The organism is Clostridium sp. MT-14 (assembly GCF_042436595.1).
Lineage (GTDB): Bacteria > Bacillota > Clostridia > Clostridiales > Clostridiaceae > Clostridium_B > Clostridium_B aromativorans.
Window position 1 is genome coordinate 57,672 of record NZ_JBHMIY010000012.1, and the last position, 43,625, is coordinate 101,296.

Sequence of the window (43,625 nt, forward strand, 5' to 3'; positions counted from 1 at the left end):
GAATTAATGAAATTGTCATTGTGGTTACGGGAAGTGGAGCTAGGAATGCCAGCGAGTCGGGAAGTGATATACCGGCAGATGCGTCTATCGTCGGGATTGTAGATGAGGTGGAGTGGAACAAACACTGATGTATTTGCCTTTTTTAAAATGGCATTTTAGGTGGTGATTGGTATGAAGATATACACTAAAACTGGTGACAAGGGAAGTACCAGTTTGGTGGGTGGAGAGAGAACAAACAAATATGATCTTAGAGTGTGGGCCTACGGGAGTATAGATGAGGCAAATTCATCTATTGGTCTTGCTAGAGCTTGCATGGAAGATGAGAATTTAAAGGGCAAACTTTTAAAAATACAAAAAACTCTCTTTGAGGTTGCAGCAGAATTGGCATCGCTGGGAACTAAAAATTATAGGTCCAGGATAGAAGAGGAGGATGTTGTGTTTTTAGAAGATACTATAGATGAACTGGATAGAATGCGTCCTGTACAAAATGGATTTATAGTACCAGGTGGTACTGTGGAATCTGCTCATCTTGATGTGGCTAGAACAGATGTGAGAAGGGCAGAAAGATATATATCAGAACTCAGAAATCATTATGAAGTAAATGACAGCTTGCAAAAATATGTAAATAGGTTATCTGATGCTATATATGCTGTAGCTAGGTATTTCGACTATAAGGATATTTTAAAAAAGACAGAAGAGAAGCTAACTAGCTTAAACAGTGGCGAGAAAATCGACTGCAGAGGCAATCCCCAAAAAAACTTGCTGACAAATACAGTACTTAACAGGGAGACTGCTGAATATATAGCCGGGAAATGCATAGAAAAATCTTATGATATAGGTGTACCAATGGTAATATGTATTGTAGATTTTGACGGTAATGTGATACTGCTGGAGCGAATGGATAACTCTCTTTTAATAAGCTTGAAAGTTGCTTTTAAAAAAGCATATACGGCTGCAGCTCTTAAAAGCCCTACAGGAGAACTATATAAGGCATTACTGCCAGGAGGAGAGTTCTATGGGCTTAATAACGATGAAAACATAATAACTTTTGCAGGGGGATTTCCTTTAAAAATAGATGGGCATATTGTAGGAGCTATAGGAGTAAGCGGGGGTACAGTAGATGAAGATACCAGCGTTTCAAAATATGGAGTAGAAGTTTTTGAGGAGGTAGTAAAGTATGGAATTAAAAGGTAATGATTTATCCCTGATAATAGAAAAAGTGTTAAAAGAGTTAAATGAAAAAGATACTAAAGAGAAAGTCAGCGATGGAGTATTTAAGACTATGGATGAAGCTATAGAAGCAGCTTATGAGGCTCAAAAGGTTTATCAGAAATATACTCTTGAACAGCGTGAAAAATTGATAAGTTCTATGAAAAAAGCACTGCTGGAAAATGCGATGAATATAGCTAATCTCTGTGTAAAAGAATCAGGAATGGGCAGAGTCGATCATAAGTATTTGAAATTAAAGCTGGTGGCTGAAAAAACCCAGGGTACAGAAATTCTGAAGACTGAAGCTTATACGGGCGATAAGGGTCTTACATTGGTTGAACGGGGTGCTTTTGGAGTGATAGGATCTATAACTCCGTCTACTAACCCTGCTGCTACAGTTGCCTGCAATGCAATATGCATGCTGGCAGGAGGAAACACGGTGGTATTTTCACCACATCCAGGTGCATTTAAGTCATCTATAGAAACTATGAAAGTTTTAAATAAAGCTATAAAGGAAGCAGGAGGACCGGACAATTTACTCACTGCTGTTGCAAAACCTTCACTTGAAAATACCAATGTACTTTTAAAGGATAAGAGAATAAGAATGCTTGTTGCTACAGGTGGACCTGGAATAGTAAGAATGGTACTGTCTTCAGGTAAAAAAGCTATAGGTGCTGGGGCAGGAAACCCTCCTGTTGTAGTTGACGAAACCGCAGATATTAAAAAAGCAGCCAAGGATATAATATCAGGGTGCAGTTTTGATAACAATTTACCTTGCATAGCAGAAAAAGAAGCTTTGGTAGTTGAGGATGTATATGAACAGCTTATTGAGTATATGAAGGAAAATAGGGCGGTTTATGAGATAAACGATACTCAGGCAGATAAATTGGTTAGAAAGGTTTTAAATCAGGATAGCAAAACCGGCCAATATTCTATAAATAAAACTTTTGTTGGCAAAAGTGCTAAATATCTTCTTGATAGCATAGGTGAAAGAGCTTCGGATGAAACGGAATGTTTGATTTACAGAACTGAAAATCGTCATCCATTTGTACAGTTGGAATTGATGATGCCTATACTGCCAATAGTTAAAACAAAAGATTTTAAAGAGGCATTAAAACTGGCCGTAGAAGATGAGCATGGTAACAGACATACCGCTATAATGCATTCCAAGAATATAGATAATTTGACTGAAATGGCAAGAAAAATAGATACTACCATATTTGTTAAAAATGCACCTTCTTATGCAGGCATAGGTTTTGGAGGAGAGGGTTATACAACTTATACTATAGCAGGACCTACAGGTGAGGGGCTTACGAATGCTGTTTCCTTTACTAGAATAAGAAGATGCTCTATGGTGGATTCATTTAGAATAGTTTAAATAAGTCTATATTAGGATCCTTGGGGGAAAGAGAGGTGTAATGTTGGATTTATTAAATAAGATTAAAGAAGCAGGTATTATAGGTGCTGGAGGAGCAGGATTTCCAACTTATATCAAGCTAAATTGTAAAGTTGAGTATTTTATAATAAATGGTCTGGAATGTGAGCCACTTTTGCAATCAGATAAATATTTAATGAGAAATAAAAGCGATGAGATAGTGAGTACAGCGGAGAAGATAGGTGATAAAATTGAAGCTGTACACATTGTAATAGGTTTAAAGGAAGAGTACTATGATGAAATCCGTGCTCTTAGAGAATCCATAGAAAAGCTGAATTCTAAAGTAGAACTTCATTTAAGCAGTGCTTTTTATCCTGCAGGAGATGAACAGACGCTTGTTTATGAAGTAACGGGCAGAACAATACCTCCTGGAGGAATCCCTTTAAATGTAGGTGCAGTGGTATCAAACGTGGGAACGGTATTTAATATATTTGAAGCTATACAGGATAAACCAGTTATATATAAATTTGTAACTGTCATAGGAGAGGTATATAACCCTTCAATTATCAAAGTTCCAATAGGTACATCGGTTAAAGAGTGCATTGAAAAATGCGGCGGAACTACCGTAGATGATTATGTGGTTATAATGGGCGGACCTATGATGGGAAAATTACTTTCAGAAGAATCATTCGAAAATAGGGTTATTACCAAAACAGATGGTGCAGTTCTTGTAATTCCATCGGATCACTATTTAGCTCAGAGAGAAAAGATGACTATAAAACATATGAAAAATCAGGCTAAATCAGCTTGCATACAATGTCATTATTGTACCGATATGTGTCCTAGATTTTTAATTGGACATCCGATTCATCCTCATAAGATAATGAGAGCTGTTGCGTTGAGCGAGGATAATGATGAATTGTTTAAGGAAGCACTCATATGTTGTGAATGCGGTATTTGCGAATTATATGCTTGTCCAATGGGACTGTCTCCTAAACGCATAAATGTATACTTTAAGGGAAAGTTAAGAGAAAAAGGTATAAAATGGAAAAATATTACGAATATATTTGAAGGACATGTTCTCAGAGATTACAGGAAAGTACCTACAAAAAGGTTGATATCAAGATTGGCATTGAACAAATATGTAGATCAGCAAATTGAAGAAGGGGAAGAAATAAGTCCCGAAGAAGTGAGTATTCCATTAAAGCAGGGAATAGGAGCACCGGCTTCTCCTGTGGTAAAAACGGGAGATAAGATTGAAAAAGGACAGCTGATTGGGAAAATAGAAGAGGGTAAAATGGGTTCAAACGTACATGCCAGCGTTGACGGTGAAGTTATTGAAGTAGGTCAAAATGTAGTCATAAAGACTATGCAAGTTGAGGTGATACCATGATAAGAACTATAGGTTTAATAGAATTAAATAGTATAGCCAGGGGAATTGAGACGGCAGATGTGATGATTAAGAGTGGAGAGGTACAACTGCTTTTAGCAAAAACCATTTGCCCCGGAAAGTATATGATACTTATTACAGGAAATGTAGGAGCTGTGAAATCGGCAGTTCAAAGCGGGCAAAATATAGGGGCACAGTATGTGGTAGATAAATTGGTGCTCCCCAATGTACATCCCCAGGTGATTGCTGCAATTAGTGAGGCCACGGGAATTGACGAATTGAAGGATCTGGGAGTTATGGAATTTTTCGGAGTAGCTTCTGCTATTATAGCGGCAGATGCAGCGGCTAAATCTGCCAATGTAAAGCTCATAGAGGTAAGGCTGGGCATGGGTATAGGCGGGAAAGCTTTTATAACCCTTACAGGGGATGTAAGTGCAGTTAAAAATGCGGTTACAGTTGGATCAAATACAGCTCTGGAAAGTGGAATGCTGGTTAACAAAGCAGTTATATCAAGGCCAAGTAAGGAGCTTTTGCAATATCTTCTGTAAAAAAGAGTAGATTATCTTATTAAATTCCAGTAAAGTATTTATTTGCTGGAATTTATAAATTTTATCCGAATCTAAGAATCACTTGATTTTTAGGGTTAATATTAATGGACAAAAAGGGGGATATTTATATGAGTATGAATAGTAAAGAAGAGTTATTTGAAGATGTAAACGATGTCGAGATAGGAGATATAATAGATCTTGATTTTTTACAGAAGATTCAGGATAATTTTGCTAAAAGTGTAGGAGTAGCTGCTATAGCTTCAGATGATACAGGTAAACCCGTAGTAAAAGAAAGTGAATTCACAGATTTTTGTATGAAGTTGACAAGGGGATGTAGAATTGGAAATGAAAGATGCCAGGAATGTGACAAGAATGGCGGCATGGAATCCTACAGAAAAGGAAGACCTGTTGTTTATCAGTGCCATGCTGGTCTTGTAGATTTTGCTGCCCCCATACTTTTGAAGGGAAGGGTTATTGGAAACATGCTGGGAGGACAGGTCCTGACTGAAAAACCTGATGAAAATAAATTTAAAAAAATGGCGGAGGAGATAGGCGTTGATCCGGAAGAATATATAAAAGCCCTTAGAAAAGTTAAAATTGTAGAAAGAGATAAAGTAGAAGCTGCGGCAAATGTACTCTATATGATTTCAAACATCCTTTCAAAACTTGGATATAATCAATATCAGTTAAAGAACCTAAGTCAAAATATAAATGAAAATCTAGAACAGATAGCTGCAGCTGTGGAGGAACTTTCCTCATCTGCTTCAAGTGTGTCAGAGGATCAGCAATCTTTAAATAGAGAAGTACAAAATATAAAGGAACTTTCGGAAGAGATACACAAAATTATAAACTATATAAAGAGCATTGCAGATCAGACAAATATGCTTGGACTTAATGCAGCTATTGAAGCTGCTAGAGCGGGGGAATATGGAAAGGGCTTTGGTGTAGTAGCAGATGAAATAAGAAAGCTTTCAGATAGTTCCAAAGAGACAGCCTTGAATATTGTAAAACTTAATTCCAGTATTCAGGATTCAGTTTCAAAAACAGTTAAAGTTTCAGATCATACTCTAAAGGCAAACGAAAATCAGGCATCAGCTGCTGAGCAGATCAGCGCAAGTTTGCAGGAGGTACTGTCACTGGTTTCCAATATGAATGAACTGGCACAGAGCTTTAAATAATATTAAATTTTTCGAATATTAGTACAGAAAATTTTATATTATATACCTGCAATTTTTTACTCTAATTGTCCACGAAGTATTTTAAATTGTTTAAATATATGAATATTTAAATAAGATGAAGTATAAATTAAAAAAATATATAGAATATAAAATATTTACAGGTAGATTGTCCAATTCTATTTAAAATAGTCTTAAAATCTTAAAAAGAAAGCTGTCATAAAAGTGAATAATAATATATAATCATTCCATACTAAAGTTAAAGTAAAATTTACTTTTAGAGGTGCAAAAAATGGTATCTAAATTGGGAAGATTATTAATTGGTAAAAGCTTAAAAACCAATGAATTGAAATCCGAGAAATTCAATGTATTTTGGGGACTACCAGTACTGTCCAGCGATGCGATATCCTCAGTCGCATATGCAGGTGAAGAGATACTCTGGGTACTAATACCTGTTTTAGGTATAATGTCATATAAATACATGTTTTATTCAGCACTTTGCATTGTGTTTTTAATGATTTTGGTCACACTTTCATATAGACAAACTATAGATGCTTATCCTCAAGGAGGGGGGTCTTATATTGTTGCAAAAGACAATCTTGGAACAATCCCTGGACTTGTAGCAGGAGCATCTTTAACTATTGGCTATGTTTTGACCGTAGCAGTAAGTACATCTGCAGGTACAGCAGCTATAATCTCTGCAGTGCCTGTACTATTACCTTATAGGGTTACTATAACCCTATTATTTATATTTATTATAACCATAGGTAATTTAAGGGGGATAAGGGAATCTGCAAAGGCATTCGGTACCCCCACTTATTTATTTATGATTGTGATATTGTCTATGATATTTTTTGGAATATTTAAAGTGAAGGTGTTGGGATACGTACCTGAGCCCATGTATAAAATACCGACAGCAGTTTCTAATATAACTGTGTTTTTGTTTTTAAGGGCTTTTTCTTCAGGATGCACGGCACTTACTGGAATAGAAGCAGTGAGCAATGGTATTCCCAGCTTTAAGGAACCTTCACAGAAAAATGCCAAGAGAGTTTTAGAACTTTTGGCATTGGTGGTGCTTGTAATATTTGGAGGAGTGTCTTATCTTGCCACTCTCTACCATGCAGTACCTAATTCAGATGTAACTGTAGTTGCCCAAATCGCCCATCAGGTATTTGGCGGCAATATTATGTTTTATTTGGTCCAAGTGACTACTGCCATTATACTCATAATGGCCAGCAATACTGCCTTTGCAGGACTTCCGCTTTTGCTGGCTTTTATAGCTAAGGATGGATTTGCTCCAAGGCAGTTTGCCAAGAGGGGAAAAAGACTTGGATATTCAAATGGAATCATAACCCTTGGATTGGTTTCAGCCATGCTGGTTGTTATGTTTCAAGGAGATACTCACTATTTGATGCCACTGTATGCAGTGGGAGTTTTTATATCCTTTACATTGTCCCAGGCGGGAATGTTTAAAAGATGGATAAGGCTCAAAAGTAAAGGCTGGATCCGCAGGGCTGCCATAAATGGTATAGGTACGCTTGTTACCTTTGCCACAGCTGTTATACTGGGGATAACTAGATTTTTAAATGGAGCATGGATTGTATTCATACTTATACCTGCATTGGTTTATCTTATGATAGCTGTTAGGAGGCATTATTCTGAAGTGGCCAGACAGTTGAAACTTACGTTAAATGAGAGACCTAAGGAAAAAGTGGATATATCTAAACAAAAGCGATATGTAATAGTACCTATAGATACTTTGAATAAGTCTTTTTTAAAAGCCTTAAATTACGCCAGAACAATATCAGACAATATAATAATTTTTCACGTGTCAGTAGATGATGAGGCTACAAAAAAGCTTTTAAAAAAATGGCACGAGTATAATGTAGATATACCCATAGTGGTGAAAAGATCCCCTTATAGAAGTATATTGGGGCCTTTGGTCAAATTTATAGAGTCGGAAGAATATGCAGCGGGACCTAAAGATACTGTGACAGTGGTTCTGGCCCAGCTTGTGGTTACAAAATGGTGGGGGAATATACTTCACAATCAAACTGCATTGTTTATCAGAACCATGCTTCTTAGAAGAAGAAATATAGCTGTAGTTACAGTTCCGTATATAATATTTGAGGATTAAATATAAAAATGGCAAAATGCCATTTTTATATTTTACAAAATTTTTTTATGAAAATTGTTGATTATTTATGTAAATTGTGATATTATAATTTACATATTCAAGTGAAGTACATGTGTATTTTATTTGCGAACAAGGACGGGATTTTATGAATGCTAAGTTTCTCATAATTGATACTAGAATACTTCCTGATGTATTTACTAAGGTGGTAAAAGTGAAGGAACTCTTGAGAACTAAAGAGGTAAAAGATATATCAGAAGGAGTAAAGAAAGTTGGTATAAGCAGGAGCACTTATTATAAATATAAGGATGCAGTTTTTACATTATCTGAAGGCATAATTGGTCACAAGATAACTATTGGATTGATTTTAGCCCATAAAGCAGGTACTTTGTCTAAGATACTTGATATAATAGCTCAAAAAAAAGGTAACATACTCACTATAAATCAGGACATACCTATCAATAATGCTGCTACTGTATCTATAACTTTTGATGCTTCTAAATTAGAAGTAGAGGTCAACGAATTGTTGGAAGATATAAGGAATTTAAAGAACGTTATAAAAGTTAATTTAGCCGCAGTAGAATAGAAATATAATTGTGTTTAATTATACATATAGTATTTAATTTCAAATAAAAAAGCTATGACAAGGAAGAGTAAACAATCAACTGTTTTTAGAGAGGGGAATTCATAGGCTGAAATATTCCTCAAGCGAGAGTTGTTGAAAACCACCTTTGAGTTGTATATTGAAGCTTAAACAGTAGATATTTCCGCAGGTCTGCGTTAAGGATTTTAGAGATGGCAGTAATTTAATTGTATCATGTATTTACAGTTATTATTGATGTATGTAACATATATAGAGGGGAATGTATGTTCTGCATTCTTTTGACATTGCTGCTAATTTGGGTGGAAACACGATAAAACTCGTCCCATGAAGGGAATGAGTTTTTATTTTTTTAGCTATAATTTGATACTTTAGCAATTTAGATTATTAAAATAAAAGGGAGGCTGTTAAATGATAAATATAGCAATGCTGGGATATGGAGTAGTAGGCAGCGGTGTAGCTGAATTGATATTGAGAAATAAGGATAAATTTAAAACTGAATTAAACGAAGAACTTGTATTGTCAAAAATTTTGGTCAGAAATCTTGAAAGACATGCAAATAATAAAAACAGGGAACTCTTAACGGAAAATATAGATGACATTTTTAAAGAAAAAGTAGATATTGTAGTAGAAGCCATGGGTGGACTTGATCCATCCTACGAATATGTGAAAAGGGCCTTAAATATGAAAAAACATGTTGTTACAGCCAACAAGGATTTAATTGCAGAATATGGATATGAACTTCTGAGGCTGGCCAGGGAAAATGGAGTTACAATTCATTTTGAAGCAAGTGTAGGAGGGGGAATACCCATACTGAAGTCGATAAATGAGTGTCTTGTAGGAAACCAAATAAAAAGTATAAAATCCATATTAAATGGTACTACGAATTTTATACTATCCAAAATGAACCATAATGGGATGAGCTATGAAAATGCACTAGAACTTGCACAGAAACTGGGCTTTGCAGAGGCAAATCCTGAATCAGATGTAAAAGGTTATGATGCTGCAAGAAAGCTCTCTATTTTGTCCACTATTGCCTATAATATAAGGGTGAGTTGGAAAGATATAAATATTGAAGGAATTACAGAAATTGACAGCGATGATTTTAGGTATGCAAAGTTAAAAAAATGTAATATAAAGCTTCTGGGTATCAGTAAGGTTTTCAATGATCATGTATATGCATCTGTTATGCCTGTCATGGTGAAAGAGGATTCGGTACTTGGAAAAATAGAGGATGAGTACAATGCAATTTTAGTAGAAGGTGATGCTGTAGGAGATGTGATGTTTTCAGGAAAGGGTGCTGGAATGTTTCCAACGGCCAGTGCAGTTTTTGGAGACATAGCAGATATAATTGAACACAAGAACGAAAAATCTATTGTATTCGGTAAAGAAAAAGCAAAGATAAATGGAAGCTGGGGGCTGAAGGGTAAATGGTTTATGCGAATAAAGACAGATAACAGGATGAATGTTATAGAGAGCTTACCTGTAAATTTCAAAAAATGCTATATTTTATCTAATGATTTTTCAGGAAATAAAAATGAGGTGGTAGCTTTTGTAATCTCAGATAATGAAAATGCTGTGAATAATTATATTGAAAAAATAAGAGATAAAAAATGCGTTAAATCAGTAAAAAAAATTTTGGTTCTAGATAAATAGTAGATTGTATTTCTCAAAATAATAAATTTTTATAGATAGGAGTGATATAAGAAATGGCTAAGGTAAGAGTTAGAATACCTGCAACTACTGCTAACATGGGACCTGGATTTGATACTTTAGGTATGGCTTTAAAGTTATATAATGAAATTGAAGTCGAGGAAATAGACAGACCCACAGAAATATACAACAATGATTTGAAATTAGAGAAGGATTTTAAAGATAATCTCATATATAAAAGTATAGCGGAAACTATGAATAGACAAAAATATCCCTACGAGGGGTTTAAAATAAACGTAATTAAATGTGATATACCTATTTGTAGAGGCCTGGGAAGCAGTTCTGCCTGTATAGTTGGTGGAATATCGGCTGCTAATGCAATTATGGGAAACAAGATGAGTTTGGAGAATATAATTGATCTGGCCACAGAAATAGAGGGTCATCCGGATAATGTAGTGCCGGCTACTCTGGGGGGAATGGTTATATCTCTTAGGGTAGGGGAGAAGATAAAGTATTCTAAGGTGACCATTCCAAGTAAATTGAAATTTGTTGCTATGATACCATCTTTTCAAGTTAGTACAGCTCTCTCAAGAGAAGTGCTGCCAGCTACTTATTTAAAAGAAGATTGCATATTCAATATATCGAGATCTGCTATGCTTATAAGTGCTCTTTATAACAGTGAATTTGATAAATTGAGGATATGTTTTGGGGATAGGGTGCATCAGCCTTATAGAAAAAATTTAATAAAACATTCCGAGGCCATATTTAAAAGATCAAAAGAACTGGGATCTATAGGTGAATTTATAAGTGGTTCAGGATCTACACTTATGGCTGTGCTGGATGAAAATGTAGATGAATTTATGAAGTCAATGAAGAATTTCTTAGATAAGTTAGAAGATAATTGGAATATAATGCTACTTGAACCGGATTTAGAGGGAGCTAAGATTGCCAGTTGATGGTTAACGTGCGGATCAAATGGAACATTTGTATTTTTGTATATTGCTTATTGATTAGTGCTATAGAAGATAAGAATATGAAATAAAGGAGTTTTGATTGCTTGTATAGAATTCTAAAATTGATAATTTAATATACAAAAGAGGTGAAGCTATGCTTGATGTTGAAATGATGCTTAGAGATGATATAGAAATTTCTAATGTGCATCATCGGGATTTAATCGAGATAAAAAAATGGATGGAGATGAAAAATGCTTTTGCCAGAGAGGAGACAGATCTAGATAAACTTACAGAAAGATTTTTGGAAAGCTATATAAGTGAATGTGAATTTTTTTTGAAGATAAAAAAAAATAACAAATTAGCAGGTATATTGAAGGGAAGGATTGAGTTCAAAGTTGAAAATGAACTCTGGATATGGTTTTTCTATCTGGATAAAATATACGATGATTTGAGGGACTTTATAATAATTGAACTTATGAATTATTTTTCAAAAGAATATAATGCGACTGTTTTCTTTACGAGAGTAATTAAAAACGAAATTGAAAATTTGAATTTTTGGAAGCAAATGGGATTTAAAACAATTAGAATGGTAAAAAATTTTTACAATGTAAATGATAGATATATGGATATGATAATTATGGGAAAAGTTAATGGCTAAAGGTAATATTTTTTTTTACACCCTAATAATATATATAAATAGCATAAAGTAGGGGTGAAAAAAATGAAGTACACACGATACGATTTAAAAAAGGATAATAGTACTAAAACTTTTGTGATTTTTATATTTATAATACTTTTGTCAGCATTTATATTGGGAACTTTTATATTCCAGATTATAGTAAAGAACCCGGTTAACCTGGGTTATACCAATACATCCCAAAATAAGACAGAAAGTGAATATGAAAGTAATTCAGTTTTAAAAAATGAAGATGTAAAATTTGTAGCTGTTCAGGGCGGTATTTACAAGGATAGAAATAATGTGGAGAAAGAAAAAGAAGTGCTTTCTAAACATGGAATACCATTTTGTATCACGGAATCGGGTAAAACAAGAGTATTTTTAGGAATTTTTTCAGAAGATGATGCGGATAAAATTATGAAATCTCTTAGAGAACAAAATATTGAAACTTCCCCAAAGGTGTTTACGATAAAACAGGATGATATATGTGATACTGAGATAATTCAGATAATAGATGCAAACTTGAAGATACTGAATAAACTTTCCTCAGAAGATGTAAAATCAATACAGACTGTAGAATTAAAAAGATGGTGCTCTTCTATTGAAAAAGGAGAAGCAGGAAATTATAGGAATAAATCGATCTTAAAAGAATTGAAGGAATATATAAATAAACTTCCTAAGGAAATAACAAAGGATAATAATGATGAGAATTATGTTTATTTATTTAATGAGTTGAATAAAATAGGCTCTAATTAAGTTTAAAATATTCTAAATATGGTTATTATCGGCAATGGCTAGTAAGGGTATATTTATACCAGTACCTGCCATTTTTATATTAAATTTAAAAAATTTTTTTAACAATAATATATTTACTTGTTTATGTATTTATTAAATGATAAACTATATAAGATATATCATTAAGGTAGGGGATTTTATGTGAAAGAAGCAGGGAAAAAAAGAGGACTTTTATGGCTTTTTATATTTCTGGGAGCTATATTGGGCAGTGTTCTTGGAGATGCAATTGGGAATAATTTGGACTTTCTAAGCCTTCTTAAAGACTCTTATTCGGTTGGAATGCCTAAACCACTGGTATTAAATCTTAAAGTTTTGGCAGTGACTTTTGGTGTAGATTTTAAAATAAATATTATGACTATAGTAGGAATAATTATGGCTATAATATTATATAGAAGGTATTAGGAAGTGATAACTTGAAAATTGTATTGGCTTCAGCCTCTAGCAGGAGAAAAGAGCTTTTAAAAAGATTAGTAAAGAGCTTTCAAGTAATAGTAAGTGATTTTAATGAAAGTTCTATTGTATTTCATAAAGACTGTGCTTCATATGTTATGAAATTAGCTGAGGGCAAGGCGAAAAATGTATGTGATAAATGTACAGATAGGGATTTAATTATAATAGGGTGTGATACAGTAGTATTTTTTAATGGAAAGATAATGGGGAAACCCAGCAGCGGCGAAGAGGCTTTTTATATGTTAAAATCCTTAAGTGGAAATGAACACAGAGTATATTCAGGGATATCGGTTATAGACAAGAGTTCAAATAAAATCTATAACGATTTTGTATGTACTACTGTAAAATTTTCTGAAATAGATGATAGGCAAATAGAAAAATATTTAAAAACTGGAGAGTACATAGATAAGGCAGGATCCTATGGCATACAGGGTTATGGAGGAATTTTCGTAGAGGAAATTTGTGGATGTTATTATAATGTGGTAGGATTACCTTTAAATAAGTTGTATAATATGTTAAGTAGGATGGGGGTAAATTTATAATAGGGAGTTTTTAAATGAAAGACATGTTAAAAATTATGGATTTACCAGAAAATGAAAGACCACGGGAAAGATTATTCAGATATGGCTCAGAAGTGCTGTCCAATGCAGAGCTTTTAGCTATAATACTTGGATGTGGATCCAAGAAAGAAAATATAATATCCTTGAGTAATAGAATTATAAGAAACAGCGGGGGACTAAATGGGATTCTCAATTCTACAACGGAAGATCTCACAGATACTTGTGGTATTGGAAGAGCGAAAGCTGCTAAGATAATGGCGGTGGTGGAACTGTCAAAGAGATTTAGATCCTATAGGGGCGGCAGTGATTATAAAATATGCAGTCCTGAGGATGCAGCAATGTTGGTTATGGAAGAGATGAAAGAATTGAAGCAGGAATATCTCAAAGTCATGATATTAAACACCAAGAATGTAGTTATGGGAATTAAGAATGTATTTGTTGGAAGTTTAAATTCTTCCATAGTCCATCCAAGAGAAGTATTTTTTTATGCCATAAAAAAGAATGCTGCTTCTATAATAGTTTGTCATAATCATCCCTCTGGGGATCCATCACCCAGCAGTGAAGATATAAATGTAACTTATAGATTAAAAGAATGTGGTGAACTTTTAGGTATAAAGTTAATTGACCATTTGATAATAGGCGGGGGAATATACGTGAGTTTAAAAGAAAAAGGAATTTTGAGTGATTGAAAGGAGAAAATATAAATGGGATTTTTTGGAATGTCAAGAGATATGGGAATTGACCTTGGAACAGCTAATACTTTAATATATGTTAAAGGAAAGGGAATAGTACTTAGGGAACCTTCTGTAGTAGCTATAAACAGTGACGTTAAGAAGGTCATGGCAATAGGCAATGAAGCCAAGGATATGATAGGAAGAACGCCGGGAAATATAGTGGCTATAAGACCTCTTAAAGATGGAGTTATTGCCGATTTTGATGTTACACATGCTATGCTGAGAAAATTTATAGAAAAAGTAAGCCCTAAATCTGCATTTGCAGGTCCTAGAATTTTTGTGTGTTTTCCCTCAGGAGTTACTGAAGTGGAAAAAAGGGCTATAGAAGAAGCCACAAAACATGCAGGTGCTAGAGACGTGCTCCTTATGGAAGAGCCTATGGCGGCTGCTATTGGAGCTGGCCTGCCTGTAAACGAACCAACGGGAAGCATGATTGTGGATATAGGAGGAGGAACTACAGAAGTTGCCATAATATCATTGGGAGGAATTGTAACGAGCAAGTCTTTGAGGATTGCAGGAGATGAATTAGATCAAGCTATAATAAGCTATATAAAAAAGGAATATAACCTGATGATAGGAGAGAGGACGGCAGAAAACGTAAAAATTGAATTGGGTTCGGCTTTTGATATGGATGAGAATAAATCCATGGAGATAAGGGGCAGAGATTTGATTTCAGGATTGCCTAAGGTCATAAATATAACTGAAACTGAAGTCAGGGAAGCCTTAAAAGAACCTATAATAGCCATAATTGATGCTATAAAGACTACACTTGAAAAGACACCTCCAGAACTTGCATCGGATATAATGGACAAAGGAATTATGCTGGCGGGAGGAGGAGCTATGCTGAGAGGACTGGATTTACTGATAAATCAGGAGACCCATATGCCTGTTCATATAGCTGAGTCACCTCTTGACTGTGTTGCGCTTGGTGCAGGGAAAGCTCTAGATACTATTGATAAGATAGTAGCCAGTAGAAAATAGTGATAGGTTATGAGATTTTTAAAAAATAAGTTGATAGTAACTATAATAATACTTTCGATTGTATTTTTATTTCTAATTCCTTTTAGTATCAAGGGCGGCAGTGGATCGGTTTTAAGAAATGGAATAGGTGTTACTTTTAGTTCAGTTCAGGGAGGTTTGTATAAGTTTAATGGTGGGCTGAAAAATTTCATAAGCTTTCTCATAAATTTTTCTGAAGTAAAGAGTGAAAATGAGGAATTAAGTAAGGAAAACAGCTCATTAAAAAATAAACTGGTAGAATATAATACCTTGAAAAGTGAGAATTCACAGCTTAGAAAGGAACTTAATTTCAAAAAACAAAGGGCAGAATATGACTATATAGGCTGTGACATAGTAGGCAAGAGCAGTGATGGAATTCTAGACGAACTTGTAATAAATAGAGGAAGTGCAGATGGTATAGAAAAGCAAATGGTGGCTGTTACCGCAGAAGGTCTTGTAGGTCAGGTTGTTCATGTAGAAAAGAGTTGGTCTATAGTTCAATGTTTGACTAACGAAAATTTGGCGGTAGGGGGTACTATTGCAAGAGCAACGGCGGATACAAATGGAGTAGTAAACAGCGGCATTGTAAAGGGATATAAGGGCAGTGAAGATAAATATTTAGCTAAGCTTTACTACTTACCTCAGGAATCCACTATTAAAAAAGGCGATGAAATTTTAACTTCAGGAATTGACAATTCATATCCTCAGGGAATAAGAATTGGATCCGTAATAAGCGTAGAAGATGATAAGGGAAAGGTAATGAAAAATGCTGTGATAAAACCTTATGTGAATTTTGATAAAATTCAGGAGCTGTTAATAGTGGTTCCTAAGAATAAAATAGATATTAAATACTAGGGTGAGATAAAATGAAAAAAATATTAGTTCTTGTTCTCTTATCAATTTTATTATTTATTTTAGACAATGTATTGATGCCTTTTTTTGCTGTAAAAACATTTTATCCAAGTTTATTGTTGATTTTTATAATTTGCTATTCTATTGTAAATGGAAAATGGGAAGGATTATGGTTGGGAATATTTGCAGGAATCCTTCAGGATATATATTTTTCCCAGGGAATTGGAATAAATTCTTTTACCAATATGATAGTGTGTATTATGGCGGGAGCAATAGGAAATAGTATATTTAAAGAAAAGAGAATCATCCCCATTATTTCTTGCTTTTCGCTAATCCTTTTTAAAGGAATTTTAATATGGAGTATTCTCTACTTAAGTAAAGTATATGTAAATATGTCAAATGTATTTTTCTCTGCTATTTATGATATGATTCTGTGTGTTTTTATATATAAACCAGTTTATAATTTTTGTAGAAAAGATTATATGCAGGTTAAATGGAAATTTTAAAATAAGGAGAAAAATTTATAAAAGTGGAGGTGGTACCTTGTGAGGGAAAAAATGCACTCTAGTATGACAAGATACACTGCGCTCATTATAATTATGTCAGTTGTCTTTACTACTATAGCGGGAAGGCTTTTCTTTCTTCAGGTAGTAAAGGGACAGGAGTATAAAGAACAATCTAATAATAAATCCATAAGAGAAATTCCAGATATAGCTCCAAGAGGAAAGATTTTGGACAGTAAAGGCAGAATTTTGGCTACCAGTACTCAGGGATATATGCTGGTGTATAACCAGACAGATGACAATGATGAAGTTTTTTTCACTACTATGAGCAGGGTGTTTAAAATATTGGATGACAGCGGTGAAAGTCAGCAGGATGATTTTGAGCTCAAGATAAATCCCTTTAAATTTGAATTCAGAAGTGACGATGAGGAAACCAGGAAAAATCTTGAAATTAAATTTAAAAGGGACAGGGGATTGAATGAGGATATCGAGAAAAGTATTAAAAGCAGAAATAAAAATATTTCTGATGATGAGCTAAAAGTTTTAGTCAACAAAGAACTTCTGAAGATATCTCCGGAAGATACTTTTAAAAAACTTGTAAAACAGTACAACATCAGCAGTGCCTATTCACTTGAGCAGCAGAGAAGGTTTATGATTGTAAAGGATACTTTGAAAATGCAGAGCTTTTCCGGATATAAGCCTGTGACAGTGGCCAGCAATATAAAAAAGGAAACCGCTTTTAAGTTTTTACAGATGTTAAATGAACTTCCGGGAATAGATGTAACTACCCAGCCTATAAGGTCTTATCCCAACGGCAATTTGGGATCCAACTTTATAGGATATATATCGAAGATATCTTCTGACTATGAAAAGTATACGGAAAAAGGATATGACGTGAGCAGTGATTATGTAGGTCAGGCAGGAATTGAAGGAGCTCTTGAAGATAGACTGAAAGGTTCAAAAGGTGGAAGAATAGTAAAACTCAATAAAAATGGAAGGATAACTGAAGAACTTGGAAAAAGGGAGCCCTATCCGGGTCAGACGGTACAGCTTACAGTAAATAAGGATGTTCAAAAGGCAGCAGAGGCTTCTCTTGAAAATACACTGGCAAGTCTTAGAGCTAATCCATATCAGATGAGGCGTTCCAACACTTCAAATGCTACGAGGGGCACTGCAGTGGTAGTTAATGCGAATACAGGAGCTATAGTGGCAATGGCACAGGTGCCGCGGTATAATCCAAATGATTTTGCTGTTCCAGGAAGATTGACTTCGGAAATGTACAGCCAGTACTTCAACCCTGATCTAGAACAATTTGGTAAAAATTATATTGAATCACGGGGTATTACAGGTAATTATCCAGGGGAAAGTGAGGATGAAGTGCTGAACACCCTTTTCCCGGTAGACAAAAGTATAAAAAACAACACCACTATAAGAAAAGATGTCTATGATATATATCCAAAGCCATTTTACAATTATGCCACACAGTCTCTTATACCTCCAGGATCCACTTTCAAGCCTATGACGGCTATTGCAGGACTTGAAACCGGTGTTATAACTCCTGATTTTACCGTAGATGACGAGGGCTATTTCTATCAGGGAAGTAAAAAGGTAAATTTTGAATTGGATGGTCCCAATGGAGTTGTAAATCTCATAACTGCCATACAGAAATCCAGTAACCCCTACTTTATGACGGTGGCGGAAAAACTCAGGAATGCCTTTGGAGACGATATTCTGGCCAAATATGCATGGAAATTTGGACTTGGTGTAGATCCAAACAGCAGTGTTAAACCAACTACGGGAATAGAGATACCGGAAAAGTTTGGACAAGTATATAATACTGTTTCAAATAAAAACACCTATGCCAATACCTATCTCTGGAAAACCATGTCCATACTTAAAAACGGGCAGGATGACTACGGCCACAAGGTTGTTACTGTAGATTTATATGACAACAGCGGTGATTCAAAACAGACTACTTCAATTAAAAACAGCATTAAAACACTCATAAAGGATTCTATAAAAAGTGGGAAAAAATCTTTTGACAGGTCAAAATATAAGGAATTGTTTTCGCAGCTTGCACTAGAAGATCCCAACAATAAAAAAGATATCAGCAGCAGCCAAATGGACAATTTAATAAATGTGATATACAGTATAACTATTTCGGATGCCAATGCCCAGCTGAAGGTTCCTGCCAACATAGAAAATGCAGCCATAGGTCAAGGACTGAATCAGTTCACACCTCTCCAAATGGCAAATTATGTTGCTACTATTGCCAACGGCGGAACCAGGTATAAACTGCATCTTGTGGATCAGTATTTGGATGCGGATGGAAAAGTTATTGAAAAAGTTAATCCAGAGATTATAGAAAAAACTGGAGTTAGTTCTGCTAATTTGGAGACTGTTAAAGCGGGGATGAGTGCTGTTAATGAAAAAGGTACGGCAGCAGCCGTATTCAGCGGATTTCCTATAAGTACTGCAGGTAAAACAGGTACTGCCAGCTTTGCTAATCAAGAGCAGGTGGGAAGGACCGACTATGCTGAGTACGTTGGATTTGCCCCAATCGACAAACCTCAGATAGCTGTATGTGTGGTCTTGTTTGACGGTGGTCAGGGAGGAGTGGGAGCAGCCTCTGTAGCTAGAGATATCTATTCTGCATATTTTACTTCAAATGGTACTATAAGCGGCTCCACTACTACTGGAACAAAATAGTGAATAAAAGTAATTTGCGAATAGACTGATCTATTCGCAAATTTTATGTCATAATAGCTTGATACCAGGTGGTATTTAAAAAATAAAGACGGAATTTAAGAAGGAATTATACAAAAAGTGTTGAATTACTATTTTAGAGGTGACTTATGGAGGCTGGTATGATAGATAATAATATAATGGTTAAAGGCAACCGAGATGGAATAAATATAATAATAAATATGAATAAATTTAAGGATTTTGAAGAGATGCTGGAATCTTTAGTTAAAAGACTTTCTGTTGGAAGTATGTTTTACAAAGGATGTACTATTAAAATAACTACGGAATTGGAGTACATAAATCAAAGACAGTTTGCTAAATTGAAAGATGTATTATTTGAAAAATTCTTGGTGAAAGATTGTATATTTGAAGACAGCAATGAAAAACCCAATAAAATATTTTCAGGAATTTATGAGGGAAGGACTAAGTTTCTAAGAAAAACTGTAAGAAGTGGACAAGTTATAAATTATTCGGGAAATATAGTGGTAATTGGGGATGTGAATGCTGGCTCAGAAATATATGCAGGTGGAAACGTAATAGTCTTCGGATCACTGAGAGGATATGTTCATGCTGGATTTGGGGGCAACTCTAAAGCCATAGTTGCATCGATTTGCCTTCAACCGGAAATGCTTCAGATTTCAAATATAGTTACAAGATCTCCCGAGGATAATATTAAGCCTGAATATCCTGAAGTAGCCAGAATAAGGGGAAATACGATTGTAGTGGAACCGTATCTTCCCAATAAATATGTCTAAAATTAATAAAACTGATGAATACAGTCAATAAAAATACACAGATAGGCTGCTATCCGTGTATTATAATCATCATTTTAAGTCTTTGATTTGATTTTTAAGATTTTTAATTTGGTCTTGTTTTTCCTTTAAGGATTCAAGATTCTGTTGTTGTGCTGCAATAGTAAGTATATTAGCTGCAACGGCAGTTAAAAAATTACCTAATACGTTATTATCGTCAGATGATTTTCCTTCTGTAAGAGGAAAATTTTAATAAAGATAAATTGATTGCCATGGCAGGAGGATTGTATATCCCATTTGCCTCTATGGCAATTTGTTATGTAATTGCAGTGATAATTTCTAAAGTCATCAAAGTTAAAAAAGGCAGAATTGGCACCTTTAGATCTATGTTCTTTGTATCCAATTCCATATTCATTGGCCTGCCGGTGAACATGGCCTTGTTTGGGACAAAGAGTATACCTGATGTTTTACTGTATTATATAGCTAATACTGCATTTTTTTGGACAATCGGTGCCTATGAAATAAGCAGAGATGGACAAGATGGTACTGCTAAGATATTTTCAGTTAATACACTGAAGAGGATCATGTCGGCACCACTGATAAGTTTCATATTGGCAGCTGTATTGGTGTTGCTGAACATTCGTCTTCCCAAATTCCTCATGGATACGTGTAAATATTTTGGAAATTTAACTACTCCTTTAGCCATGATATTTATAGGTATAACTATTTATTTTGTCAATTTTAAAGAGTTAAAACTAGGGAAAGATGTGCTGGCGATAATTGTTGGAAGGTTTTTTGTTTGTCCGGTGGTAATGCTTTTATTATGTAACGGCTCAACTGTCCCCATGCTTATGAAAAATGTATTTGTGATTCAGGCTGCTATGCCCGTTATGACAAATACGGCCATAGTCTCAAGAAGCTATAATGCAGATTACAAGTATGCTACAGTGAATACGGTTATAACAACTATTGCGAGCTTGCTAGTTATCCCCACATACATGTTAATATTAAATTAAGTAAATTGTGTGATTTATAACAAATAGGTACTTATTTTGGAAAGCGAAAGTTCGATAAATATTATAGATTATTTTTACTACATTTAGTATAATGTTTTATAAAGAGTTTTATTGCTTGGTTATTTACAAAGGATTATTTGTTTATATAAATCGATATTCAGTTGATTGAGTGATTTAAAGGAGGCAGTGTAATGGGAGAAGCAATTGTAGTAACATCAGGTAAGGGCGGGGTAGGTAAAACTACTACTACGGCTAATATAGGTACTGGACTAGCTGCTTTGGGGAAAAGTGTTGTAGTAGTAGATGGAGATACGGGACTCAGGAATTTAGATGTGCTCATGGGTCTTGAAAATAGAATTGTATTTACTCTATTGGATGTAGTTGAAAATAAATGTAAATTAAAACAGGCTCTTATAAGAGATAAGAGATTGACAAACCTTTATCTTCTGCCTACAGCACAGACCAGGGATAAGGAGGATGTGAGTCCTCAGCAGATGATGAACTTGATCTATGAATTGAAAAAAGAATATGACTATGTGATAATAGATTGTCCAGCTGGAATTGAACATGGTTTTGAAAATGCCATAATAGGCGCAGATAGGGCACTTATCGTAGTGAATCCTGAAGTGACTTCTGTCAGAGATTCTGATAGGGTCATAGGGAAACTTGATTCTAAAGGATTGGAAGATCATCAGCTTATAATAAACAGACTGAATTATAAGATGACAAAAAGTGGGGATATGCTGGATGTAGATGATATATTAGATAGTTTGGCTATAAAACTCATAGGAGTAGTACCAGATGATAGAAATATAACAGTTTCAACCAACAGAGGAGAGCCGATAGTACTAAATGATAAAGCTATATCAGGACAAGCTTTTAGAAATATATCCAGAAGAATTACAGGAGAAAAAGTACCTATGATGGATTTGAGTGTTGGACAAGAAAGTCTTTTTTCATCTATAAAAAAATTATTTGGTATTAAATAGGGAGGTAAGACAATGGACTTATTTAAAATATTCTCCAGATCGTCTTCTAAGAATGTAGCCAAGGAAAGACTGAGATTAATATTGATACATGACAGGTGTTATATGTCTGAAGAAGTACTTAAAAGCATAAAAGAGGATATATTAAAAGTGCTCTCAAAATATATGGAAATAGATTGCTCGGAAATAGATGTGAAGATGACAACCCCAGAGGAAATAAAGGGGAATTCAGCTGCTTTAGTGGCTAGTATACCTATAAAAAAGGTTAAAAATAACAGATAACTATTGATAATTTATACATAGTTTTTTTATTTCCCTGTGGTATAATCATTATAGTTATACTGGAGGGATATATAAAATGCTTGAAAAATTTACCATAAGCAGAAGACTTTTAAAAGAACTTGATTTTCCTATAATTACTACTGTTATAATTATATGTTTATTTGGCAGCTTGAATATCTACAGCGCATCTCATGTAAGCTATGGTTCATATTATTTGAAGACACAGCTTATCTGGATAGCCGTAGGACTTATTTTAGTTTATTTGTTGCTTTTAATAGATTATTCTGTTATAAAAGATCTTGCTCCTTTAATCTACTGGTTTGGTGTATTTCTGCTTGTACTTAATTGTATCCCGTTTTTTAAATACACTGTAAATGGAGCATCTTCATGGATTAGGATTGGGAGCATTTCCATGCAGCCTTCTGAGTTTGCTAAAGTTGGAATTATATTGATGCTGGCAAAACAGCTGGATGACATGGAAGGAAAAATTAATAATTTTAAAAATATTACTAAACTTACAATATATGCCCTTATTCCCGTGGTTTTGATTATAAGCCAGCCTGACATGGGAATGACTATGGTGTGTTTTTTTGCCGTTCTTGGGATATATTTTATAGCGGGATTGAATTTTAAAGTTATATTGGGAGGATTTTTGGGACTCTTTACTCTGGGAACAATTGCCTGGAAGTCATCGCTTATAGAGTATTATCAAAAGATGAGAATAGTATCTTTATTTAATCCTGAGAAATATCAGCAATCTTTTTCGCTTCAGGTTACACAGTCAAAGATAGGAATTGGCTCAGGGGGGATTTTGGGAAAGGGTTTTTTGAAAGGTACTCAGATTTCAGGGGGGTATGTTCCGGAATCCCATACTGATTTTATATTTGCTGTAGTAGGGGAAGAATGGGGCCTTATAGGATGTCTGGCGCTGATAATATTTTACATAATTATAGTGTACAGGGCTATAAAAATAGCTAAAGAATCCAAGGATATTTTTGGAACTATGGTGTGTATAGGAATAATATCTACCATTCTGTTCTCAATTTTTCAAAACATAGGTATGACAGTTGGCTTGCTGCCTATAACCGGTATTACTCTTCCCTTTATGAGTTATGGAGGTAGTTCCATTCTATCAGCTTTTATAGAATTGTCTTTGATCTTAAATATAGGTATGAGAAGAAAGAAAATTAATTTTTAGGGAGATAAGTATATTATGAAAATTGCTTTTATAGCGCATGACAAGAAAAAAGATGATATTGTGGATTTTGTAAAAAGATATAAAGATGTATTTAAAGATCACGAAATTTTTGCTACAGGAACTACTGGAAAATTGATAAGTGAAATGACTGGTTTAAAGGTACATAGATTCCTTTCAGGTCCTATGGGCGGGGATCAGCAGATAGGTTCGAGAGTGGCCCAGGGAGAAATGGATATAGTTATATTTCTAAGGGATCCGCTTACTGCTCAACCGCATGAACCGGATATTTCGGCACTGCTTAGGATCTGTGATGTCCACTGTGTACCACTGGCCACTAACTTGGGATCAGCAGAGGTATTTGTAAAAGCTTTAAAAAGGTAAAGTTGGATTTAATACTGAAACTCTTTGGTTTTGGTGTTAAATCCTTTTATTTTGTTGAAATTATAGGGAAGTTAATAGATGAGTAAAGTGGATGTAGTCATAATTGAGACTATATTTAAATATATATTAAATATGTGTATTTCAAAAGGGGGTTTTAAGATGGGGCATTATGATTCAGAATATGAAAAGTATTATAATTCCCTGAAAGGGAAATTGAATTATTCGCCTTATCGCAGCAGACTGTATGATAGAGGTAATTCCCGTACTAAGAGAACAAATTATTTAACTAAAAGAATTATAAGGGATTTAGCTGGGGTATTAATTTTATTTGTATTTATTACAACCTGTAAACTGCTTTCGAATTCTCAAAGTAAAAATGTATACAATTATTCTAAAAAGATTGTCAATGAAAATTATGATTATAGTAAATTGAAAGCTCAGCTGAAAAATATAAATGTGAATTATATTGGAGATAGAGTTAAAGATGTAGTTGAACAACTTAGAATAGATGAAAAAGATTAAGTTTTAAGAGGTATTTCTGTGATTAGGATGAGTAAATATTTTATTCCCTATGTAGTGTTTTTAATTATCATAGGTTATAAAGGACAGCTTATTTATACATTTATAGTAGTTTTTTTCCATGAGATGGTTCACTATTTTACAGCTAGATATTATAAATTCTCGGGATTTGACATAGAATTTATAGCTGTGGGAGCGGTTGTAAGGCTTAAGGATATAGATGAGGCATTTCCGAAAGAGGACTTGATAATTTCAGCTTCCGGACCAATTGCCAATCTGATCTTAAGTATATTTTTTTATTATATATATCAAATTTTTAACTCAAGCCTGTGGTATATGCTTTTTTCTATAAATCTAGTCATAGGCTTATTTAATTTGATCCCGGCTTTTCCTCTGGATGGAGGAAGAATACTTAGAAGTATATTGAATTTAAAAATAACCTATAAAAAGGCAAATAAGATAATGATGGTTTCAAGTGTATTTATAGGAATAGTACTTATGTTTTTTTATATATTATTATTTCTCAACGGGAATAGTAATTTTAATATTGGAATAATAGGGGTACTTATAGTAATGTCATCTTTAAAAGAAAGTGAGAGGGTGTCATATATAATAATGGGAGACATTGTAAAGAAAAAATATAAATTTATAAAGAGGGGTTACATTGAAAACAGGAATATATCCATATACCATAAGCAGGACCTGCTTACTGCAATGGGTCTGTTTGATAAAAGCAAATACAATATATTTATGGTGTTGGATGAAGAGATGAATGTAGTGGATGTAATCTATGAAGAGGAAATAATAGAAGCTTTGAAGTCATATGGAAACATGACTATAGAGGAATTTATCAAAATAAGTGAAACGGATGATTCCTAAGACAGACATATTCAAAGTTCAGAGTTCGAACTTAATTTAGATATTAGAGTTTGAACTTTGGACTTTGTTTTTATTTCCTGGGTTTTAAATTGTGTATGCTTATGCTAAAATATAGGGATGATATCTAAGAGGAGGATTATTCATGAATAGAATTTCTGACGACATATTGTTTAAAGTGGAAAAACCTGCCCGTTATACTGGCGGGGAAATAAATTCCTATATAAAGGACAAAAATGAGGTGGATATCCGATTTGCGTTTTGCTTTCCCGATGTCTATGAAGTAGGAATGTCCCACCTTGGGATGAAGATACTCTATTACATATTAAATGAAAGAAATGACACTTATTGTGAGAGGGTTTTTGCACCCTGGCCTGATATGGAAGAACTTATGAGAAAAAATAATATACCTTTATACGGTCTGGAAAGTAAAGATTCAATATCAAGTTTTGATTTTATAGGATTTACCCTTCAATATGAAATGAGTTATACAAATGTTTTAAATATGCTTGATCTTGCAGGATTGTCTATCAGGGCCTCTGAAAGAGGTGAAAATGACCCAATAGTTATATGCGGTGGACCTTGTGCATATAATCCAGAACCTCTTTGGGATATAGCGGATTTATTTGCCATAGGTGAATCGGAAGAACAGATAAATGAAATTATGGATTTCTATAAAAAATATAAGGGCAGTAAATTGAAGTTTTTAAGGGAAGTATGTCATATAGGCGGAGTTTATGTCCCATCACTTTATAATGTAAGTTATAATGAGGATGGTACTATAAAGGGCTTTGAACCCGTTTATAAAGATGTACCTGCTAAAGTAACTAAGAGGATAGTGGAGAACCTCAATGAAGCAGATTATCCAGACAAACTTGTAGTACCATTTACTGACATAGTACATGACAGGATAGTTCTGGAAACCTTTAGAGGATGTACAAGAGGATGTAGATTTTGTCAGGCTGGCATGATATACAGACCTGTAAGAGAAAAAAGTGCTCCTAAATTATTGGAACAGGTGGATAAACTTATAAAGAGCACAGGCTATTCAGAAGTTTCGCTTACATCCTTGAGTATATGTGATTATTCAGATTTGAAAAATCTCATCTATAATTTTATTGAGAAATATTCAGAAAATAGGATTGGAGTTTCACTGCCTTCCCTCAGAATAGATTCTTTTTCTGTGGAACTTATAAATGAAATACAAAAAGTCAGAAAAACCGGACTTACTTTTGCACCTGAAGCAGGAAGTCAGAGAATGAGAGATATAATAAATAAAGGAGTTACGGAAAAAAATTTGATGGAGTGTGTGAGCAGCGCCTTTAAATCTGGCTGGTCTACTATAAAGTTGTATTTTATGATAGGGCTTCCTTATGAAACCATGGAGGATATAAAGGGAATAGCATATTTATCCGAAAAGGTGGTAGAAGAATATTATAGGATTCCAAGAGGGATGAGGAAAAAGGGACTTAAAGTAAATGTGAGTACATCTATATTTGTACCTAAGCCATTTACACCCTTTCAATGGGTACACCAAATATCCATGAAGGATGTAAAGGAGGAAATAAAAACGATAAGGACATCTATAAGGAGTAAGCACATAGTGTATAATTGGCATGAAACCCCTCTCAGCTATTTAGAAGCTGTGTTTGCCAGGGGAGATAGAAGAGTGTGTAATGTATTGATAAAAGCCTATGAAAAGGGAGCTAAATTTGACAGCTGGTCGGAGTATTTTAATTTTCATATATGGGAGAAGGCCTTCGAAGAATGTGGTGTAGATGGGGATTTCTATGCTTATAGAGATAGAAGTTATGAGGAAATACTTCCCTGGGATTTTATAGATACAGGAGTTGATAAAAGTTTTTTAATAGAGGAAAATGAAAAAGCCAAAAATGCACGTGTAACTCCAGATTGTAGACTTGGATGTAAAAACTGCGGTGTCAGCGTTAATTTGGGAGGGAAATGTTTTGAGGGAGCAGTATTTAATAAAATTCAGTAAAGGTGAAGATATAAAATTTATAGGCCACCTGGATTTAATGAGGGCCCTGCAGAGAATGATAAGAAGATCCGGAATACCTGCAGAATATTCAAAGGGATTTAATCCCCATATAAATATGTCCATAGCACAGCCTCTTTCAGTGGGAATTTATTCTACTGGAGAATATATGGATTTGTATCTGGAAAGGGAGATTTCAGTAGACGAGATTATGAAAAAGTTAAATGACAGTGCACCTAGAGGAGTGGAAATACTGGAGGTCAATAAAGTAAAAAGGGCTGAAAATAAAAAGGTGTTCAAATCCATGGCACAAATAAGTGCAGCTGAGTATCTGATAAATATGGGATATAACAATACTGACAGATTGGAAAAAAATATGGATGATTTAATGGACATGGATCACTGGTATGATTTAAAGAGGACCAAAAGAGGAGAAGGCAGGGTTGATATTAGAAAATTTGTAAAAAGTATGGAGTATACTGTCCAGGGCAATAGATTGCTTCTTCATGTCTTGATTTCCTGTGGAAGTATGGAAAATTTATCTCCACAGCTTTTAGTTCATTTCATACAGCATAATACAGAAAATGCAAATATGGAGCATTTTGTCAGCATAATTAGAAAAGAAATGTATGGAAAAATAAAGGAGGACCTTATTCCTCTTTATGAATATGTAAAACATATATGATAGAGAATAATTTTAAAAGGGAGGATTATGGTTGAGGGAAATATTTATTGAAAGGAGTGTAGAGCTCCTGAGAATTATTATAAGAGAAGAGGGAATTTTGAAAGAATGTCTTATGGAGGAGCAAAATGGCGGTGCCTACCCCGGAAATATATATAACGGTGTAGTGAAGAACATAATTTCTGCTATAAAGTGTGCTTTTATAGATATAGGATGTGGTAAAAATGCTTATATGTACATGGATAGTAAGTTTAAGAATCTCAATTTGAAAAAAGGACAGAAAATTATGGTTCAGGTTGTCAAAGAAAGCTATGGGAAAAAGGGAGCTAAGGTTGTAAAAGACATAGGTATACCGGGCAAATATTGTGTTCTATATAATTATGGAAATAGTATACGATTTTCCAAAAAAATAAATGATGCGGATTTTAAAAAGAGAATAGAAAAAAATGTTAAACTGCCTGAAAATATAGGTCTCATGATAAGAACCGATGCCCAAAATGTGAAATTAGATGTTATAAACGATGAGATAAATAATTTGTACAAATGTTATGGTGATGTAAAAAAGAAAGGTATGTATTTCTTGAAGCCAGGACTGATATTTGAAAGTGGTGGAATACTTGGGGAAACCCTAAGAGATAAGTTAGATGACAGCAGACTTAAAATATACTTAAATGAGGAAGAGGACTACTCTTATACAGAAGAATTTTTAAAATATGTAAGTAATGTGGATGCAGAGATGATTTTGTATGACGGTAAAATGAATTTATTTTCAGCTTATAATCTGGAAAAAGAAATACTCAAATTGATAAACAGCAGGGTAGAATTAAATTGCGGCGGCTACATAATCATAAATAGAACAGAAGCTATGTTCGTAATAGATGTCAATTCTGGCAAAAATGTAAAGGGCAGTGCTATGGCCAAAACCGTGTTAGTTACAAATTTGCAGGCTGCGGAGGAAATTGCTAGGCAGGTAATACTTAGAAATTTAAATGGTATAATTTTAATAGATTTTATAGATATGGATGAAGAGTATAATAGAAAAAAAGTGTTGAATAAGCTGGAGAGTGGATTTCTAGATGATAAGAATAAAACTGTAATATATGGTTTCACGGAATTGAATTTGGTGCAAATAGCTAGAAAAAGAAAAGGAAAGCCAATATATGATTATATAGAGGAAAATTGTGTATGCTGCAGTGGGACTGGCAAAAAGCTAAAATTGTCCTATATCACTTTACTCATTAGAGATGAAATTTTGAATTTGAATGAGGGGAAAGGTGTAAAAAATATTCATATTCAAATTGGTTCATATTATAGAGATTCTGTAGAAAAAGATATCAGTGGGTTTGTGAAAAATATAGGTGCCGAGAGAATGGGAGTATATATTACTTATGATGATAAAGCATCCTATTATAGATTGGAACCACTTGTATTTGACAGTCAGCTGAATAAATTTAGAATGTTTAAGGTGAATTAAAAACCAATCTAAAAAACTTTACAAAAAAATATATATGTGTTAAAATGACACCTGTAGACCGCTCAAAAAAGGTTTTATAAACTATGTAGGTGAATATTTTACATATACCTTTTAGGCGAGACTGGATTGAGGAGGTGTTTTAAATGTATGCAGTTGTAGCAACTGGAGGAAAACAGTATAAAGTTTCAGAAGGAGACGTTGTTTACGTTGAAAAATTAGATGGTGAAGTGGATTCAACTGTTGAACTTGACAAAGTGCTTATTGTAAATAAGGATGATGCAGGAGTGGTTATTGGGAAACCTGTAGTTGAGGGAGCCAAAGTGAGCGCTAAAATTTTGGCACAGGGAAAATCCAAGAAGATAATAGTATTCAAGTATAAGGCCAAGAAAGATTACAGAAGAAAGCAGGGGCATAGACAGCCTTATACAAAATTACAGATTGAAAAGATCGATGCATAAATTATGATTAAGGCAGTATTTGAAAAAAAATCTGGCAATTTAGTTTCAGTTTCACTTCAGGGTCATGCAGGGTGGCCAAAACAAGGATATGATCTGGTTTGCAGTGCTGTTTCTGCCATATCACAAGGTACTGTAATTGGAATAACGGAAGTATTGAAATTAGAGCTTGATTATTCCATGGAGGAAGGATTTCTAAGTTTTTCACTGGAGGGTATGAAAAAAGAGGACCTCATAAAATGTCAGGTACTCGTGGAAACTATGTTGCTTGCTTTAAAAAGTATAGAAATTAAGTTTAGTAAATATATAAGTGTAAAAGTTAAGGAGGTGTAGTTGTATGTTGATTATGAACCTTCAGCTGTTTGCCCATAAAAAAGGAGTGGGCAGCTCAAGAAACGGTAGGGACAGTGAATCCAAAAGACTTGGAGTTAAATCTGCAGATGGACAGTTCGTTTTGGCCGGCAATATATTGGTGAGGCAGAGAGGAACTAAGATTCATCCGGGAAATAATGTGGGCAGAGGATCTGATGATACACTGTTTTCGAAAATTGATGGTGTAGTTAGATATGAGAGAATGGGAAAGACTAAAAAGAAAGCAAGTGTATACCCTGTAGAGGTAGAGGAATTGGTAGCTGAATAGTGTTTTATTAAGGCATCCTGGCAAAGGATGCTTTTTTAAAACTCGCAGGTATAAATATAAGTACAGAAGGGAAGTGAATTGAAATGTTTGTGGATACAGCTAAAATATTTGTAAGATCTGGCGATGGTGGAGACGGAGCCGTATCTTTTAGAAGAGAAAAATATGTTCCCCTTGGAGGTCCAGATGGTGGTGACGGTGGAAAAGGTGGAAATGTTGTACTTATAGTGGATACTAATATGACTACACTGCTGGATTTTGCATATAGAAAAAAATATGCGGCTGAAAAAGGTGGAAATGGTTCTGGTTCAAAGTGCTCTGGAAAAAACGGAGAAGATCTTTATATAAAAGTTCCTCTGGGCACGGTTGTAAAAGATGTGAGTAGCAACAAAATAATGGCTGATTTATCTCATGCCGGTGACAGGTGTTTAGTGGCAAGAGGCGGAAAAGGCGGCAGAGGAAATGTAAGATTTACTACTTCCATAAGACAGGCACCAAATTTTGCTGAGCCGGGAATGCCGGGTGAGGAAAGATATATAGGTCTTGAATTGAAAATATTAGCTGATGTAGGTCTTGTAGGCTTTCCAAATGTAGGTAAATCCACTCTTTTGTCAGTAGTTACTAAAGCAACACCTAAGATTGCCAATTATCATTTTACAACGTTATCACCTAATCTTGGGGTGGTTGATGTACCGGGAATTAAAAGTTTTGTAATGGCCGATATACCAGGTATAATTGAAGGGGCAGCAGAAGGTGTAGGACTTGGAACAGAATTTTTGAGACATATTGAAAGAACCAGGGTTCTCATACATGTAGTTGATATATCTGGGATAGAAGGAAGAAATCCCGTTGATGATTTTGTTAAAATAAATGATGAGTTGAAAAAATATGATGTAAAACTTTGGGATAGACCTCAGATAATTGCTGCAAATAAAGCGGATATGTTATATGATGATAAGTCCTTTGAGAATTTTAAAAATGAACTTAAAAAACTTGGATATACTAAAGTTTTTAAGATATCCTGTGCTACAATGAGTGGGATAAAAGAGCTTATGCAGGAAACAGCAAAGATGCTTGTTTCTATACCTGTTGTAGATATAGAAATAAATGAAGAGGATAGATTTGTACCGGAGGAAAAGAAATTTACTTATAACGTACGGAAAGAGGGAAATGTCTATATAGTTGAGGGAAGTTTTGTTGACAGGCTGCTTGATAGTGTAAACGTAAATGATCCTGATGAATTGAGATATTTCTACAAGGTATTGAAAAATAAAGGAGTTATTGAGGAGTTAGAGAATAAAGGAATTAAAGACGGAGATGTAGTAAGACTCAATGATTTTGAATTTGATTATGTCATGTAATTTATAAACAAATGGGGAGAGACATATGATTAAAAAAGCTATTTTTGGAGGAACCTTTGATCCAATACACATTGGACATATACACATAGCCTATGAGGCACTTTACAGGCTCAAGCTGGATAGGATAGTATTTATGCCAACGGGTAATCCACCTCATAAATTAAAAAAAGATATAACGGATGCTTTATTAAGGTACAATATGGTAAAAGATGCCATTAAATCAGAAAGTAAATTTACTGTAAGTGATTATGAAATAAATAGGCCAAATTTAAGCTATACCTATAATACATTAGAATATTTTAATAACCTGGAAAAACATACTCAATGGTATTTTCTTACCGGTATGGACTGTTTGATGGATATTCAAAATTGGAATAAAGTAGAAGACATATTTAAGCTGTGCCAATTTATTGTATTTAATAGACCGAACTTTCCAGCCTTTACTATTGAGAGTATAAGAAAACAAAAGAAAAAGATTGAAGACAGATATTCTACTGAAGTCATATATCTGGATGCACCTCTTTTGGATATCTCGTCTACTAATATAAGAAACAGCATAAGAGAGGGAAGAAGAGTGGATTATCTTTTGCCGGAAAATGTTTCTGATATTATTGAAAAATTTGGACTTTATAAGTAATGTTTATAATTTTAATTTTGGAGTGATAAGTGATGTGGAATGAGGAACAGATTATAGAGTATTTAAGAGAAAAACTTAAAAAAAGCAGATTTGATCACAGTCTGAGTGTAAGAGATACAGCTGTAAAGATGGCAAAAATCTATAATGCCGATGTTGAAAAGGCAAGAATGGCAGGGCTTGTTCATGATTGTGCCAAATACATGTCAAATGAAGAGATATTGAATATAGCAGATCAAAATAATATATGTATAGATGAAATAACAAGAGCTAATCCTCAGCTTCTACACGGCAGTATTGCTGCCATAATAGCAAAAAATATTATGGGGATTTATGATGAAGAAGTGTTAAATGCCATAAAATATCATACTACAGGTAAGAAGAATATGAATCTTTTGGAAAAGATAATATATATTTCGGATTATATAGAGCCTCTAAGAGATTTTCCAGGAGTGGATAAACTTAGGGAAAAAGCTCTTGTGGATTTAAATGCTGCCATGCTGGATGCCTTTAACAATACTATAGAAGTTGTTATAGCAAGGAATCAGCTGCTACATATAGACACAATTGAAGGAAGAAATTATTTAATTTACAGAACTTTGCATAAATAAATTCGTAAATGTAATTTTATAAAAATATTTAACACAGAGGACAAAAATTTGATATAATAGTGTTGTTGTATTGAAGAACATTATTTTTGATATATTTTATTAATTAGATTTTAGGAGGTTTTATTATGAAGAAGAACATAATAAGTACAAAAAAGGCACCTGGAGCTGTGGGTCCATATTCACAGGCTGTTAAGGTTGGGAACTTTTTATTTACATCGGGACAAATTCCATTGGATCCTGCAACAGGAGAGTTGGTTTCAGGGGATGTAAAAAAAGCTACTGAAAGATCACTTGAAAATATAAAAGCTCTACTTAAAGAAGCGGGAACATCCTTTGACAAGGTTGTGAAGACTACTGTATATGTAAAGAACATGTCAGACTTTGCAGCTGTAAATGAGGTTTATGCAAAATATTTTCAGAAAGATATGCCAGCAAGATCTTGTGTGGAAGTGAAACTTCCAAAGGATGCATTAGTTGAAGTCGAAGTAATAGCATTGGTAGATTAAATAGAACATATTTGAAGAGAGAGTGAACTTTTAAAAGTTCACTCTTTGAATATTAAATTTCATTTTGTATCAAGGCAGCATCAATGTAGAAAGGAATATTATAGTGGACGAAAATAAAATAGTATTTAAAGTAAAAACGGGAGAAGAGGGATTGAAATTAAGAGCATATTTAAAAAAGGTGCAAAAGCTTTCCAGCAGGCTTATAAAGGGGGCGGCTTTGGGTGGAAGACTGGAAATAGATAATAGAAGAGTAAAGTTAAATCATATAGTGAAGGTAGGAGAAAACATATCACTGAATCTTATAAAAGAAGAATCCCAAAATATATCACCCGAAAAAATGGATATACAGGTGGTATATGAGGATAAGGACATAATAGTTGTGAACAAACCACCCGGTATAGTAGTTCATCCTACCAGGAACTATCCCAATGGTACTCTGGCTAATGGGATTGTTTACTATTTTAGAGAGAAAGGTGAAAATTGTATAGTTAGATTGGTGAGCAGGTTGGATATGGGTACTTCAGGCCTTATAATAGTTGGAAAAAATCAATTTGCGCATATGTGTCTGGCAAGAGATATGAAGTGCAAAGATTTTGAAAAAAGCTATATAGCTGTTATCCATGGAAAAATGGAAGATGATGAAGGAATTATAGATTTACCTATATACAGGGATGAAAAAACTGGCATAAAGAGAGTGGTAGATGAAAGAGGGCAGAGAAGTATAACCCGTTACAAGGTAATAGATAATTTTAAAAATGATCAATTGCTGAGGATTACTTTAGAAACTGGCAGAACCCATCAAATCAGAGTTCATCTGAGTTATTTAGGCCATCCACTGTATGGAGATACACTGTACGGTACAGAAGATGATAGTCAGTATATAAAAAGACAGGCACTTCACGCCTATAGGCTCAAATTCCCGCATCCAAGGGGGAACAGGATAATGGAACTGGAATCTGATATACCCCGGGATATCATGAATTTGATAGAAAAAATAAGTTGAAGCTTTTAGCTATTTTTAAACATTTAAACTTCAACTTATCGTATATAATATAATGCTTTATTTTCTGCATATTTTTCATAAGTAAATTCCATTTGAATTCACAAATAATCTGATATAAAAAATCATTTACTTAGAGTATATATTTTTTTTACAGTAAAGATAGCTATTACGACTAACAGTGCTATTACAACTGGAATTGCATATTTATTCCTTATTATTATGTTTTCAATAATATCTGAATTCAATATCTGTTTTTCATCATGGCTGATGCCGCTTGAAAGGTTTAACTTTCCTATATTTTTTCCTTTAAAGTAGATATCAGCACTACTTACTACATCCCCTACCTTAAAAAGTTTAAAGGACAGATTTTCATTTTTAATACTTAAATGGGGAAGGGCTTTATCACCTTTTTCCTTTACATAATAAAAATTAGAATCTGCAATTAGAGGGACAGAAAGTTTATTTTTGTTATAGGTTGTAACTAAATCTCCCTTTGAATACAGTTTTACCAATTGAAAGTTGTTGAATCCAAAATTAAATAAAGATATTGAATCTGGAAAAAAAGTTTTATTTTTATCGTGAACTAAAGCTACGATTAGTGTTTCGCCATTTCTTGTAGCTACCGCAGTATATGAGTGGAGTGATTGAATTGTGTAACCTGTTTTACCGCCCTGGCACCCACTGTAGTAATACATAGATTGTTTTTGCACAAGCTTATTTTCGTTCCACACAGTTCTTGGCTTGCTGGACTTATTAGTAGGTGGAATGGTATAGGATATAGAGGTGGCAATTTTTGAGTATTCAGGATTTTTATGTAACTCCCTCATTATAAGAGATAGATCTCTTGCAGAAGTTTTGTGTTTTTCATTGAACAATCCAGTGGGATTTATGAAATTGGTGTTTTTTGCTCCTAACTCTTTTGCCCTGGTGTTCATTTTTGCTGCAAATTTGTGCAGTGAGCCGCTGATGTGTTCTGCTAGTGCTTCAGCACAATCGTTATCAGAGGCCAATAACAATCCATATAGTAGATCCCTGACGGTCAACTCTTCACCCGGAAAAAGGCCCAATCTGGTTCCCTCTACAGCCGGTGGGTTGTTACCGATTACTACTTTGTCATCTAAGTTTGTATTTTCCAATGTCAATAGAGCAGTCATTATTTTGGTGGTAGATGCCGGTGGATAAGCAGAATCGGGATTTTTAGCATACAGAATTTCACCGGTTGCTGCATCTAATACAACTGCGCTGTCAGCAGAAACAGAAGGAGGTGTTTCTTTAGCATAAACATTATATGAGCTGCCTGAACAGATAAGCAAAAACAGTAATATAAATGTAATTGTTTTTTTCATTTTTTCCTCCTTTGAAATTGTCTTTAGACAGTATACAAAAAAATAATATAAGTGACAAAAATTTTTTGAAACTGTCAATAATCTAAATTATAAACTTAAATATATTTTAATGCAAATTACAGCTGCTTTAAGAGTACAATGAGTTTTAAGTTTGATATTGGAGGAGGAGATATAATAAGATGAAAAATAAGAAAAAGATAATAGGCTCCGTTGTGATTTTGGCTGTATTTTTTGTATTCCTCATAGTGGGATACATCAATTCTAGACCAGTAAAAATCGATGAGAACAGCAGGGATATATTTGAAGAGGGAGCTACTTCTAAGGATTCCAATGAAACTGGGGATGACAATTATTCCAAAGAGATAACTGTTTATATAAATGGACAGGTTAAGAATCCAGGAGTGTATAAGCTGAAAGACAATAGTAGAGTGGAAAGCCTGGTAAAGGCAGCAGGTGGTTTTACAGATAAAGCTGACAGCTGTAGGTTAAATTTGGCTAAAAAATTAAAAGACGAGGATTATATATATGTAGATAGTAAAATAGGCAATACCTCTGGAGGCCCTAATTCTTCAGCACTATCTGAAAGTCAAATAGGCAGTGATGGTAAAATAAATATAAACAGGGCATCTAAAGAGGAACTTAAAACCATACCCGGTGTAGGGGACATAACTGCACAAAAAATAATGGATTACAGAGAACAGAATGGAGATTTTGCTTCTGTGGAAGATTTGAAGAAAATAGATAGAATAGGTGACAAAACTCTTGATAAAATGAGAGATAAAATAGATGTAAGATAGATTGTTTATTCAAAAATATTGTAAGATATTATATAATTGTAGTGGAGAATGGAGGTGGCGAGTGTGGCTAAAAGATTGACTGAGCTTACGAGGACTTCAGGATGAGCTGCAAAAATAGAGCCGGGGACTCTTTCGAGTATATTAGGTAAACTACCTAAAATGGAAGATAAAGATTTAATAGTTGGAATAGAGACTTCAGATGATGCCGCAGTATATAAATTAAATCAGGAAACAGCAGTAATTCAAACTCTTGATTTTTTTACTCCAGTGGTGGATGATCCCTATACTTTTGGACAAATTGCTGCAGCAAATTCTCTCAGTGATATATATGCCATGGGCGGTAAGCCTAAAGTGGCGCTTAACATAGTCTGTTTCCCTTCCTGTCTTTCAGTGGATGTACTGGGGGAAATATTAAAGGGAGGGGCAGATAAGGTTATTGAAGCTGGAGCTGTTGTAATAGGGGGTCATACGGTAGATGACAATGAACCTAAATTTGGACTGTCAGTTATGGGGCTGGTGCATCCCGATAAAATACTCAGAAATTATGGGTGTAAAGTAGGAGATAAGGTAATATTGACCAAACCCGTTGGTACGGGCATAATAAATACCGCCATAAAAGGTGGAATTGTATCCGATAATGCTTATGATAAGGCAGTTAAAATAATGTCCACGTTGAATAAATATGCAGGAGAGATAATAACAAAATATAATATAACCGCCTGCACGGATATAACTGGTTTTGGACTTATGGGCCATGGCTATGAAATGGCATCTGCGTCTGATGTAACCTTGAAACTTTATGGGAATAAAATTCCGTATATAAGTGAAGCTAAAGGATATGCGGAGATGGGAATTGTTCCTGCAGGTGCATATAAAAACAGGAAATATATAGAAGGCAAATACAGTATAAAAAATATTCCAGGATGGATGGAAGATATACTATTTGATCCGCAAACTTCAGGAGGCCTCCTCTTTACGTGTTCTGAAAGTGAAGCTTATAAAATCATGAATGAAACATGTGGGCTGGAGATAAAGCCTTCCATAATAGGTGAAATTGTACCTTTGCAAGGCAAGAAATATATAATTGTAGAGTAAAATTGGAGTTGTATAAGGAGGTTGTAATTTGGAGAAAAATAAGCTGTTGAGAAAGCTTCCTAAAATTGATGAACTTCTGGATCATGAAGTTGTAAAAGTTGAGTTGGCTGATACTATGAGAATACTTGTGATGAATTCACTCAGGGAGTCCATAGATTTTTACAGGAATCTCATTTTACAGGAAAAGATAGAGGATTTCTCAGAAGAAGAAATACTTGAAAAATTTAAAAGAATAGTTGATAAAAAAAAGGAATCGAATTTTAAGGGACTGATAAATGCTACGGGGGTTATTATACATACTAATTTAGGCAGGTCTCTTTTATGTGAAAATGCTTTAAAAAATGTAATTAATGTATCTAGCAGTTACAGCAATTTAGAATATAATCTGGAAAGCGGCACCAGAGGTTCAAGGTATAAACACGTGGAAGAAATAATTAAAAGGGTTACAGGTGCAGAGAGCTCATTGGTCGTCAATAATAATGCTGCTGCAGTACTGCTGGTTCTAAATACCATGTGTAATGGAAAGGAAGCTGTAGTATCTAGAGGACAGCTTGTGGAAATTGGAGGTTCTTTTAGAATACCGGAAGTTATGAAATTTAGTGGCTCCATTATTGTGGAAGTGGGAACTACCAACAGGACACATATTCAAGATTATGAAAATGCCATAAATGAGAATACAGGCGTATTTATGAAGGTGCATACCTCTAATTTTAAAGTAATTGGATTTTCGGCAGAAGTATCTTCAGAGGATCTGTCTGAGCTTGCAGCAGAAAAGGGAATTCCAGTTATTGAAGATATAGGCAGCGGCACTCTTATAGACTTTTCCAAATATGGTTTTAGCCATGAACCTACAGTGCAGGAAAGTATAAAGAGCGGTATAGATGTAGTTACCTTCAGCGGCGATAAAATGCTGGGAGGACCTCAGGCGGGTATAATTGTGGGGAAAAAGAAGTATATAGACAAGATGAAAAAAAATCAGCTTTTAAGAGCTTTAAGAGTGGATAAGATGACTCTTGCCGCTCTTGAAGCTACTCTTAATTATTATGTAGATGAAAAAGAAGCTGTAAGAAATATTCCCACTCTGTACATGATGCTCAGCAGCAGTGAGAATCAGAAAAGCAGGGCGCAGATCTTAAAAGAAAAGTTGGAGCAGAGAGTGCCTGATTTCAAATTCACTGTGGATAGTGACTATTCAATGGTAGGCGGTGGTTCCATGCCTGAAGAAAAGATACCAACTTATGTAATCAGGACCAGAAGTAATAGAATGTCTCCCGAGGAAGTAGATAGGAAATTGAGAAGGGCTGATATTCCCGTAATTGTACGTATAGCTAATGACGAAGTTGTAATGGATTTAAGAACTATATTAGACAAAGATTTTGATACTTTGGTAAATGAATTCGCAGATTTGTAAAACTCTTGTATTGTGTTTATCGGTTTAAGTTTGGAGGGAATTTGTATGAAGCACATTATAATAGGAACAGCAGGTCACATAGATCATGGTAAAACTACACTCATAAGGGCTCTCACGGGGAGAGAAACCGATACCTTGAAAGAAGAAAAAGAAAGAGGGATATCCATAAACCTTGGATTTACTTTTTTTGACTTGCCCTCCGGGAAGAGAGCTGGAATTATAGATGTACCGGGCCATGAAAAGTTTATAAAAAATATGCTGGCAGGAGTAAGTGGAATAGATCTAGTGCTTATGGTCATTGCAGCAGATGAAGGAGTAATGCCCCAAACTAGAGAGCATTTTGAAATACTTCAGCTGTTAAATGTAAATAAGGGCATTATAGTAATTACTAAAATTGATTTAGTTGACAAGGACTGGCTGGAAATGGTAGTGGAAGATGTAAAAAATGAATTTAAAGGAACTTTTCTGGAGGACGTTCCCATTCATAAAGTTTCCTCGAAAACAAAAGAGGGATTGGATTCTCTAATAGAGGATATAGATAGGCTTACAGATGTTGTACCTGCCAGAGATACTGTCGGTCATTTCAGGCTTCCTGTAGACAGGGTATTTTCAGTGAGCGGATTTGGAACTGTTGTAACGGGAACTATAATTAGTGGAAAAATTAAAGAAGGGGAAAACGTACAAATATATCCCTTAAAAATAAAATCCAAGGTAAGGGGAATACAAGTCCATGGACAGCAGGTGAGAGAAGCAGAAGCAGGTGAAAGGTGTGCAATAAACGTAGCAAATGTTAAAACCTCTGATATAGACAGGGGAGATGTGGTGTCTGTAGAAAATTTTATGGAACCTTCCCTTATGGTGGATTGTAAATTATACTATCTTAAAAGTGCTTCAAGACCTTTGGAAAATAGACAGAGGGTGCGATTGTATCATGGTACCAGTGAAATTATATGCAGAGTGGTAATACTTGACCGTGAGAAAGTAAATCCAGGTGAGGAAGCTTATGTCCAGCTCAGACTGGAAAAACAGCTTACATCCCAGAGAAATGACAGATTTGTAATAAGAAGCTACTCCCCAATGTATACCATAGGTGGAGGTACTATAATAGAGCCAGTGGCCAGAAAAGCCAAGAGATTCAATATGGATTATGTAGAAGAATTGAAATTAAAGGAAAGTGGGAAAACTGAAAGCATACTTGAAAATACAATTAAAAATTTAAGCAGCACTTATCCCGGAAAAGAGGAAATATTGAAGGCTATTGGGAAAAAGGATGATAATATTCAGGAGGAACTGAAAAAACTTATGGAAAATGAGTCCATAGCAGTGCTGAACAAAGGCGATAAACCAGTATATATTCACAGGGACTTTTTAGATAAAAAGGTTGAAATGCTGCAGGGCATTTTAAAGGATTTTCACAGTAAAAATCCTTTAAAAAGGGGTATGTCTAAAGAAGAGATTAAAAACAGGGTATTTGGAAATAAAATAAAGCAGAAAATATATGACTATATAATAGAATTGCTGAAGGGTAGAAATGAAATAAAACTTTATGGAAATTTCATATCCCTAGAGAATTTCAAGGTGGAATATACTCCGGCACAGAATAAAATTAGAGAAAATATACTATTTCAATTCAATAAAAGTGGATTTATTCCGCCTAAATATCTGGAATTGGAAGCTGGCTGCGGTGACAAGAGAAATTTCGAGATGGTATTTGAATCCCTGGTGGAGGATGGGGACATAGTAAAAGTTGGAGAAAATTGTTGGTTTTTATCTAAAGACTATGAATTGGCTAAAAATGTCGTAATAAATTTTATAAAGACCCGGGGAAGTATGTCCCTTGCCCAACTGAGGGATGAATTAAATACTAGCAGAAAATATGCCACAATACTTATGGAACATTTTGATGGCATAAAACTTACGAAAAGAGTGGATGACGAGAGAATTCTTTACTAATATCCGGAAAATGCTGTATGTAATTAATACATTGAGGTTATAGTAAAGATGAAAGCACTTATATAAAATATTTATGAAATGTATAAAATTATTTTATAGATTACTATTTCATTAATTTGTTGACATTATAACAGCATTTCACCTATAATAATACTTGTGCTTTCAATGGGAGTAGATAGGTGCTGGTGTGCCTGCCGGTCTTCAAAACCGTGTTGCCGTGCTAAGACCACGACGGGTGGGTTCGATTCCCACATATTCCCGCCATTTGATATTACAAGCTTCAGAAGGATTAAAGAAATTCTTTTGAAGCTTTTTTCTTTTGTGGGATTTTCTATAATAAGTTGTTCAGGAAAAAGAATAAGCTATATGGACTTCAATCACAGCTGGAGAATATTGAGTATAAGGAAACCCAAAAAGTTGAAGCTGGCAAGGATGATATGTAATCACGTTTTCAAAAATCACAACATATTATAATCTTGTAGCACTGTTTAGGAAAGGAACAATATGTATAATACTCACAGAAAGTATCCATGCTATTACTGTTATAACTACTATTCATGTCCTTATTTGGACAATATATCAAAAGATAATTTGAATTATTGGAGAGGGTTTAAAGATACAGCTAGTTCCTGTGATAATGGGGTCAAGTATGATTCAAAATTTAATTCTCCAAAGATGAAAAGGGAAAATAATTCAGCTCAATTGAGGGATTATGGACCGCAGCCCTTCGTAGTAAATATAAATGAGGCAACTAAGCAGAATAATAACTTTCGTACTGCGTTATGGACAGGAAACCATCTTCAAGTTACGCTGATGAGCATCAATGTTGGTGATGATATCGGCTTGGAAGTGCATCCGAATGTTGATCAGTTTATACGTGTTGAAGAGGGTCAGGGACTTGTTAGAATGGGAAATAGAAGGGATAACTTGAATTTTCAAAGAAGAGTGGAAGATGACTTTGCAATAATGGTTCCGGCTGGCACATGGCACAATGTAATTAATACAGGTAATAGGCCGCTTAAAGTGTACTCTATTTATGCACCTCCTCAGCATCCTAAAAATACAGTTCATGTAACTAAAGCGGATGCAGAAGCTGCTGAAAAGAGTCATCAGTGATTAAAAAGGAATAATTATGTTTAACACCGTATTATTCAAATGAATTTTACGGCGTTTTTATATTTTAAAAAACCCGGGAAGGGGGGATCCCTGGAATGAGATTTAATGCAATAAAAGTTTAAGCACCGAGAATTCATCATTCCCGGTGTAAAGTAAGCAATAAAAGGAATCAATGCACCAAGAAAAAGTATTTTAATTCATACAAACTTCTTTCAAATTTCACATAAACCCTAACATTCTAAAATCTTGAGTACATTGATATCCTTATGTGAATATGATGTGCAAAAATCAAATTATTATTCTGGCAATTTTAGGAAGGTGTATAGGAGGAGGTAAAAATAAAACAATTAAATATTAGTGAACAGAGCCTGAAAAATCAGATCGAGAAATTGTGTTGAATAAAGAAGTTGCTTCGGCTTTTAGCCGGATGTCTTTAAAAATTCACAATATTTACGAATAGTTAATTAATACGACACTAAGTTGTCACAAATACCATATATACTTATAAGTGTCCTAAGGAAATAGATGCTAGCGAAAAAGGTTTTTCATAAAGTTTAATTCCCAAAATAAATAGTTTTTAGATATTGTCCCCTTTAAGAATAATAATAAGTGCCTGCGGTTGCAGGGCACGTTAAACTTAAATGCAACCACCAATAGACTCTTTATAAAATGGACTCCTTTAAGAAGATATGATGTAAAATAGGCACCTGTTATTTAGGGTGCCTATTTTGCGTGATTCAAGTTTTTTATAGAGCTGGTTATTATATTTAGTCACTTTTGTGTTGAATTAATCCGGAAGCTATTTTTTTACATTCTCCAGGACAATTAGCAATTTGAGTCAATTGAGTGTTTATTTGCTTTTTAATATTAGAATTTTCAACCTCATCTGGAGACATTGCTGAGTGCTTTTGAATGATTTCTTTACTTTATGAATGTTATCTCTTGCTTGTGAATTCATTGATTGCATTAAATTCTATCAAGTTTTTCAACTGTTCTTTCATTTTTTACGTCTCCAGTATTTAATGTAGTTTTTGCTTCAATTAGCATTACATGAACTTCTTCTTTAGCAATAGGCATATGTTCATTCCCTCTGGGAATAATGAGAAATTCTCCTTCATTTAAAGTAACATCTTTATCCTTGAACTTAATAATCAATGATCCTTTTAGAACATAAAACATTTCATCT

General features: G+C 34.4%; 45 protein-coding genes, 1 tRNA gene and 1 other annotated feature (1 of these 47 only partly in view). Of the genes, 44 read left to right on the forward strand and 2 right to left on the reverse strand.

Annotation, left to right across the window (positions count from 1 at the left end; translation table 11 throughout):
* The 38 genes from ACFHWD_RS10345 to ACFHWD_RS10530 form a co-directional block, all read left to right on the forward strand.
* On the forward strand, positions 1-128 hold the 3' end of the coding sequence (locus ACFHWD_RS10345; protein WP_150355909.1) for a EutN/CcmL family microcompartment protein. It extends 148 nt beyond the left edge of the window; only the last 128 of its 276 coding nucleotides appear in the window; its start codon lies off the left edge, out of view; it ends in the stop codon at positions 126-128.
* 43 nt (positions 129-171) lie between these two features.
* On the forward strand, positions 172-1,194 hold the full coding sequence (locus tag ACFHWD_RS10350; RefSeq protein ID WP_150355908.1) for a cob(I)yrinic acid a,c-diamide adenosyltransferase: 1,023 nt from the start codon (positions 172-174) through the stop codon (positions 1,192-1,194).
* Positions 1,178-2,587, forward strand: a complete 1,410-nt coding sequence (locus ACFHWD_RS10355; RefSeq protein WP_179976940.1) for an aldehyde dehydrogenase family protein — start codon at positions 1,178-1,180, stop codon at positions 2,585-2,587. The genes ACFHWD_RS10350 and ACFHWD_RS10355 overlap by 17 nt, the downstream gene beginning before the upstream one ends.
* Positions 2,588-2,630: 43 nt before the next feature.
* Positions 2,631-3,977 (forward strand): 4Fe-4S dicluster domain-containing protein, encoded by a 1,347-nt coding sequence (locus ACFHWD_RS10360; RefSeq protein ID WP_378061782.1) that lies wholly within the window; start codon positions 2,631-2,633, stop codon positions 3,975-3,977.
* Positions 3,974-4,522, forward strand: coding sequence for a BMC domain-containing protein (locus ACFHWD_RS10365; RefSeq protein WP_378061754.1), 549 nt, complete (start codon positions 3,974-3,976; stop codon positions 4,520-4,522). The genes ACFHWD_RS10360 and ACFHWD_RS10365 overlap by 4 nt, the downstream gene beginning before the upstream one ends.
* Before the next feature lie 128 nt (positions 4,523-4,650).
* Complete coding sequence (locus tag ACFHWD_RS10370) at positions 4,651-5,700, forward strand: PocR ligand-binding domain-containing protein (protein ID WP_378061756.1); 1,050 nt, start codon at positions 4,651-4,653, stop codon at positions 5,698-5,700.
* Positions 5,701-5,989: 289 nt separating this feature from the next.
* Complete coding sequence (locus ACFHWD_RS10375) at positions 5,990-7,834, forward strand: APC family permease (protein WP_150358769.1); 1,845 nt, start codon at positions 5,990-5,992, stop codon at positions 7,832-7,834.
* 145 nt (positions 7,835-7,979) lie between these two features.
* Entirely contained in the window at positions 7,980-8,417 is a 438-nt protein-coding gene (locus ACFHWD_RS10380; protein ID WP_150358770.1) for an ACT domain-containing protein, read from the forward strand.
* A 45-nt stretch (positions 8,418-8,462) separates the two neighbouring features.
* Positions 8,463-8,763, forward strand: a binding site (T-box leader).
* A gap of 80 nt (positions 8,764-8,843) precedes the next feature.
* Complete coding sequence (locus tag ACFHWD_RS10385; RefSeq protein WP_150358771.1) at positions 8,844-10,088, forward strand: homoserine dehydrogenase; 1,245 nt, start codon at positions 8,844-8,846, stop codon at positions 10,086-10,088.
* Between the two features lie 53 nt (positions 10,089-10,141).
* Positions 10,142-11,041 carry a homoserine kinase gene (gene thrB, locus ACFHWD_RS10390; RefSeq protein ID WP_150358772.1) on the forward strand — a complete coding sequence of 300 codons (900 nt, stop codon included), beginning with the start codon at positions 10,142-10,144 and terminating at the stop codon, positions 11,039-11,041.
* A 151-nt stretch (positions 11,042-11,192) separates the two neighbouring features.
* Positions 11,193-11,696, forward strand: coding sequence for a GNAT family N-acetyltransferase (locus ACFHWD_RS10395; RefSeq protein ID WP_378061759.1), 504 nt, complete (start codon positions 11,193-11,195; stop codon positions 11,694-11,696).
* Between the two features lie 63 nt (positions 11,697-11,759).
* Complete coding sequence (locus ACFHWD_RS10400; protein ID WP_150358774.1) at positions 11,760-12,470, forward strand: SPOR domain-containing protein; 711 nt, start codon at positions 11,760-11,762, stop codon at positions 12,468-12,470.
* Between the two features lie 180 nt (positions 12,471-12,650).
* Positions 12,651-12,911, forward strand: a complete 261-nt coding sequence (locus tag ACFHWD_RS10405) for a DUF4321 domain-containing protein (RefSeq protein WP_150358734.1) — start codon at positions 12,651-12,653, stop codon at positions 12,909-12,911.
* A gap of 11 nt (positions 12,912-12,922) precedes the next feature.
* Entirely contained in the window at positions 12,923-13,501 is a 579-nt protein-coding gene (locus ACFHWD_RS10410; RefSeq protein WP_150358735.1) for a Maf-like protein, read from the forward strand.
* 14 nt (positions 13,502-13,515) lie between these two features.
* On the forward strand, positions 13,516-14,208 hold the full coding sequence (gene radC / locus ACFHWD_RS10415) for a DNA repair protein RadC (protein WP_150358736.1): 693 nt from the start codon (positions 13,516-13,518) through the stop codon (positions 14,206-14,208).
* 15 nt (positions 14,209-14,223) lie between these two features.
* The gene (locus tag ACFHWD_RS10420; RefSeq protein WP_150358737.1) at positions 14,224-15,234 is read left to right on the forward strand and encodes a rod shape-determining protein; all 1,011 of its coding nucleotides are present in this window, start codon (positions 14,224-14,226) and stop codon (positions 15,232-15,234) included.
* A gap of 9 nt (positions 15,235-15,243) precedes the next feature.
* Complete coding sequence (gene mreC / locus ACFHWD_RS10425) at positions 15,244-16,107, forward strand: rod shape-determining protein MreC (protein WP_150358738.1); 864 nt, start codon at positions 15,244-15,246, stop codon at positions 16,105-16,107.
* An 11-nt stretch (positions 16,108-16,118) separates the two neighbouring features.
* The gene (gene mreD, locus ACFHWD_RS10430; RefSeq protein WP_150358739.1) at positions 16,119-16,610 is read left to right on the forward strand and encodes a rod shape-determining protein MreD; all 492 of its coding nucleotides are present in this window, start codon (positions 16,119-16,121) and stop codon (positions 16,608-16,610) included.
* Positions 16,611-16,661: 51 nt separating this feature from the next.
* Entirely contained in the window at positions 16,662-19,316 is a 2,655-nt protein-coding gene (locus ACFHWD_RS10435; RefSeq protein ID WP_378061784.1) for a penicillin-binding transpeptidase domain-containing protein, read from the forward strand.
* Positions 19,317-19,474: 158 nt separating this feature from the next.
* Positions 19,475-20,107, forward strand: coding sequence for a septum site-determining protein MinC (gene minC / locus ACFHWD_RS10440; protein ID WP_150358740.1), 633 nt, complete (start codon positions 19,475-19,477; stop codon positions 20,105-20,107).
* 260 nt (positions 20,108-20,367) lie between these two features.
* Positions 20,368-21,120 carry an AEC family transporter gene (locus ACFHWD_RS10445; RefSeq protein WP_378061764.1) on the forward strand — a complete coding sequence of 251 codons (753 nt, stop codon included), beginning with the start codon at positions 20,368-20,370 and terminating at the stop codon, positions 21,118-21,120.
* Between the two features lie 191 nt (positions 21,121-21,311).
* Positions 21,312-22,109 carry a septum site-determining protein MinD gene (gene minD / locus ACFHWD_RS10450; RefSeq protein WP_150357071.1) on the forward strand — a complete coding sequence of 266 codons (798 nt, stop codon included), beginning with the start codon at positions 21,312-21,314 and terminating at the stop codon, positions 22,107-22,109.
* 12 nt (positions 22,110-22,121) lie between these two features.
* On the forward strand, positions 22,122-22,388 hold the full coding sequence (gene minE, locus ACFHWD_RS10455; RefSeq protein ID WP_150357072.1) for a cell division topological specificity factor MinE: 267 nt from the start codon (positions 22,122-22,124) through the stop codon (positions 22,386-22,388).
* 76 nt (positions 22,389-22,464) lie between these two features.
* Entirely contained in the window at positions 22,465-23,586 is a 1,122-nt protein-coding gene (gene rodA, locus ACFHWD_RS10460) for a rod shape-determining protein RodA (RefSeq protein WP_179976945.1), read from the forward strand.
* Between the two features lie 15 nt (positions 23,587-23,601).
* Positions 23,602-23,967 (forward strand): methylglyoxal synthase, encoded by a 366-nt coding sequence (mgsA, locus tag ACFHWD_RS10465; protein ID WP_150357074.1) that lies wholly within the window; start codon positions 23,602-23,604, stop codon positions 23,965-23,967.
* 78 nt (positions 23,968-24,045) lie between these two features.
* On the forward strand, positions 24,046-24,489 hold the full coding sequence (locus ACFHWD_RS10470) for an endopeptidase (protein ID WP_229981037.1): 444 nt from the start codon (positions 24,046-24,048) through the stop codon (positions 24,487-24,489).
* Between the two features lie 18 nt (positions 24,490-24,507).
* Positions 24,508-25,365, forward strand: coding sequence for a M50 family metallopeptidase (locus ACFHWD_RS10475; protein ID WP_150357075.1), 858 nt, complete (start codon positions 24,508-24,510; stop codon positions 25,363-25,365).
* Between the two features lie 142 nt (positions 25,366-25,507).
* Positions 25,508-27,361 (forward strand): TIGR03960 family B12-binding radical SAM protein, encoded by a 1,854-nt coding sequence (locus ACFHWD_RS10480; protein ID WP_179976946.1) that lies wholly within the window; start codon positions 25,508-25,510, stop codon positions 27,359-27,361.
* On the forward strand, positions 27,330-28,043 hold the full coding sequence (locus ACFHWD_RS10485) for a TIGR03936 family radical SAM-associated protein (RefSeq protein WP_179976947.1): 714 nt from the start codon (positions 27,330-27,332) through the stop codon (positions 28,041-28,043). Before ACFHWD_RS10480 ends, ACFHWD_RS10485 begins: the two co-directional genes overlap by 32 nt.
* Positions 28,044-28,074: 31 nt before the next feature.
* Positions 28,075-29,514 (forward strand): ribonuclease E/G, encoded by a 1,440-nt coding sequence (locus ACFHWD_RS10490; RefSeq protein WP_150357078.1) that lies wholly within the window; start codon positions 28,075-28,077, stop codon positions 29,512-29,514.
* Positions 29,515-29,657: 143 nt separating this feature from the next.
* Positions 29,658-29,972: a 50S ribosomal protein L21 gene (gene rplU / locus ACFHWD_RS10495; RefSeq protein ID WP_150357079.1), complete on the forward strand. Its 315-nt coding sequence runs from the start codon at positions 29,658-29,660 to the stop codon at positions 29,970-29,972.
* Between the two features lie 3 nt (positions 29,973-29,975).
* Positions 29,976-30,302 (forward strand): ribosomal-processing cysteine protease Prp, encoded by a 327-nt coding sequence (locus ACFHWD_RS10500; protein ID WP_150357080.1) that lies wholly within the window; start codon positions 29,976-29,978, stop codon positions 30,300-30,302.
* A 4-nt stretch (positions 30,303-30,306) separates the two neighbouring features.
* On the forward strand, positions 30,307-30,609 hold the full coding sequence (gene rpmA / locus ACFHWD_RS10505; protein ID WP_150357081.1) for a 50S ribosomal protein L27: 303 nt from the start codon (positions 30,307-30,309) through the stop codon (positions 30,607-30,609).
* An 83-nt stretch (positions 30,610-30,692) separates the two neighbouring features.
* Entirely contained in the window at positions 30,693-31,967 is a 1,275-nt protein-coding gene (gene obgE, locus ACFHWD_RS10510) for a GTPase ObgE (RefSeq protein ID WP_150357082.1), read from the forward strand.
* Between the two features lie 25 nt (positions 31,968-31,992).
* On the forward strand, positions 31,993-32,604 hold the full coding sequence (gene nadD, locus ACFHWD_RS10515; protein ID WP_378061770.1) for a nicotinate-nucleotide adenylyltransferase: 612 nt from the start codon (positions 31,993-31,995) through the stop codon (positions 32,602-32,604).
* A gap of 32 nt (positions 32,605-32,636) precedes the next feature.
* Positions 32,637-33,212: a bis(5'-nucleosyl)-tetraphosphatase (symmetrical) YqeK gene (yqeK, locus tag ACFHWD_RS10520; protein ID WP_150357084.1), complete on the forward strand. Its 576-nt coding sequence runs from the start codon at positions 32,637-32,639 to the stop codon at positions 33,210-33,212.
* A 125-nt stretch (positions 33,213-33,337) separates the two neighbouring features.
* The gene (locus tag ACFHWD_RS10525) at positions 33,338-33,718 is read left to right on the forward strand and encodes a RidA family protein (RefSeq protein WP_150357085.1); all 381 of its coding nucleotides are present in this window, start codon (positions 33,338-33,340) and stop codon (positions 33,716-33,718) included.
* Between the two features lie 103 nt (positions 33,719-33,821).
* Entirely contained in the window at positions 33,822-34,721 is a 900-nt protein-coding gene (locus ACFHWD_RS10530) for an RluA family pseudouridine synthase (protein WP_150357086.1), read from the forward strand.
* 122 nt (positions 34,722-34,843) lie between these two features.
* On the opposite strand, the gene ACFHWD_RS10535 is transcribed toward ACFHWD_RS10530, so the two are convergent.
* Positions 34,844-36,067, reverse strand: coding sequence for a D-alanyl-D-alanine carboxypeptidase family protein (locus ACFHWD_RS10535; RefSeq protein WP_150357087.1), 1,224 nt, complete (start codon positions 36,065-36,067; stop codon positions 34,844-34,846).
* Positions 36,068-36,246: 179 nt separating this feature from the next.
* On the opposite strand from ACFHWD_RS10535, the gene ACFHWD_RS10540 reads away from it, so the two are divergent.
* From ACFHWD_RS10540 to ACFHWD_RS10565, 6 genes are all read left to right on the forward strand, one after another.
* Positions 36,247-36,864, forward strand: coding sequence for a helix-hairpin-helix domain-containing protein (locus tag ACFHWD_RS10540; protein ID WP_150357088.1), 618 nt, complete (start codon positions 36,247-36,249; stop codon positions 36,862-36,864).
* 48 nt (positions 36,865-36,912) lie between these two features.
* Positions 36,913-37,959, forward strand: a complete 1,047-nt coding sequence (gene selD, locus ACFHWD_RS10545; protein WP_179976948.1) for a selenide, water dikinase SelD — start codon at positions 36,913-36,915, stop codon at positions 37,957-37,959.
* A gap of 28 nt (positions 37,960-37,987) precedes the next feature.
* Positions 37,988-39,370 (forward strand): L-seryl-tRNA(Sec) selenium transferase, encoded by a 1,383-nt coding sequence (gene selA / locus ACFHWD_RS10550; RefSeq protein WP_378061774.1) that lies wholly within the window; start codon positions 37,988-37,990, stop codon positions 39,368-39,370.
* A gap of 45 nt (positions 39,371-39,415) precedes the next feature.
* Positions 39,416-41,323, forward strand: a complete 1,908-nt coding sequence (gene selB / locus ACFHWD_RS10555) for a selenocysteine-specific translation elongation factor (protein ID WP_179976949.1) — start codon at positions 39,416-39,418, stop codon at positions 41,321-41,323.
* Between the two features lie 167 nt (positions 41,324-41,490).
* Positions 41,491-41,587, forward strand: a tRNA-Sec gene (locus tag ACFHWD_RS10560).
* 240 nt (positions 41,588-41,827) lie between these two features.
* Positions 41,828-42,439: a cupin domain-containing protein gene (locus tag ACFHWD_RS10565; RefSeq protein ID WP_378061776.1), complete on the forward strand. Its 612-nt coding sequence runs from the start codon at positions 41,828-41,830 to the stop codon at positions 42,437-42,439.
* A gap of 966 nt (positions 42,440-43,405) precedes the next feature.
* Here ACFHWD_RS10565 and ACFHWD_RS10570 read toward each other — a convergent pair.
* On the reverse strand, positions 43,406-43,625 hold a 220-nt coding region (locus ACFHWD_RS10570; RefSeq protein WP_378061778.1), incomplete at its 5' end, for a cupin domain-containing protein.

What these genes read in the sequence shown, in the direction of transcription:
- ACFHWD_RS10395 (WP_378061759.1), top strand. Translation starts at nt 11,193, where the DNA reads ATGCTTGATGTTGAAATGATGCTTAGAGATGATATAGAAATTTCTAAT.
- ACFHWD_RS10540 (WP_150357088.1), top strand. Translation starts at nt 36,247, where the DNA reads ATGAAAAATAAGAAAAAGATAATAGGCTCCGTTGTGATTTTGGCTGTA.
- radC (WP_150358736.1), top strand. Translation starts at nt 13,516, where the DNA reads ATGAAAGACATGTTAAAAATTATGGATTTACCAGAAAATGAAAGACCA.
- minD (WP_150357071.1), top strand. Translation starts at nt 21,312, where the DNA reads ATGGGAGAAGCAATTGTAGTAACATCAGGTAAGGGCGGGGTAGGTAAA.
- ACFHWD_RS10355 (WP_179976940.1), top strand. Translation starts at nt 1,178, where the DNA reads ATGGAATTAAAAGGTAATGATTTATCCCTGATAATAGAAAAAGTGTTA.
- rplU (WP_150357079.1), top strand. Translation starts at nt 29,658, where the DNA reads ATGTATGCAGTTGTAGCAACTGGAGGAAAACAGTATAAAGTTTCAGAA.
- ACFHWD_RS10435 (WP_378061784.1), top strand. Translation starts at nt 16,662, where the DNA reads ATGCACTCTAGTATGACAAGATACACTGCGCTCATTATAATTATGTCA.
- ACFHWD_RS10565 (WP_378061776.1), top strand. Translation starts at nt 41,828, where the DNA reads ATGTATAATACTCACAGAAAGTATCCATGCTATTACTGTTATAACTAC.
- nadD (WP_378061770.1), top strand. Translation starts at nt 31,993, where the DNA reads ATGATTAAAAAAGCTATTTTTGGAGGAACCTTTGATCCAATACACATT.
- ACFHWD_RS10420 (WP_150358737.1), top strand. Translation starts at nt 14,224, where the DNA reads ATGGGATTTTTTGGAATGTCAAGAGATATGGGAATTGACCTTGGAACA.
- ACFHWD_RS10500 (WP_150357080.1), top strand. Translation starts at nt 29,976, where the DNA reads ATGATTAAGGCAGTATTTGAAAAAAAATCTGGCAATTTAGTTTCAGTT.
- rpmA (WP_150357081.1), top strand. Translation starts at nt 30,307, where the DNA reads ATGTTGATTATGAACCTTCAGCTGTTTGCCCATAAAAAAGGAGTGGGC.
- ACFHWD_RS10385 (WP_150358771.1), top strand. Translation starts at nt 8,844, where the DNA reads ATGATAAATATAGCAATGCTGGGATATGGAGTAGTAGGCAGCGGTGTA.
- thrB (WP_150358772.1), top strand. Translation starts at nt 10,142, where the DNA reads ATGGCTAAGGTAAGAGTTAGAATACCTGCAACTACTGCTAACATGGGA.
- obgE (WP_150357082.1), top strand. Translation starts at nt 30,693, where the DNA reads ATGTTTGTGGATACAGCTAAAATATTTGTAAGATCTGGCGATGGTGGA.
- ACFHWD_RS10525 (WP_150357085.1), top strand. Translation starts at nt 33,338, where the DNA reads ATGAAGAAGAACATAATAAGTACAAAAAAGGCACCTGGAGCTGTGGGT.
- rodA (WP_179976945.1), top strand. Translation starts at nt 22,465, where the DNA reads ATGCTTGAAAAATTTACCATAAGCAGAAGACTTTTAAAAGAACTTGAT.
- ACFHWD_RS10350 (WP_150355908.1), top strand. Translation starts at nt 172, where the DNA reads ATGAAGATATACACTAAAACTGGTGACAAGGGAAGTACCAGTTTGGTG.
- ACFHWD_RS10365 (WP_378061754.1), top strand. Translation starts at nt 3,974, where the DNA reads ATGATAAGAACTATAGGTTTAATAGAATTAAATAGTATAGCCAGGGGA.
- ACFHWD_RS10470 (WP_229981037.1), top strand. Translation starts at nt 24,046, where the DNA reads ATGAGTAAAGTGGATGTAGTCATAATTGAGACTATATTTAAATATATA.
- ACFHWD_RS10375 (WP_150358769.1), top strand. Translation starts at nt 5,990, where the DNA reads ATGGTATCTAAATTGGGAAGATTATTAATTGGTAAAAGCTTAAAAACC.
- mgsA (WP_150357074.1), top strand. Translation starts at nt 23,602, where the DNA reads ATGAAAATTGCTTTTATAGCGCATGACAAGAAAAAAGATGATATTGTG.
- ACFHWD_RS10535 (WP_150357087.1), bottom strand. Translation starts at nt 36,067, where the DNA reads ATGAAAAAAACAATTACATTTATATTACTGTTTTTGCTTATCTGTTCA.
- minE (WP_150357072.1), top strand. Translation starts at nt 22,122, where the DNA reads ATGGACTTATTTAAAATATTCTCCAGATCGTCTTCTAAGAATGTAGCC.
- mreD (WP_150358739.1), top strand. Translation starts at nt 16,119, where the DNA reads ATGAAAAAAATATTAGTTCTTGTTCTCTTATCAATTTTATTATTTATT.
- ACFHWD_RS10400 (WP_150358774.1), top strand. Translation starts at nt 11,760, where the DNA reads ATGAAGTACACACGATACGATTTAAAAAAGGATAATAGTACTAAAACT.
- ACFHWD_RS10380 (WP_150358770.1), top strand. Translation starts at nt 7,980, where the DNA reads ATGAATGCTAAGTTTCTCATAATTGATACTAGAATACTTCCTGATGTA.
- yqeK (WP_150357084.1), top strand. Translation starts at nt 32,637, where the DNA reads ATGTGGAATGAGGAACAGATTATAGAGTATTTAAGAGAAAAACTTAAA.
- selB (WP_179976949.1), top strand. Translation starts at nt 39,416, where the DNA reads ATGAAGCACATTATAATAGGAACAGCAGGTCACATAGATCATGGTAAA.
- mreC (WP_150358738.1), top strand. Translation starts at nt 15,244, where the DNA reads ATGAGATTTTTAAAAAATAAGTTGATAGTAACTATAATAATACTTTCG.
- ACFHWD_RS10370 (WP_378061756.1), top strand. Translation starts at nt 4,651, where the DNA reads ATGAGTATGAATAGTAAAGAAGAGTTATTTGAAGATGTAAACGATGTC.
- ACFHWD_RS10480 (WP_179976946.1), top strand. Translation starts at nt 25,508, where the DNA reads ATGAATAGAATTTCTGACGACATATTGTTTAAAGTGGAAAAACCTGCC.
- minC (WP_150358740.1), top strand. Translation starts at nt 19,475, where the DNA reads ATGATAGATAATAATATAATGGTTAAAGGCAACCGAGATGGAATAAAT.